The organism is Mycobacterium sp. E740, assembly GCF_001672895.1.
Lineage (GTDB): Bacteria > Actinomycetota > Actinomycetes > Mycobacteriales > Mycobacteriaceae > Mycobacterium.
Genome location: NZ_LZKP01000127.1, coordinates 1 through 47296 on the forward strand (window position 1 = coordinate 1; position 47296 = coordinate 47296).

Consider the following 47296-nt stretch of genomic DNA (forward strand, 5'->3'; position numbering starts at 1 on the left):
TGCGCACCTACGGTATGCGGATGCTGCGGCAGCCCTCGGCATCATGGCCGGATGCGCTGCTGATGATGGGCGACCAGGTCCCTGATCGTGTCGTTGACCTGGTCGCCGAGCGCGAGGTGCACGCCAACGGACCGGTCGAGGTGCTCGAGGATTTCGAGGAGTACTGCATCGGCTACTGGGATGCCTGGAGTGATCCGGTGGTGCGATGGATGCTGTCCACTTTGCCGACGTCGATGATGTTCGACGACCACGAGATCAACGACAAGTGGAACACGTCGCAGGCATGGCTGGACGAGAAGCGCAGCACCGACTGGTACCAGACCAGGATCATGGGCGGGCTGATGGCCTACTGGATCTATCAGCATCTGGGCAACATGTCGCCGAAGGAACTCGCCGACGACGAGACGCTGCAGCAGGTGCTCGCCAGCCGGGACGGCGCCGAACCGATCCGGATGCTCGCCAAACAGGCCGAAAGCGACGACGGCGCTTCACGATTCAGCATGTGCCGCGACCTGGGCTCGGTCCGGCTCATCGTGGCCGACTCGCGCACCGGAAGACAACTGCGGCCCGGGGACCGGCGGATCATGAGCGACGAGGAGTGGGACTGGATCAGGGCCAAGATCGACGGCCGCTACGACCACCTGCTGTTCGCAAGCTCGCTGCCGATCCTGTTGCCCTACGGCATGCACCACATCGAGGGCTGGTCGGAGGCCGTCACCGACGGCGCGTGGGGCCGGCGGCTGACCGGGCTCGGGGAGATGGTGCGCATGACGGCCAACCTCGACCACTGGGCGTGTTTTCAGCACAGCTTCCGGCGGTTCGAGGATCTGGTTGTCGACGTCGCGACCGGCGAGTGCGGTGAAGCCCCCGAGTCGATGATCATGTTCGGCGGGGACGTCCACCACTGCTGGGTTTCGGAGGTCGAGCTACCCGAGAACACGCCGAGCACGCAGACCAAGATTTGGCAGGTGGTGTGCTCGGGACTGCGCAAGGAGCCGTCGGCCGTGGAACGAATCGTGTTGCGACTTGGACACACCCGAGCTGCGGAGGTCGTCGGCAAGTTGTTGGTGAGGACCGCCGGAGTGGGTGAGCCGCGCCTGCGCTGGCGACCCGTCACGATGCCGCACTTCCGCAATCAGATCGGCACGCTGGAGATCGCCGGCGGCGAGATCGGTGTGCGGATCGAGAAAGTCAGCGGCGGTTGGCGCAAGCCGCATCTGGACACCGTGATTGAGCACAAGCTGCTGTAGGTCAGCCGGCGCCTTTGCCGTTGTCCACGCGGTACACCGCGCCGTGGATGGCGGCGGCGTCGTCACTGGCCAGAAACGCGATCGCCTTGGCGACGTCGACGGTGTCCATGAATCCGCGCGGCGAGGCGATGCGCATGATGAGGTCCCAGTCGGCGCCTCCGGGCGCGGTGAACTCGGTGGTCTGCGCCGTCGGCATACCGCCCGGGCACACGGCGTTGACCCGCACCTTCTCCTTGGTGTACTCGACGGCGAGTGCGCGCGTCAGGCCGACGAGACCATGTTTGGCCGCGCAGTACCCCGCCGAGTACACCTCGCCTTCGACGCCAGCGATCGACGTGACGTTGACGATGTTGCCTGCTGACTCGAGCAGGTGCGGCAGCGCGGCGCGGCACAGATAGAACGGGCCGTTGAGATTGACCGCGAGGTCGCGGTCCCAGTCGTCGTCGGTCATCGTCGTGGTGTGTCGCATCTGGTGAAAGCCCGCCACGTTGACCAACACGTCGAGTCGGCCGAACTCGTCGACGCACTGTGCGACGGCGTCCCGGCACGCCGCCGACGAGGTGACGTCCACCGACGCGTACCGCCCACCGGGCACCGTCTCGAACACCGACGCCATCTTCTCCGCGTCGCGAGCGATGCCGAACACAATCGCGCCGCGCTGCGCGAAAAGTTGTGCCACCGCGGCGCCCAGCCCTGCCGACGCACCCGTCACCAACGCGACCTTGCCGTCCAGTTGAGTCATGGCAAGAACCTTCTCACGGTGCCGAAACCCGAGGGCGCTCAGGAGGTACGGCGGCCAGCAGCGCGCGGGTGTAGTCATCCCGCGGTGACGCGAACAGGTCGGACGCGGGCCGGTACTCCACCGCTGCGCCGTCGCGCATCACCAGCACGTCGTGGCTGACCTGTTGCACGATCGCGAGGTCGTGCGCGATGAACAAATAGGTCAAACCCAGCTCGCGCTGCAGGCCGGCCAGCAGGTCCAGCACCCGCGCCTGCACCGAGACGTCCAGTGCGGCAGTGGCTTCGTCGAGGATGAGCAGGTCGGGCTCGCCGGCCAGCGCCCGGGCGATATTCACCCGCTGGCGTTCGCCGCCGGACAGCTCGTGCGGGTAACGCGAGGCGAATGACGTTGGCAGTCCGACTAATTCGAGCAGTTCGGCCACTCTGGCCGCCCGCGCAGGCCGGCCGCCCCCGAGCCGGTGCACGTACAGCGGTTCGCCGATCGACGCGCCGACGCGGGAGCGCGGGTTCAGCGACGCGAACGGGTCTTGGAACACCAGGCCGATCCGCCGGCGCAACGCCTTCTCCGCTGATCCGCGGACGCCGAACACATCCGACCCGTCGAGCGTCGCGGTGCCGGCATCAGGTCGCAACAATCCGGTGAGCGCGGCCGCCACGGTCGACTTCCCCGAGCCGGACTCGCCGACGAGACCCAACGTGGTGCCGCGCCGGACGTGAAACGACAACGCCTTGACGGCGTGGACGGTCGACCGGCCGGCCGGCGTGTCGACCGTGAAGCGCACATCGAGTCCGTCGACGTCGAGCAGCACCGGAGCATCGGACGCGGCGAGCGGCCCGGATCCGCCGATCAGGGGGCGGGCGGCGAGCAGTTCGCGCGTGTAGGAGTGCTGGGGGTGCTCGAAGACGTCGGTGATCGACGCCTGCTCGACGGATTCGCCGCCGCGCAACACCGTCACTTCGTCGGCGACCTGGCCGATGACGGCGAGATCGTGGCTGATCCACACGACAGCGGTGCCGAAGTCGCGTTGCAGGCCGGCCACGAGGTCGACGATCTGGGCCTGAGTAGTGACATCGAGTGCGGTCGTCGGTTCGTCGGCGATCAGCAGCGCCGGGTCGCACGCCATCGCGATCGCGATCATCACCCGCTGCTTCTGCCCGCCCGACAGCTGGTGTGGATAGGCGCGCAGTCGCGCTTCGGGATCCGGCAGTCCGACCGCGGTCAATAACTCGAGCGCACGTGTGCGTGCCTTGCGGCGAGTCATCCTGCGGTGCGTCTCGAGGGATTCGGTGATCTGGCGTTCGAGGGTGAGCAGCGGGTTCAGCGACGTGCCCGGGTCCTGGAACACGAAGCCGATCCGGCCGCCGTGCACGCTGCGCAGCACCCGGCTCGGTGCGCCGACGAGCTGAGTATGACCGGAATCGGTTGTCAGAGTAGATGTTCCGCAGACCGAAGCGCCCGGTGCGTCGAGCAGTCCCGTCGCGGCGAGCACGGTCATCGACTTGCCCGAACCCGACTCACCGACGATGCCCAGCGTTTTGCCCCGCTCCACGTCGAACGAGACTCCGTGTACGATCTCGCGCCTACCGATCGCCACCTGTAGCTCGCGCACGCTCAACACCGGCTCGGTCATCGTCTCCGGGCCTCGATCATCGTGCGCTGCTTCGGGTCGAGCACATCGCGCAGGCCGTCGCCCAGCAGGTTGAATGCCAGCACGGCGACGAAGATCGCGGCACCGGGAAAAACCGCCATCCACCATGCCATCGTCACGAAACCCTGCGAGTCGAAGATCATCCGGCCCAAGGACGGCTGCGGGGGCTGGATGCCCAACCCGAGGAACGACAGTGCCGCCTCCGACAGGATCGCGAACGCCAGTGACAGCGACGTCTGCACCACCAACGGTCCCGCGATGTTCGGCAGGATGTGCCGGCGCAGGATGTAGAGGTGTCCGGTGCCCATGCTGCGCGACACCGAGACGTATGGTTCGACGCGCACACTGAGCGTGCTGGCCCGCGCGACGCGCGCGAAGATCGGCGTGTAGACGATGCCGATCGCCAGAATCGTCGTCGTCACACCGGGTCCCAGGATCGCCACCACCGCCAGAGCCAGCAGCAGCACCGGGAACGCGAACATCACGTCGACCACGCGCATGAACACAGTGTCGAGCCAGCCACCTCGGTAGCCCGCCAGGACCCCGACCGTCGCGCCGACCACGACCGCGAATGCCACGCTGATCACCGCCACGCGCATCGACGCCTGCGTCGCCACCAGCACCCGGGAGAAGACATCGCGGCCCAGCTCGTCGGTGCCGAACCAGTGGGCGCCACCGGGCGGCCGCAGCGCGCTGGGCACATCGACGTCGTTGATCTCGTACGGCGCAATCCAATTCGCGGTGACGGCTACGAAAGCGATCGCGACGAGCAGCGCCGCGCTCACCACCGTGACCGGGTTGGCCAGCAGCAGCCGCAGTGAGGAAACGCGGGTCTCCGGTGTGCTCATGACAGGCGGATCCTCGGGTCGACGACGGCGTACAGCGCGTCGACGATCAGGTTGATCAGCAGGAACAGCGCCGCGATGAGCAGCACTGTGCCCTGGATGACCGGATAGTCGCGCGCCGCGACCGCGTTGTAGACCAGACGGCCCAACCCGGGCCAGGCGAACACCACCTCGACGACGATCACCCCCGACAGGATCGTCGCGAGTTGGATGCCGGTGATCGTCAACACCGGGATCAGCGCGTTGCGCACGGTGTGGCGCAGCGTGACGACTCGCGGCGCAAGCCCTTTCGACCGCGCGGTACGCACGTAGCCCATCGTGGCGACTTCGAGAACCGCCGAGCGCACGTACCGCGTCATGATTGCCCCGGCGACCAGGCCGATGGTCACGGCGGGCAGCACCAGGTGGCGCAACCACCCCGCGGGGTCCTCCAGCAGCGGCCGGTAGCCCGACGTGGGCAGCCAGTGCAGCGTCGAGGCGAACAGCGCGATCAGCAGGATGCCCATCCAGAAGTCGGGGATCGAGACGCCGAACTGGCTGCCGATGCGCACGATCGCGTCGCTGAGCCTGCCTTCGTGGAGAGCCGACCAGATCCCCGCCGGGATCGCGATCAGCAGGGCGATGACGATTCCCGCCGCGGCCAGCGAGACCGTCGCCGGAAGGCGTTCGAGCAGGATCTGCGTCACCGGATCGCCGTTGCGGAAACTCACTCCCAGATCGCCGGTCAGCGCCGAGCCGACATAACCGAAGAACTGCCCGACGATCGGTCGGTCGAGGCCGCTGGCCGACCGCAGCGCCTCATAGGCCTGCGGCGTGTAACGCGTGCCGAGCGCGATGCGCACCGGGTCGCCCGGCACGAGGTGCATCAGCGCGAAGCTGACGACTGCCACCCCGAGCAACACCACCGCCGAGTAGGCCAACCGGCGCGCGAGAAAACGCGCAATCGGATGAGTGACCAAGCGTGTCATGATGATTCGTCCTCGGTGAGGCTCGCGGTGCGGAACCGCACCGCGCCGTCGCGGCGGGCCTCGTAGCCCGACAGGTTGGTCACCCACGCCTGGATCACCGACGGGTTGTACAGGAAGATGTAGCTCACCTCGTCGGCGATGATCGTCGCCGCCCGCCGGTAGATGTCCTCGCGCGCTTGATGATCGGTCTGCACCCGGCCTGCGTCGAGCAGGCGGTCGACGTCGGGGTCGGAGAACTTCTGCGCGTTGCTGGTGCCGTCCGTGTGGTGCTGAGCGTAGTAGAAGTCGTCCGGGTCGATGTTTCCGAGCCAGCCCATCATCAGCATGTCGAAGTGCCCGGAGTTCTGCTCGTCGAGCCATGTCGCGAAGTCGACGGTACGGATGTGGACCGTGATACCAAGCGGCGCAAGGTTGTCGGCGATGACCTGGGCCGCGGTGACGGTCTCCGGGTATTCACCGGTGACCAGCATGTCGAGGTCGAGGTTGCCGACCCCCGCCTCGTCGAGCAGCCGCTTGGCGGTGTCCGGGTCGTAGCGGTAACGCCGGTACTCGGTGTACCAGGGGTTGCCTTCGGGAATCGCGAGCTGGTTCTCTGCCGCGGTCCCGTAACTGGTGGCCTGGACGATCGCGTCGCGGTCGATGCCGAAGGCAACGGCCCGGCGGACCCGCACGTCGTCCCACGGTTTGTGGGCCTCGTTCAGCGCGAGATACCAGTAGTCGTTGCTCGGCGTCACCGCCAGATGCAGTGAGTCGTCGTCGCGCAGCTGGGCCACCCGCTGCGTCGGAACGGCGTCGGTCCAGTCGATCTCACCGGCCTGCAGCGCCGACAGCGCGGTGGACGGTTCGGAGATGAAGCGAAACGTCACGCCCGGCACTTTCGGTGGGGGTCCCCAGTACGACGGGTTGGCCTTGAGCGTGATCGAGTCACCGCTCTTGTGGGAGGCGAACGCGAACGGCCCGGTGCCGATCGGGTGGGTGGCGATCTGACCGCTCTCGACGTTGCGGCGCTGCACGATCGCCATGCCCTTGAAGCCGCCGATGTTGGTCAACAGGTTCGGCGTCGGCTGCTTGACCGCGATCACGACGGTCAACGGATCGACGGCCCGCACGTCGGTGACGGCGCTGAACTTGTCGACGTTCGCCAGCTTTTCGTCGATGATCCGGCGGTAGGAGAACTCGACGTCGTCGGAGCTCAGCGCGCTGCCGTCGTGAAACGTCACTCCCGGTCGAAGGTGAAACGTCCACGAGAGTTGGTCTGGGCTGACCTCCCACGACTGTGCGAGGGCGGGCCGCATCACGAGGTCGGCGTCGGGTTCGACGAGCGTGTCGAAGACGTTCTCGAGCACCTCGAACGAGAAGTACGCGCTGGTCTTGTGGGGGTCCAGTTGGTCGGGTTCGCCGGCGATGGCGGCGATGAGGTAATCCGACGAGTCGCCCAGGTCGACGCGCTGGCCGGTGGAGCAGGCGGCGACCGCGGTGAGCAGGGCGATGGCGAACCACGCCACCAGTCGTCTCATCGCCACCACCCTGAGTTTCGTGCAATCTTTACCCGTCGGCGCTGGTCGGCGAAACCCGGTCCTCGGCAAAGCGGTGACGCGGTGATGTGCACACTGGGATACTCAGTTCACCGCCGACGCCGGAAAGGGATGACGTTGAGGAACACGGTCACACGAACGCTGGGCGTTGCCGCGCTCATTCTCGGCGTGGTGTTCGGCGCCGCCGGTATCGCGCGAGGCCAGGGGGACGTCAAGTCGCCGGACACCCCCGAGGGTGTCTACACCGTCCGGATCGCCGGGCAGGCCGAAACCACCTGGGAGATCTATCCGATCTGCGTCCCGACCGTCGGCGACCTGCGCGATCCGCTGATCCTCGCCGTCGGCTGCCGGTTGAAGGTCACCCCCGCAGGGCGCGGTGGCTCCGAAGCCAACCTGGTCGGCGGCGAGTGGACCTTCCAGTCCAACACGTTCGACTCGATCCGCCACTGCCCCGACGGCAGCACCGCTCTCCAGAAGGAGATCTACTCGTTCGACGGCGCCACGCTCGCCGGCAACGCCAAGATCCTCCACGGTGAGGTCTGCGGCGAGCAGCCCGGCATGGCCGTGCTCCCGTTGACGCTGTCGTTCAAGGAACCGCTGGCGATTCCCGTCACGCCGTACCCGCTGATCTGCGAGCCCGGCGGACTGCGCCGCTGCGCCTAGGTGCCCAACGGCAAAGCCGTCGATGTGACCGGTCCGGGCCGCACCGACCGATGGGGCGTCACATGCACCGATCTCGGCGCTTCGGTGATCGCGCCGAACGGGAAGCTGGTGTCGGTGTTCGGCGACACGTTCTCGGGTCGCAAGGTGGGGCAGGGCGACTGGCGCTCGCCGGTCGTGCTGATCGGCACCGGCGACGCCGATCACGAAATCGTCTACGAACGCGCAGGCGGCAGCGACCCCGATTACGCGCGGCAACTGTGGGACTACGCGCACGACGACGGCTTCCGCGGATGGCGCCGCGGCGGCATCAGCACCGTGATCCCGTCGGACCTGCTGACCGTCGGCGATTCGATGTACTTGCACGCCATCGTCAACCGCGGGTTCGGCACCGTCGCGTGGACCGAGATCTGGTGCTCGCGCGACAACGGTGTCACCTGGACGCACCTGGGGGAGAAGGCCAGGTTCCCCGCGGACCTGCACGACGGTCACGCGCAGTGCTGGGCGTGGGACCACGATCCGGACGACAACTGGATCTACGTGGCGGCCACCGGTTTTCAGCGCGACAAGGGCATCGTGTTGATGCGCGTGCGCCCTGAGCACATCGGGGACCGGAGCCGCTACCTCGGCTGGGGTTTCAAGGGTGGCCGGTGGAAGTGGGGCGCCCGCGCGACGCCCATCACGCCCGCCGGGGAGAGGTGGGGCGAGCTCGCTTTGCGCCGCATCGGCTCGGGCAAGTGGGTGCTCGGCGGATTTCTCGCGTCGCGGTACGCGCTCGGCTACCGGGTGGTGGCGTCGCCGGTGGCGAACATGCACACCACGCCGATCCAAACGCCGGTGCTGGGATCGGCCTGGGACGCCGAGGACCATGCCGGTAGCCGTGTCGCTCAGCTGTACGGCGGCTACCTGCTGCCGGGGTCCCGCTTCGACGTCGAGGGCGGTTTCGGATTGATGGTGTCGCAATGGAACACTGCGAGCGGCTGGCCCTACCGCGTGATGCAGTTCAAGGCAACGCTTCAGGACAGCACCAAAACGGCTGCCCCGGCAGATCCGATCAACCTGTAACTTCGAGCTGTGGCTACGAATTCTGGGGGCGCCAAACGCGTAGTGGTCTGGGGCACCGGTTTCGTCGGCAAGATGGTGATCCCGGAGATCGTGAAGCACCCGCTGTTCGAGCTGGTAGGTGTCGGGGTGAGCAATCCGGACAAGGTGGGGCGCGACGTCGCAGAGATCTGCGGACTGGATGAGCCCTTGGGGCTGGCTGCCACCGACGACGTCGACGCGTTGATCGCGCTGAAACCCGACGCGCTGGTGCACTACGGCCCCACGGCCGCCCGCGCCGACGACAACATCGCGTTGATCACCCGATTCCTGCGCGCCGGAATCGACGTCTGCTCCACCGCGATGACGCCGTGGATCTGGCCGACGATGCACCTCAACCCACCAACTGGATCGAGCCGATCACCGTCGCGTGCGAACTGGGCGAGTCGTCGTGTTTCACCACGGGCATCGATCCGGGCTTCGCCAACGACCTGTTCCCGATGACCCTGATGGGGCTGTGTTCGGAGGTGCGAACGGTCCGCGCCTCCGAACTGCTCGACTACACCAACTACGAGGGCGACTACGACCGGGAGATGGGCATCGGCAAGCCGCCGGAGTACCGGCCCCTGCTGGAGAACCCCGACATCTTGGTGTTCGCCTGGGGCGCAACGGTTCCCATGATCGCCCACGCCGCGGGGATCATGCTCGACGAGATCACCACCACCTGGGACAAGTGGGTGACGCCGACCGAACGCAAGACCGCAAAGGGAGTCATCGCGCCCGGCCACGTCGCCGCTGTGCGGTTCACCGTCAACGGCGTCTACCAGGGCCAGACCCGGATTCAACTCGAGCATGTGAACCGGATCGGCAACGACGCCGCGCCGGACTGGCCGTCGGGAAACCAGAACGACGTCTACCGCGTCGACATCGAGGGCACGCCCAGCATCTTCCAGGAGACCGCGTTCCGGTTCACCGACGGCTCGGGTCGTGACGCGGCTGCGGCCGGTTGCCTGGCCACTGGTCTGCGTGCGCTCAACGCGGTGCCCGCCGTCAACGACCTATCGCCGGGCTGGGTGACCGCGCTCGATCTGCCGCTGATCCCGGGCGCGGGCACCATCCGCTGATGGCGCAGGGAGCTGGGCTGTCGGTTGGCGCCACCAACCTCTCGGCCGTCGTCGTGGGTCGGTCCGCGGTGCGGCGGTCGCCGGTGTTGACGCGGTTCGCGCACCGGCCGCCGGAGGTCGGCCTACCCAACGAGAACCGCAACCTCAACGAGCGCGGCCTGATCCTCACCGACTTCGTGGACCGCGTGGGCGATCCGGTCGGCATCGTCGCCGCCGACGGCTCCACTCATCGCGCCGAGGCCGTGCTCGCCGACGCGCTGCGGGCGATGCTCTACGCCGTGGGTGGCGGTCGCCGACCCGCCGGCCCGGTCGCGGTGACGCACCCGGCGCACTGGCGACCGGCGTCCGTCGACGCCCTGCGCAGTGCGTTGGCCGGGGTTCCGGAATTCCGGCATCCCGACAAGGCGCCCGTCGTCTCCGACGGGGTCGCCGCGCTGACCGCATTGCACGACGAGCCGGGCCTGCCCACGCGCGGCGTCATCGCGCTCTGTGACTTCGGCGGCAGCGGCACGACCATCAGCCTGGTCGACGCGGGCAGCGGTTACGGCCCGGTCGGCGAGCCGGTGCGGCACACCGATCTCTCGGGTGACCTGATCGACCAGGGCCTGCTGACCCATGTTCTGAACGACCTGTCCGCAGCCGGTGCCATCGACCTGTCCGGCACGTCGGCGATAGGCTCGCTGTCGCGGTTGCGCGCGCAGTGCCGGGCCGCCAAGGAACGGTTGTCGACGGCAGCGTTCACCTCGCTGGTGGCCGAGCTGCCCGGGCGGCGAAGCGACGTGCGCCTGACCCGCACCGAACTCGACCAGCTGCTGCGCGCCCCGGTCACCGGCTTCGCCGATGCGCTTCAGGAAACATTGAAGCGCAACGGGATTCGAGAACTGTCGGCCGTCGCCACGGTGGGCGGCGGCGCGCGCATCCCGCTGGTCACCACGACGTTGTCGGAGCGGTTGCGGGTGCCGGTCATCACGACGGCCCACCCCGAGTTGGCCGCGGCGGTGGGCGCTGGGCTCTCAGCCGTCCGCGGCACGGTCGAAGAGGGGATGACGGCGATGTCCGCGGCTCCCGGGGCCGCTGCTGCCGCTGCCGCGGCGACTGCCATGGCGCCCGAAGTCGCCTCGCAGGCCGACGATATGTCGCCGCAGTCGAGCAGCTTCGGCGCCCTGGCCTGGTCGGATGCTGAGGAACCCCCCGAGGTGGCGCCGACGGACCAGTACGACGATTACACGGCGGGGGCCGCCGGCGTGCGCCCGCAGATGCAGTTCGCCGACGAGTCCTGGGACGACCTGCCGCCCCGACCGGCGCCGTGGTACCGCAACCCGGCGGTGCCGATCGCGCTCGGTGCCGTCGTGGTGCTTGCTGCGCTCGTGGGCGCGGTGCTGTGGGTGACGACGAGCGGACAGGACGCGCAGTCGCCCGCCTCGACCACCGCGCCGCCGATGACGGCGACTCCGCGGCCCACATCGTCGCCGGCACCGCCGCCAGAAACTGAGGCCCCGCCGCCGCAGACCGTCTACCAACCGCCCCCGGTGACGCAGACGGTCACCGAGGCGCCGCCGTCGCCCTCACCGCCGCCGCCGCCGACGTCCGAGCCGCCACCGACGACTCAGCCCCCGACGACGACGCAGCCGCCGACGACCACGCAGCCCCCGACAACGACGCAGCCGCCGGCAACGACGCAGCCGCCCGCCTGGACCCCGACCGCGCCGTACCCGACCATCCCTGGACTGCCGTGGGTGCCGGCCCCGCAACTGCCCGGCCAACCCGCTCCGTAGCGCCGATCTGCGCCCTACGCTTGCGCAATGACGCAGACGGACGGCTTGCTGTTCAACCCGAACACCTACGATCCGCAGCAGTTCGACCCCGAGACGCGCAGGCTCTTGCGCGCGACGGTCGACTGGTTCGAAAGCCAAGGCAAGAAACGCATTCTCGACGACGACCTGGCCGCGCAGTGGCCCGCCGATTTCGTCGACTTCGTCAAGCGGGAGAAGCTGTTCGCCACCTTCCTGACGCCGTCGGAGTTCGCCGGCGACAACCCGGACAAGCGCTGGGATGCGGCCCGCAACGCCGCGCTGTCGGAGATTCTCGGCTTCTACGGGTTGACCTACTGGTACACCGAGCAGGTCACGATCCTGGGTCTCGGACCGATCTGGCAGAGCGAGAACAAGGACGCCAAGCTGCGGGCCGCCGACGACCTCGAGGCCGGCGAGGTGATGGCGTTCGGATTGTCCGAACGCGCGCACGGCGCCGACGTCTACAACACCGACATGGTCCTCACCCCCGCCGGTGAAGAGGACCGCGCCAACGGCATCGTGTACCGGGCGACGGGAGAGAAGTACTACATCGGCAACGGGAACGTCGCCAGCATGGTGTCGGTGTTCGGCCGCCGGGGCGACACCGAGGGCCAGGACGGGTACGTCTTCTTCGTCGCCGACAGCCGGCACGAGGACTATCACCTGATCGACAACGTCGTGCACATGCAGATCTACGTCAGCACGTTCCGGCTGCAGAACTATCCGGTGCGCGAACAGGACATCCTGCACACCGGCGTGGAAGCTTTTGCCGCAGCGCTCAATACGGTCAACGTCGGCAAGTTCAACCTCTGCACGTGTTCGATCGGGATGGCCGAGCACGCGTTCTACGAGGCGATCACCCACGCCCACAACCGCATCCTGTACGGCAACCGGGTCACCGACTTCTCGCACGTCCGGGTCAACTTCGTCGACGCCTACTCGCGACTGGTCGCGATGAAGCTGTTCAGCGGGCGCGCCGTCGACTACTTTCGCGCGGCCAGCCTCGATGACCGGCGATACCTGCTGTTCAACCCGCTGACCAAGGCGAAGGTGACGATGGAGGGCGAGACCGTGCTGAGGGCGCTGCACGATGTCATCGCGGCCAAGGGATACGAGAAGAACACGATGTTCCGCGAGATCGCTGCGCTCATCGGGACACTGCCGCGCCTCGAAGGCACCGTGCACGTCAACGTCGGCCTGGTGCTGAAGTTCATGCCGAACTACATGCTCAACCCGGCGAAGTATCCCGAGATACCGACGCGTGACGACGCCGCCGATGACACGTTCTTCTGGAACCAGGGCCCGACCCGCGGGGCCGCCAAAGTGCAGTTCGCCGACTGGACGCCGGTGTACGAGCAACACCTGGACATCCCGAACGTCGGGGTCTTCTACGGCCAGGCCACGGCGTTCCGCGACCTGCTGCTGACCGCGGCGCCCGACGCCGAACAGCAGAAGGACCTCGACTTCCTGCTCAACGTCGGTCACCTGTTCTCGCTGATCGTCTACGGTCAGCTGATTCTCGAGCAGGCGGGGTTGACCGCGTTGGATCGAGATCTGGTCGACCAGATCTTCGACTTTCAGATCCGCGACTTCAACGCGTATGCCGTTGCGCTGCACGGTAAGCCGACGGCCACCACCGCTCAGCGGTCCTGGGCGCTCGACGCCGTCCGCACACCCGATCACGACGCCGGGCGTTTCGGCCGGGTGTGGGAACGCGTGCAGGCCTACGACGGCGCCTACGAGATGGCGCCCTGAGTCGGGCCGTCAGTGGCTCCGCTCCCGTTTGGCCAACACGAGGTGCGCCATCGGGATCTGCGTCCTCTCCGGCGCCGCGGCGAGTCGGGCCGCGAGTCCCGCCTCCAGCCGGTCGACCAGCTCCGCTGACCGCGGGTCCGCAGCGCCGCCCGCGAGGCCGCCCACCAGTGTCGGGAACACCGCGGCCCGGCAGAACGCCGCCCACTGGGCGCCGAAAGCCGCTGCGTTGCCGTCGACTTGGTATTGCTGGAAGAAGCGGTCTCCGGCGTCGAACACCTCGAGGTGTTCGATCTCCAATTGCTCGAAGCGGCCTTTCGGGGCGAACGGCGCCAAGAAGTCCGACTTGCTGCGGCCGATGATCGGGATGCCCATCGCGAGGACCTCATCGGTGGTCAGCAGCCGTGCGGCAGTCAACTCCTCGAGCGCGTCCACCAGCGCACTGAACAGCGGGCGGTAGCCGATCTCGCCGTCGTCGTCGACCGCGGTCGTCATCACCACCAAACGACCGCCGCGACGCAGTTCGCGACCGCGAAACGCGACGAACTCCTGCCAGTCCTGGGCGGCCTGCCGCGCGTAAGCGGCGCGCAGCTTCTCGTCGCGGCTGTAGGCGATGTGCACGTGGTCGGGAATCGGCGCGGGAACCCGGCTGAGCCAGTGGACCGCCCACGAACTCCAGCCCAGGTGCACGCTGCTCGACGGCATGATCTGCGAGTAGAACGACCGGCCGATCGCCGAGGCGAAGGTCGCGGCGTCTTTGCTCAGATACGTGTCCGGGTCTTCGGCAAGGGTCCGGAACAATGCGGTGAAGTCGTTTTCCGGCACGTCGGTGTGCACGACCAAGGTGGAGTGGTCGGTTCGGGTCCGATTGCGCAGCACCGCAATTGCCGCGCAGATCGGCAGCAGGGAATTGTGGCCTGTCGAAGCCCCGTAGTCGGCGATGACGAACGGCTGCGGGAGCCGGGGGACGGGCACGGCGGCGGCCGCCTCCTCGAACAGCTTGATCGCCTCCTGCAGTCCTGCGGCCTGCAGCCGTGAGCTCGCGGTGTACGACCCGCTTTCCATCGGCTCGGGCCGCACGACGATGCTGGATTCGGGCATCGCGACCTCCGGTGATGTGCGGGCAACAGATCCGGTCACTTTCCGACGGTAGTCCCCGCCGCATACGGCGCGCGGTCGGCCATGACAAACTCAGCCCATGAGCGCAAGGGTCACCCCGCGCGGTGCCGTCGTCGTCTCCGTGCTGACCCTGGTGGTCGCCGTCGTCGGCTTCTTCGTCACGCTGGCGCTGACCGTTTTCGTGTTCGACGAGTTCGACGCGTACGGAGAGGTGCCGATCCCGGGCAGCGGCAGCGTCCAGTTGCCGGCCGGCGACGTGACCGTCAGCTTCCACACCATGACGGCCGGTCAGCCGAGGAGCGGCTTCGCCATCCCCCAGATCAGGTTCAACATCGAGGCGCCCGACGGTGCCCCGGACCCGGTGACAACCCAGAGCATCGGCGAGACAACGACATTCGACAGCGACACACATGTGCCGGTTTGGGTGGTGCAGGCACCCGAGGCCAACACCTACCGCGTCTCGACAGACGGCGATGTCAGCGGATACATCGACCCGCGGCTCGCCTTCGGCCACAACAGTTCCCACGGCCGGCTGCTGTGGCTGTGGGGCGGGCTCGCCGCGCTCGGGGCCGTCGGGCTCATCGCCGCGTTGATCTGGTCGGCGCGCACGCGGAAAGCGGCCCGACCGCTCGACGACTAGTGGCTCCAGCTCAGCTGCCGCGTGCCACCCAGTCGTCGTAGTTGACGATCTCGTCACCGATGGTCGTCGAGTCGCCGTGGCCGGTGTAGACGACGGTGTCGCCGGGCAGCTTGCCCAGCCGACCCGAAATCGACTCGAGGATGGTGGGGAAGTCGGAGAACGACCGCCCCGTCGCACCCGGTCCGCCCTGAAAGAGCGTGTCTCCGGAGAACACCGCGGTCAGCTCGGGCGCATGCCAGCACACCGAGCCCGGCGAGTGGCCGGGGGTGTGCAGGGCGCGAAGCTCGGTGCCGGCCACCCGCAGGGTGTCGCCGTCGGCCACCGCGCGAAAGTCGCTGTCCGGGTGCGTCATCCGCCACAGCACGTCGTCAGCGGGATGCAACAGCACCGGGGCGTCGAGCGCCAGACCGAGTTCTGGTGCGACCGTCACGTGGTCGTTGTGGCCGTGCGTGCACACGACCGCGACGACGTGCCTGCCGCCGACGGCGTTGACGATCGGACCCGCGTCGTGCGCCGCGTCGAACACCACCACCTCGGAGTCGTCACCAACGACCCAGATGTTGTTGTCGACTTCCCAGCTGCCGCCGTCGAGTTCGAACGTGCCGTGCGTGACCACCCGGCCGATCGGCCCGGCGTTCACAGGATCACCACCGAGCGCAGTACCTGTCCGCCGTGCATCTTGTGGAAGGCCTCTTCCACATCGTCGATGCCGATGCGTTCGCTGACGAACTTGTCCAGCGGCAGCCGGCCCTGCAGGTAGAGGCTGACCAACGTGGGGAAGTCGCGTTCCGGCAGGCAGTCGCCGTACCACGAGGACTTCAGGGAGCCGCCACGGGAGAAGAAGTCGATCAGCGGCATCTCCAGCGTCATGTCCGGGGTCGGAACACCGACCAGCACAACGGTTCCCGCGAGATCGCGAGCATAGAAGGCCTGCTTCCAGGTCTCCGGCCGGCCGACGGCGTCGATCACCACGTCGGCGCCGAACCCGTCGGTGAGATCCTGGATCGCCTCCACCGGATCCGACTCGCGCGCGTTGACGGTGTCGGTGGCGCCGAAGTCGCGCGCCCAGTCGAGCTTCTTGGCGTCGGTGTCGACGGCGATGATCCGCTTGGCGCCGACCAGGCGCGCACCCGCGATCGCCGCATCGCCCACTCCGCCACAGCCGATGACCGCGACCGTGTCGTCACGGTTCACCGCGCCGGTGTTGACCGCCGCTCCGAGACCGGCCATCACGCCGCAGCCCAGCAGCCCGGCCGCCGCCGGGTCCGCCGCCGGATCGACCTTCGTGCACTGGCCCTCGTGCACCAGCGTCTTGTCGGCGAATGCGCCGATACCCAGGGCGGGCGTCAACTCGGTGCCGTCGGACAGTGTCATCTTCTGCGCGGCGTTGTGGGTGTCGAAGCACAGGTGCGGGCGACCGCGCTTGCAGGCCCGGCACTGCCCGCACACCGCACGCCAGTTCAGCACGACGAAGTCACCCGGTTCGACGTTGGTGACCCCCTCGCCCACCGATTCGACCGTGCCCGAGGCCTCGTGGCCGAGCAGGAACGGATACTCGTTGTTGATGCCGCCCTCGCGGTAGGTGAGGTCGGTGTGGCACACCCCGCATGCCGTGATGTCGACGACCACCTCGCCCGGACCGGGGTCGGGGATCACGATGTCCACGACCTCGACTGGCTCGCCCTTCTTCCGGGAGATCACTCCGCGCACCGTTTGACTCATGCGTACAACCTAATGGCTGCGATTCACCGGGCTGATTTCGCGGTTGAACCACCCGGCGCGGTCACCCGTTGTGCAATTGACGGTATTGCACCCCGAGTGGAGGACCAGCCATGACCGACATCGACCAACGGCCGGCCGACGACACCACCGAGCAGTTCGCCGAGCGGATCGTCGCGGCGATCGACGGCGCGAGCCTGGCCCTGCTCCTGTCGATCGGCCACCAGACCTCGCTGTGGGACACCATGGCCGAACTGCCGCCGTCGACCAGCGCCCAGATCGCCGAGGCCGCGGGCCTCGACGAACGATATGTGCGGGAGTGGCTCGGCGGCGTGGTCACCGCTCGGGTGGTCGACTTCGACCCGGCGACCGACACCTACGTGCTGCCCCGTGACCGCGCCGCGGTGCTCACCCGCGCCGCGGGACCGGACAACCTCGCCCGGGTGGCGCAGTTCATCCCGCTGATGGCCGAGGTCGAGCAGAAGATCATCGGCTGCTTCCGTGCCGGCGGCGGCCTGTCCTACCGCGAATATCCGCGCTTCCACACCCTGATGGCCGAACAGAGCGGGGAGGTGTTCGACGCTGCGCTCGTCGACGTCATCCTGCCATTGGCGGACGGGCTGCCGCAGCTGCTGCGCGACGGCGCTGACGTCGCCGACATCGGTTGCGGCAGTGGACATGCCATCAACGTGATGGCCCAGGCGTTCCCGGCCAGCCGGTTCACCGGAATCGACTTCTCCGACGAGGGGCTCGGCGTGGGTCGCGCGGAGGCGGCTCGGCTCGGCCTGTCGAATGTCACATTCGTCGCCGCCGACGTGGCTGGCCTCGACATGCCCGAAAACTACGACGTGATAACGGTTTTCGACGCCATCCACGACCAGGCCGCACCCGCCGCGGTTTTGGCGAACATCCAGCGCGCGCTGCGACCGGGTGGCTACTTCCTGATGGTCGACATCAAGGCCTCGAGTCGGCTGGAGGACAACGTCGGTGTGCCGCTGTCCACGTACCTCTACACGGTCTCGACGATGCACTGCATGACCGTGTCGCTGGCTCTCGAAGGCGCCGGCCTCGGCACCTGCTGGGGTCATCAACTCGCCACGTCGATGCTCGCCGACGCCGGCTTCGTCGAGGTCGAGTTATGCGAGATCGAGTCGGATCCGATCAACAACTACTACATCGCGCGGAAATAGGAGCGTCATGGAAACCGTGACAGCAGCAGCCCGCCGGGAACGCCTGCCGCAGCTTGGCGGCCATGGCCTGTTCGTCACCGACGGGGGTCTGGAGACCGAGCTGGTGTTCCACGACGGGCTCGACCTGCCTGCCTTCGCGGCGTTCCCGCTCGTCGAGCAGCCGGACACCCGCGCGCGGTTGCGTCGCTACTACGACGGTTATCTCGCGATCGCACGCGCGCACCGCGCCGGCTTCGTGGTGGAAACACCGACGTGGCGCGCCAACCCCGACTGGGCAGCACAACTCGGCTATTCGGCGGAACGTCTCGACACGGTCAACCGTGCCGCGGTCGCACTTGCGGAGGACGTCCGCGCATCGGCGGCGGCCGACGGGATCACCACCGTGGTGAGCGGATGCGTCGGCCCGCGCGGCGACGGCTACGACCCCGGCGAGGCGATGAGCGCCGACGACGCCGAGCGGTACCACGCCGTTCAAATCGGAACCTTTGCGCATACCTCGGCCGACCAGGTCACCGCGATCACGATGACGAATGCGGAAGAGGCGATCGGCATTGTGCGGGCAGCGACGGCGGTCGGCATTCCCGCGGCGGTGTCGTTCACCGTCGAAACCGACGGAAGGCTGCCGACCGGGGAACCGCTGCACGAGGCGATCGAGCGGGTGGACACCGAAACCGACGGCGCGGCAGCCTACTTCATGGTGAACTGCGCGCACCCTACTCACTTCTCCGATGCACTCGACCACGAGGGTGCCTGGCGTGACCGCATCGTGGGCCTCCGCGCGAACGCGTCGGCCAAGAGCCACGCCGAGCTCGACGAGGCCACCGAACTCGACGAGGGCGATCCGGAAGATCTCGCGGCCCGCCACGCCGGGCTACGTGACCGGCTACCGGCTGTCAGCGTGCTCGGCGGGTGCTGCGGCACGGATGCGCGACACGTGGCCGCGATCGTCGCGGCTTGGACGGCCGGACCCGGCGGTTAAGCTCGGCGCGATGAGCGCGCTGGATGCGATAGCCGACTGGCCCGTCGACAATGCCGCCGCCGCCGTGGTCGGGCCGTCCGGCGTCTTGGCCGAGCGCGGCGAGATGCGGCATCGGTTCCCGTTGGCGTCGGTGACCAAGCCGCTCGCCGCCCGAGCGGTACAGGTCGGTGTCGAGGAGGGCGCCGTCGAACTCGACACCGAAGCCGGGCCGCCGGGGGCGACCGTGCGTCATCTGCTCGCCCACACCTCCGGTTACTCGATGAACTCGGCGGAGACGATGGCCGAGCCCGGGACGCGCCGCGTGTACTCGAACTACGGGTTCGGGGTGCTCGCTGAGACGCTCGAGAACGCCACGGGCATCGAGTTCGGGCGGTATCTGACCGAAGCGGTGTTCGAACCGTTGGGCATGAACGACTCGGAGCTGGACGGCGGCGCGGCGGCCGCGGGTTACGGTGCGACGTCGGTGGTGGCCGATCTCGCGGCGTTCGCCGGCGATCTGCTCCGGCCGGTCACGGTGTCGGAGCAGCTCCACGGCGAGGCCACCTCGGTGCAGTTTCCCGGTCTGGACGGCGTGCTGCCGGGATTCGGCGTCCAGCGGCCCAACGACTGGGGGCTGGGCTTCGAGATCCGCGGCGACAAGTCGCCGCACTGGACGGGGGCGAAGAACTCCGGCCGGACGTTCGGCCATTTCGGCCAGTCAGGGACGTTTTTGTGGGTTGACCCGCAGGCCGATTTGGCGCTTGTGGTGCTCACCGACCGGGAATTCGGCGAGTGGGCGTACCAGCCGTGGCGGCAACTCTCTGACGAAGTACTGAGAGAATTCGGCGCAGACTAGCGCAACAGGCGTCTCACAGGGCACAATAGACACGCACGACACAGCTGTAATTCGGTTTCGAGAGGCCGCTTGGGGAAGACGTCCCTCGTGGAGCCGAAGGAGCAGCTATGCGTGCGTCGAACCAGTTCGCCGACGCGACGACAGGCGTGGTGTATGTGCACGCCTCACCCGCGGCGGTGTGCCCGCATGTCGAGTGGGCGTTGTCGTCGACCCTGCAAGCAAGGGCGAATCTGAAGTGGACCCCGCAGCCGGCCATGCCGGGACAGCTGCGCGCCGTCACCAACTGGGTAGGTCCGGTGGGCACGGGCGCAGCGTTGGCCAGCGCGCTGCGGTCGTGGTCGGTGCTGCGGTTCGAGGTGACCGAGGACCCGAGCCCCGGCGTCGACGGCCATCGGTGGTGCCACACTCCGCAGCTCGGGTTGTGGAGCGGGTTGATGAGCGCCAACGGTGACGTGATGGTCGGCGAGATGCGGCTGCGCGCGCTGATGGCCTCCGGCGCTGACATGCTCGCCGCTGAGCTGGACTCGGTGCTGGGCACCGCTTGGGACGAGGCCCTCGAGCCGTATCGCGACGGCGGTGCGGGCGCGGAGGTGAGCTGGCTCAGCCGCGGAGTCGGTTAGCCGACGACATCAGCCGCGGCGTCGGTTAGTTCCCCGCTCGAATGTGAATCCCGCGACGCTTTTCGCCGGTTTTCGTCGTACGTTTCACAAACGGCGCGGCGTCAAGATCTTCAAGGCGCCCGGCACCGCGGACACCTCCACCGGGAGCGGGCACATGTATTCGCCGTCGGCGTAGGCGTTGATCCCGGGGGAGTCGACGGTGATGGTCTTCGCCCGGGCGGTGCGCACCTCGTCGAGGTGGACGTGCGTGCCCTTGAACACGGTGGGGAACAGCCGGATCAATTTGGTCCGCGACGCCGACGCCACCATCGTCACGTCGAGCAGGCCGTCGGTGGGGTCGGCGTTCGGGCATATCCGCATCCCTCCGCCGTAGCTACGGGTGTTGCCGAACGCGGCCAGCGTCAACTCCGTTGTCATCTCCTGCCCGTCGAACGACAGCCGAAAGGGCAACAGCCGCAGCTTCGACATCTCGGCCACCATCGCGAGGTTGTACCGCATGCGGCCGTGCGGCCAGCGCATCCGGTTGGTCCGGTCGGTGACCAGCGAGTCGAATCCGGCGGCCATCACCGTGCCGAACCACTTCTGGGTGCCGTCCGAGCACCGGATACGCCCGAGGTCGATGGTCCCGGCGGCACCGTCGACCACCACGTCGGCCGCGGCCTCGGGATCGCGGGTCGGGATGTCGAACTCGCGCGCGTGGTCGTTGCCGGTGCCGGCGGGAATGATGCCGAGCGGAATGTCGGTCTGCGCAAGTACTTGCAGCGCAAGGGAAATAATGCCGTCGCCGCCGGCCACGACGAGCGCATCCATCCCACGCTCGAGCGCGCCCTCGACGAGCTTTCGCGCATGCTCGGCGTCGGTCCCCGCGATCGCGACGACGTCCACTCCGCGCCGATGGAACTGGGCGACGGCGCGTTCTGCCGCGTGCGGTGCGCTGCCGTGCCCCGACGCGGGGTTGGTCAGCATCGTGACGCGGCCCTGAAGCGTCATGGAATCAGCTTGCCCGGGTTGAGGATTCCCGCCGGGTCGAGCGTGTCCTTGACGGCGCGCAGGATCGCGACGCCCAGGTCGCCGATCTCGTCGCGCATCCACGGCCGGTGGTCGGCGCCGACGGCGTGGTGATGGGTGATGGTGGCACCCGTGCGCATCATCGCTTCGGATGCGGCGGCCTTGGCCTTGCGCCACTGTTCGATCGGATTGCCCCGTTGGCCGGCGACGACGGTGAAATACAGCGACGCCCCGGTGGGATACACATGCGAAATGTGGCACAACACCAGTGCGGGTGTGCCCGACTCGGCCAGCGAGTTCGTCAGCGCCTCGGTGACCGCAACCTTCAGCGCCGGCACGTTGGACCAGTTCGTCGCTGTCTCGAGCGTTTCGCACAACGCGCCCGCCGACAACAGCGAATCGCGAAGGTACGGTGCGCCGAACCGGCCGTGCTCCCAGGCTCTCGCGGGCTCCTCGCCGAGCGACGTGCCGCCGGCGGCTTCGAGCACCGCACGGGTTTCCGAATGCCTGCTGGCGACGTGCGCCTCGCTGCCCTCGAAGAGCGTGATGGCCAAACACCCTCCGGTGATCTGCTTTTCGCCGATGCTGTCGGTGGTCGCGAGGTTCACACCGGTCTCGGCCTCATCGGACAGCCGGATCACCGTCGGACCGGTCCCGGTCTGCACGACGGCGCGCAGCGCGTCGGCGCCGGTGGCGAAATCGGGAAACGACCACGCCTCGTAGCGGGTCGCGGTCGGCACCGGGTGAACCCGAAGCCGCACGCGGGTGATCACGCCGAGCACGCCTTCCGAACCGATCAGCAGTTGACGCAGATCCGGTCCGGCCGCCGAGGCCGGTGCGCGGCCGAGATCGATCACGCCGACCGGCGTCACCGCACGCAGACCGCGCACCATGTCGTCGAAGCGGCCGTAGCCGGCGGAGTCCTGGCCGGAAGACCGGGTCGCGGCGAAGCCGCCGATGGTGGCGAACTCGAAACTCTGCGGAAAGTGCCCGAGCGAGAAACCGCGTTCACCCAGCAGCCGTTCGGCATCCGGGCCGGTCACTCCCGCTCCCAGTTCGGCCTCACCGGACACCTCGTCGAGGGCGTGGACCTCGTTCAAGCGGCGCAGATCCAACGAGACCACCGCGTCGAACTCGCCGCGGATGGGGTCCAGGCCGCCGACCACGCTGGTTCCGCCGCCGAACGGGACGACCGCGATGCGCTGCTCGCTGCAGAACCGGAGGATGTCCGCGATCTCGTCCTCAGTACCCGGCAGCAGTACCGCGTCGGGCGCGTCCTGCTGACCGGAATCCTTGCGGCGCAACAGGTCTGGCGTCGATTTCCCTCCCGCGCGCAGCAGTCGGTCCTGATCGCCGGTGCGGCAGTAGTCCGGCCCGACGATGCCTGTCAACGCGTCGCGGTCAGCGTCGGACAGTGCCGACGGTCGCAATCGGACCTCGTCGGCCTGCAGTTCGGGGGCGTCGGAATCCTGCACACCGAGGGCTTGCTCGAGCAGTCCCCGGATCCCGTCGGACAGTGGCTTCGCCTCGGCGGGATCGCCCCACGCGTTCCACTTCATCGGCGGTTGGAGTGTGCTCTGACGGGCATCAGGACGTGGCATGAGTTACAGTATTACACGTGTCGTCAATCCGTAACTCCGGAATGAGCGTCGAGAAGCGAATCCTCGATGCCGCGGCGGAGTGCATCCTCACGTACGGCGTCGAGCGGACGACGATGACGGAAGTCGCGCGGCGTGCGCGCGTCAGCCGGCCGACCGTGTACCGACGCTGGTCCGACATCCGCTGGGTGATCGCCGAATTGCTCACCGCGCGCATCGCCGGCGTGCTCGAGACCATCCCGGATCGCGGCGTCGGCCGCGAGGCGATGGTTGACCGTGTCGTGCTCGTCGCGGAGCACCTGCAGAACGACGAGATCGTCCAGTCGGTCCTGCGCAACGCGCCGAGCCTGGCGATGGTGTACATCGCCGAACGCCTCGGCACCAGCCAGCAGATCCTCATCGACGCGCTCGCCGAGGCCATCGCGGCCGGTCAGGCGGAGGGCAGCGTGCGGGCCGGCGACCCCCACCAGCTGGGCGCCATGTGCCTGCTCATCACGCAGTCCAGCATCCAGTCGGTGCAGATGGTGGAGAAGCTGTTGGACCGAAACGCGCTCAACGTCGAGTTGGCTCGCGCGCTGAACGGATACCTCGCGCCGTGAACGGCGCGACGGCGCTGAATGCAGCTCGCCGCGTCACTGAACTCGCGGCGCTGGCCGACGGCGAGCAGCTCGATATCCTGGTGATCGGCGGCGGCATCACCGGTGCCGGCATCGCGTTGGACGCGGCTACCCGCGGGCTGAGTGTCGCGTTGGTCGAGAAACACGACCTCGCATTCGGAACCAGCCGATGGAGTTCGAAACTGGTTCACGGCGGGCTGCGTTACCTGGCCACCGGGAACGTCGGAATCGCCCGGCGCAGCGCGGTCGAACGGGGAATCCTGATGACCCGCAACGCTCCTCACCTGGTCAAGGCCATGCCGCAGTTGGTTCCGTTGCTCGCGTCGATGAGCCCGGCGTCGCGCGCGCTGGTGCGCGTAGGGTTCGCCGCCGGCGACGGCCTGCGCAAGCTGGCGGGCACGCCGGCCTCCGTGTTGCCGCGATCGCGGCGAATCGACGCCCGCCGTGCCGTCGAGCTCGCGCCGACCGTGCGCCGTGATGGCCTGGACGGCGCGTTCCTCGCCTACGACGGCCAGTTGATCGACGACGCGCGTCTGGTCACCGCTGTCGCCAGGACGGCGGCCCAACACGGCGCGCGCATCCTCACCAGGGTGGCGGCCACGACGGCCACCGGCACATCGGCACGGTTGACCGACCAGTTGACCGGTGAGTCCTTCGACGTCACGGCGCGCGCGGTGATCAACGCCTCCGGGGTGTGGGCCGGGGAGGTGGACCCGTTGCTCAAGCTGCGGCCCAGCCGTGGGACGCATCTGGTATTCGACGCCGCCGCCTTCGGCAATCCGGTTGCGGCGCTGACGATTCCAATTCCGGGGGAGACCAACCGCTTCGTGTTCGCAATGCCAGAGCAGTTGGGCCGGGTCTATCTCGGGTTGACCGACGAGGACGCTCCGGGGCCGATTCCCGATGTGCCGCAACCCGCGCCGGACGAAGTCGCGTTCCTGCTCGACACCGTGAACACGGCACTCGATGTCGCGCTGACCCAGTCGGATGTGATCGGCGCCTACGCCGGTCTGCGGCCGCTCATCGACACCGGCGCCGGTCGGACCGCCGACGTGTCGCGCGACCATGCGGTGGTCGAAGGGCCGTCGGGCGTCATCAGCGTGATCGGCGGCAAGCTGACCGAGTACCGGTTCATGGCCGAGGATGTACTCGACCGGGCCGTCGAGTTGCGCGGCCTGACCGCCGGCGAGTGCCGGACCCGGAACTTGCCGCTGGTGGGCGCGCCGTCCAATCCGGTTGCCACACTTCGCCATCCGACGGAGATGCCGAGCTCACTGGTGGACCGGTTCGGCGCCGAGGCGCCCAATGTCATCGCCGCGGCGAGTTGCGACCGGCCGACCGACAACGTGGCCGACGGGATCGACGTCATCCGTGCGGAGTTCGAGTACGCGGTGACGCACGAAGGCGCGCTCACCGTCGACGACATCGTCGACCGTCGCACCCGTATCGGTCTGGTCGAGGCCGACCGCGACCGCGTCTTGAGCGCCGCGCAGGAAGCGCTCTTATAGCGGGATGTTCTTGTGGCGACCGCGACGGGCCGGCGCTTCGGCCAGCGCCTGGGACAGCTTGCTGCGGGTGTGCGACGGGTCGATCTTCTCGTCGACCACGCCGATCTCGATCGCCGAATCCACTCCGCCGGCGATCTTCTCGTGCTCGGCGGCCAACTCCTCGTGCAACGCCTCACGCTCGTGATCCGGCGCGGCGGCCAGCTTCTTCTTGTGCAGGATTCCGACTGCGGCCTTGGCGCCCATCACGGCGACCTCGGCGTCGGGCCACGCGTAGACCTTCGTCGCACCCAGCGAGCGTGAGTTCATCGCGATGTAGGCGCCGCCGTAGATCTTTCGCGTCACCAAGGTGACCCGTGGGACCGAGCATTCGCCGAACGCGTGCAGCAGCTTGGCGCCGCGCCGCACCACGCCACCCCACTCCTGATCCACGCCGGGCAGGTATCCGGGAACGTCGACGACGTTGACGATCGGAATGCCGAACGCGTCGCACAGGCGCACGAATCGTGCTGCCTTCTCGGCACTCTCGGAGTTCAGGCAGCCGCCGAGGCGCAGCGGGTTGTTGGCGATGACACCAACGGTGCGGCCGGACAACCGGCCGAGACCGATCACGATCGACGGCGCCCACTTGCCCTGGAACTCCTCGAACGCGGGCTCGCCGTTCTCGCCCGAGTCGAGCAGCGCCTCGACCAGCGGGTGCACGTCGTATGCGCGCCGCGCCGACTCCGGCAGCAGCGCATGCAGGTCGGTGTCGCCGGCCTCGGCCTTGGCCCGGTCGAAATGTCCCTGCTGGCAGAACAATCCGACGAGCCGGCGGCCGCGCTCGTAAGCGTCGAGTTCGTCGGTGGCGACGATGTGGCACACGCCGGACTTCTTGTGGTGGGTGTCCGGGCCGCCCAGCGACGCCATGTCGACGTCCTCACCGGTCACGCTGCGCACCACGTCGGGACCGGTGACGAAGACCCGGCTCTCCGGCGCCATCACGATCACGTCGGTCAATGCGGGCCCGTAGGCCGCGCCGCCCGCCGCGAAACCGACGACGACCGAGATCTGCGGGATGTAGCCGGACGCCCGGATCATCGCCTCGAACACCAGGCCGACCGCGTGCAGCGCCTTGACGCCCTCGGCGAGCCGGGCGCCACCCGAGTGCCAGATGCCCACGATCGGGCTCTGCTCCTCGATGGCCTGGTCGTAGGCGTTGACGATGTGCGCGCAGCCCTCGACGCCCATGGCCCCACCCATAACGGTGCCGTCCGTGCAGAACGCGATGGTGCGCACACCGTTGACGGTCCCCGCCGCCGCGAGCACGCCCGAGCGGTCACGCTCGTGCAGCAGCTCGACGGTGTCGTCGTCGAAGAAGGTGCTCAGACGAAGCAGCGGATCGCGAGGGTCCAGCGATTCGCCGACTGTCTCGGGGACCATGGTCGTCATCTGCAAACCTTCCTGTAGGCCGGAAACGTCAGTACTTGCCGAAGGCGAGCGCGACGTTGTGCCCACCGAATCCGAACGAGTTGTTGATCGCGTATTGGTAATTGCCGGACCGCGGCTCCCCGGCGACCACGTCCAGATCGATCTCCGGATCGAGGTTGCGCAGGTTCAGCGTCGGCGGAATGATCCCGTCGCGCAACGCCATCACGGTCAGGATGGATTCCACCGCGCCGACCGCCCCGACCGAGTGGCCGAGCGCCGCCTTGGGTGCGTAGACCGCCGGATAGTGACCGCCCATCGCGTTGTTGATCGCCTTGCCCTCGGCCACGTCGCCGACGCTGGTGCCGGTGGCATGCGCGTTGACGTGGTCGATGTCGGTGGGCTGCAGCCCGGCGAGCTGAATGGCCCGTGTCATCGCGTGACCGGCCTGCTCGCCGTTCGGATCGGGCGCCACGATGTGGTAGCCGTCCGAGGTGATGCTGGCGCCCATGATCCGGGCGAGGATGTTCGCGCCACGGGCTTTGGCGTGTTCTTCGGTCTCGATGACCATCAGCGCGCCCGCCTCGCCGAACACGAACCCGTTGCGGTCCTTGTCGAATGGGCGGCACGCACCGGCGGGATCATCGTTGGTGGTGGACAATACGATTCGCATCTGGGCGAACGCCGCGATAGGAACCGCCTCGATCTTCTGCTCGACACCACCGCAGATCGCGACGTCGGCCTCGCCGAGGACGATGTTGCGCCACGCGTGGGCGATGCCCTCGGAACCCGAAGCACAGGCCGAGACCGGGGTGATGACACCGGCGCGGGCCTTGCGCTCCAGGCCCACGGCTGCCGCCGCACCGTTGGGCATGTACTTCTGCACGGAGAGCGGCGAGACCGCCTTCATGCCGCGGGAGCGCATGTCGTCGTACCCGAAGACCAGTTCCTCCGTGGAACCGAGTCCCGTGCCGATCGACACCATCATCCGCTTGGGATCGACCTGGGGCGACCCGGCGCTCTCCCACACCCGCCGGCCCAACACCGTTGACATCTGCTGCAGATACGACAGCCGACGCAACTCCACTCGATTCAGCTGACTCTCGAATTCCTCGAGGAGATGCCCGCCGATGCGAACCGGCAGGTCATACTCCTCGACGAACGGATCATCGAGCCTACGGATGCCGCTCTGGCCGTCCAGCAGCTTCTTGAAGGTTTCATCCGCGCTGGTTGCCAGGGCGGTCGTCATGGCAACACCCGTGACGACGACGTCGGGGAAACCGTTCCCCGTGGAAAGTGGGGTCAACCCTGCAGCCCTCCCATACTGCCCGAAAGTTCCTTTCGCTCAGTAGCGCCCAAAGGTCAGGGCGACATTGTGTCCACCGAAACCGAACGAGTTGTTGATGGCGTACTGGAAATCGCCGTAACGAGGCTCGCCCGCAACCACATCGAGATCGATCTCAGGATCGGGAGTCTCGTAGTTCAACGTCGGCGGGATCACGCCGTCACGCAGCGCGAGCACCGTCAACGCCGACTCCAGCGCGCCGACCGCTCCGATGGAGTGGCCGAGTGCCGACTTCGGCGCGTACACCGCAGCGTGCTCGACCCCGGCCGAGCGGATCGCATTGGCCTCGGCGACATCGCCGATCGAGGTGGCGGTGGCGTGGGCGTTGACGTGCTGGATGTCCTTGGGCTCCAAGCCCGCGGTCTCCATCGCACGCTTCATCGCCTGGCCCGCGCGCAGGCCGTCGGACGCAGGCGCCACCATGTGGAAGGCATCGGAGGTGATGCCCGCTCCCATGAGGCGAGCCAGCGGCTTGGCGCCGCGGGCCTTGGCGTGCTCCTCGGTCTCGATGACCATGAGCGCGCCGGCCTCGCCGAAGACGAACCCGTCGCGGTTCTTGTCGAACGGCCGTGACGCGCCCGCGGGATCCTCGTTGTTGGTCGACATCGCGCGCATCATCGAGAACGCCGCGATCGGCAGCGCCTCGATTCCGCCCTCGACACCGCCGACGACGGCGATGTCCGCGTCGCCCATCACGATCTGGCGCCAGCCGTGGGCGATGGCCTCCGAACCCGATGAGCACGCCGAGACCGGAGTGATGACTCCGGCCCTGGCGCCCAACTGCAGACCGATCACCGCGGCCGCACCGTTCGGCATGATCATCTGCACGGCGAGTGGCGACACCTTGCGGGGGCCGCCCTCGTTCATCGCGTCGTAGGTCTCGACGATCTTCTCGCCGCCACCCAGACCGGTGCCGACGACCACGGCGAAGCGATCCGGATCGACCTCGGGGGTGCCCGCGGTCTCCCAGAGCTGGCCACTGAGGTACTTGGCCATGCGCTGGACATACGACATCCGTCGCATGTCCAGTCGCGTCATGTGGTCGTCGATCCCGTCGACGAGGTGCCCACCGATGCGGACCGGAAGGTCCCACTTGGTGACGAACTCGTCCTCGAGGACGCGGATGCCGCTCTCGCCGGCCAGCAGCCCCTTCCACGTGCTCTCGATGTCCGCCGCGATCGACGTGGTCGCCGTGACGGCGGTCACGACGACGTTCGGGAAACCGCCGTTAGCAGTGGAAGGTCTGCTCATGCCCGATCGGCTTCGATCTGCGCGCGGATGGCCGCGGCCGCTTCGGGGTTCTCTTCCTCGAGCTTCTGGATGTAGGCGACGACGTCACCGACGGTGCGCAGACCGGCGAGGTCCTCGTCGGGGATCTTCACGCCGTACTTGTCCTCGGTCTGCACGGCGATCTCGACCATCGACAGCGAGTCGATGTCCAGGTCGTCGACGAACGACTTCTCCGGGGTCACCTCGGAAGGCTCGATACCGGTGACCTCTTCGATGATCTCGGCGAGACCGGCGATGATTTCATCCTGACTGGCGGCCACAGTGGCTCCTTCTAATTGGGTTGTTACTTGATGGGAATGACGATCGATATGCGGTTGTGGTCTGGTTGGGCGCGCGGCTAGAGCTCAGCCAGCCCGTCCAGGTCAGCGGGGGACTTGACGGCGTGCGTCGGCACCCCCCGAAGTTCTCTTTTCGCGATGCCCGCGAGCGTTCCGGCCGGCGGGAACTCGACGATCGCGCTCACGTCGAGCTCGCGCATCGTGGCGGTGCACAGATCCCAGCGCACCGGCCGGGTCATCTGTGCGACCAGCTTGGCCATGGCATCGGCGGCCGAAGTCACCGGCCGGCCGTCGGCGTTCGACAGTAGCGTCGTGTTGGGCTCGTGCGCCGTTACACCTTGGGCCGCGGCGGCGTATCCGTCGGTGGCCGAAGACATGTAGTGGGTGTGGAACGCGCCGGCGGTGGCCAGCTTGCGCACCCTCGCCTTCTCCGGCGGGTCCTCGACCAGCTTGTCCAGCGCGGCGACGGCGCCGGCGGCGACGATCTGTCCGGCAGCGTTGCGGTTGGCGGGCACCAGGTCGAGCGCCTCGAGGCGGGCGAGCACATCGGCTTCCTCACCGCCCAGCACCGCGGCCATGCCCGTGGGCTCGACCGCGCACGCCTTGGCCATCTCCGCTCCGCGGGTGGCGGCCAGCTTGACCGCGTCGTCTGGGGAGATCACGCCGGCGATCGCGTAGGCGGCGATCTCGCCGACGGAGTGACCCGCCACCACGGACGGCTTGTCGGCGATCAGCCCGCGCCGCGTCAGCTCCTCGTGAGCCAGCAGGGTCGCGGCCACGACCAGCGGCTGAGTGACCGCGGTGTCGGTGATCTCTTCAGCGGTCGCGGTGGTGCCCAGCGCAGCGAGGTCCAGCCCACTGATCTCGGACCAGCCCGCCAGCCGCTCGGCGGCGCCGGGCAGCTCCAGCCATGCGGCAAGCATGCCGGGGGTCTGGGAGCCCTGTCCGGGCGCGAGGAGAGCAAGCGTGGCGGTAGGCACGAATTAAGAAAACACTGTGAAGACGGATTTGCGTGGTGTAAGAGATTATGAACCTCGTCTTATGTTTTTGTAGAGACCCCACAAAACCGCCTGTGATGCGACTCTACCGATATCCAGCCGCGATCTAGTCCCAGCTCGTGCTATGGAGCGGACGTTCCCGGCCGGCCCGCCGCGAGCCCCGAAGTGATCATGTTTGCTGTACTGGGCGGCTGCTGCTGACGGCTGAGCCGACCGACGGTGGTGGCCACCCGCAACACATACCCGTCGCGCGGAACCGTGGGATCGCGGCCGGTGAAGTCGGCGATCCGCCGCAGCCGATAACGGACGGTATTTGGATGAACGAACAATGTGCGTGCGCAGGCCTCGATCGCGCCGCCGGAGTCCAGATAGGCGTCGAGCGTCTCGGTGAGCGCCGGTCCGGCGTCGGCCAGGGGGCGCATCACCTCGGTTTCCAATGCGGCGATCGCGGTCGCGTCGCCCAGCAGCGCGCGTTCGGGCAGCAGTTCGCGGGCGGCCACCGGCCGCGGCGCCCCGGTCCATCCGGCGACGGCATTCATGCCCGCGATGGCTTCGCTCGCGCTGCGATAGGCGCTCGCCAGCGTCGTCGCGGTGGGTCCGATCACCACCGGCCCGTCGGCGAAGACCGTCAGTATCTCGGACAGGAACTTGTCGGTCGGGGAGAGCGCCCCCGAGACGATCGCGACCAGCCACGTGCCGTGCACGTCCGACAGCGCCGCGCGCCCGTTGCGCTTGACGACGTCGTGGACGTCCTCGCTGGCCAGGTCGACCCGCTCGGGCTGCGGCAGTCCGACGATCACGGTGGCAGGCGCGGTGGCATCCCAGTTCAGCGCGGCGGCCTGGGACTGCAACTCCGGACCGGTGTCGCCGCGCACCACGGCGTCGACGACGTTTGCTTCCATCCGGGTATCCCATGCGCCGCGTGCCTCGGCCTGGTCGGCGTAGGCGCTGGCCGCGGCGAACGCGAGGTCGCGGCTGTATCGCAGGATGCCTGCGGTCAGCGCGGTCAGCTGTTCCTCGTTGCGGGCCAGCAGCGGCACGACCTCTTCGAAGAACTCCATGGTGACGCGCACCATCTCCACCGACTGGCGCAGTGCGATGCGCCGCCGCAGATCCTGTGGCACGACTTCGAAGGCCTGTGCGGTGTAGCTGACGTTGCTCTGCGGGTCCCGCATCCACTCGACGAAGTTGACCACGGCCGTCTGCACCACCAATTGCACGCTGGAGCGTTGCGACGCCTCGAGCTCGCCGAAGAACGGCAGCCGCTCCTCCATCGCCCGCACCGCTTCGGTGGCCAGGCGGCCCGAGTACTGCTGCAGACGACGCAGTACCGAGTCGGGCACGGTTTCGAGCACCTCGACCGTCGACCTCGGCGGCACAAACCGGTTGTCAGGCACCTATAAAGGCTACGCCAACACTATGGCGGAAACCTCCAATGAGGCGCGGCCTAAGTGTTCTGACCTGAGAGGTTAGGTACTCGGCTGGCCGGTGGTTGACCTTTGAGTGCCGTGTGGCCGCGGTGGTAATTGTAGGTGTGCAGCCATTGCGGGAATTCGTCGCAGCGTTCGGCGTCGCTGCAGTAGAGCCGGGCGTAAGCCCACTCCTCGGTGAGGGTGCGGTGGAATCTTTCTACCTTGCCGTTGGTCTGCGGTCGATAGGGCCGCGTGCGGCGGTGCTTGATGTCACCCAGGGCGTCGCGAAACTTGTGTGAGCGATAGCAGGAACCGTTGTCGGTCAACACAGTTCGTACCTTGATGCCGGATTCCTGGAACCAGCTGTTTGCCCGCTTCCAGAAATCGGAGGCGGTTTCTTTGCATTCGTCAGCCAGGATTTCGGAGTACACCAGCCGGGAATGAGCATCAACGGCTGAGTGCAGGAAGTGGTAACCCCGACCGGCCGCGCCGTCCTTCTGAGTGACGCCGCTGCTTCGGTCCGCTCGAGCATTCTTGCGGCCTGCAGTCTTGCCTCGCTTGCGCCAACCACCGCCGGCGGGGATCTTGCCGAGTTTCTTGACATCGACGTGCACGAGATCTCCAGGTGCGTCGGACTCCATGCGGCGGATGACCCGCCCCGTCGGGCGGTCCAACCACCGCAGTCTGGCCAGCCTGTACCGGGTCAAGACTCGGTGCACCGTGGACACATTCAGACCCAGCAGATAAGCAATGCGGGCCGGTCCCCAGCGGCGTACGACGCGGACCTTGATGATTCGGCGTTCGGTGCGCGACGGGGTCTGATTGGGGCTGCGATGGGGCCGTGAACTGCGATCGGCCATACCGGCCGGCCCTTCCTCGCGGTAACGCCGGGCCCAGCGCTGGGCGGTGGTGACAGCGACCTGAAACCGTTCGGCGGCTCGGCGCAGCGACCACCCATCCTCCACGATGCAACGGGCCAGACGCAGACGACCAGTTTCGGACAACGGCGCATTACGGTGGGACATCAAGACCTCCGAGATCGGTGAGCGTTCCTAGACAGCTCGCACTCCACTCGGAGGTCTTCTTTTTGTCACCTCACCACGCCGTCACCAACGTCCGTGGTCAGTACACCTAAGCCACTCCGGGATCGCTCGTCTGCTCGGGCGCGGCCAACACGTCGTCGATCTCGTACTTCTTGGCCGCCTCGACGGCGACCGACTGATCGATGTTGCCGTCGCGGGCCAGTCCTTCCAGCACCGCCACCGCGATCGACTCGCCGTCGGTGTTGTAGTAGCGCCGCGCGGCGGGCCGGGTGTCGGAGAAGCCGAAGCCGTCGGTGCCCAGGGTGATGTAGGTGCCCGGCACCCATGCCCGGATCTGCTCGGGCACGGCGCGCATCCAGTCCGACACCGCGATCACCGGGCCGGCGGCGTCGGCGAGCGCCTTCGTTATGTAAGGCGTGCCCGCAGGGCGGTCCGGGTGGCGCAACCGCTGCTTCTCGATCTCCACACCGTCGCGGTTGAGTTCGCCCCAACTGGTCACCGACCACACGTCGGCGGCGACATCCCAGTCCTCGGCCAGCAGTTCGGCCGCTTTCAGCGCCGAGGGCATCGCCACCCCCGAGACCAGGATCTGCGCCGGGTTCGAGCGCTTCTCCGGTGCTGGGCGGTAGCGGTAGATGCCGCGCAGCAGGCCCTCGACGTCGAGGTCCTCGGGTTCGGGGGGCTGCACGTACGGCTCGTTGTAGATCGTCATGTAGAAGTAGACGTTCTCCGGGTTCTCGCCGTACATGCGGTGCAGGCCGCTTTCGATGATGTGGGCGATCTCGTAGGCGAAGGCCGGATCGTAGGCGACGACGGCGGGGTTGCTCGCGGCCAGCAGCAGCGAATGCCCGTCGGCGTGCTGTAGGCCTTCGCCGACCAGGGTGGTGCGGCCGGCGGTGGCACCGAGGAGGAATCCACGCGTCATCTGGTCGGCGGCCGCCCAGAGGTTGTCGCCGGTGCGCTGGAACCCGAACATCGAATAGAAGATGTAGATCGGGATCATCGGTTCGTTGTGCGTGGCGTATGCGGTGCCCGCGGCGATGAAGCTGGCTGACGACCCCGCCTCGTTGATGCCCTCGTGCAGGATCTGGCCGACTTCACTTTCCTTGTACGCCAGCATCAGCTCGGCGTCGACCGACGTGTAGAGCTGACCGTTGCGGTTGTAGATCTTGAGGTTCGGGAACCACGAGTCCATGCCGAACGTGCGGGCCTCGTCAGGGATGATCGGCACGATTCGCCAACCGATCTCCTTGTCGCGCAACAGTTCCTTGAATGTGCGGACCGTGGCCATGGTGGTGGCCACCTCCTGCTTGCCCGACCCTTTCTTCAGCGCCTTGTAGGTGTCGCGGCCGGGCAGCGTGAGCGCCTTGGACTTGGTGCGCCGTTCGGGCAGGAACCCGCCGAGCGCGCGCCTGCGGTCGAGCATGTAGCGGATCTCGGCCGACTCCGGACCGGGGTGGTAGTAGGGCGGCAGGTACGGGTTCTCTTCGAGCTGCGCATCGCTGATCGGGATGCGCTGCGCGTCGCGGAAGTACTTGAGGTCTTCCAGCGCAAGCTTTTTCATCTGGTGGGTCGCGTTGCGGCCCTGGAAGTGCGCGCCCAGCGAATAACCCTTGATGGTCTTGGCCAGTATCACCGTCGGCTGACCCTTGTGCTCGACGGCCGCGCGGTAGGCGGCGTAGACCTTGCGGTAGTCGTGTCCGCCGCGTTTCAGACTCCAGATCTCGGTGTCGGACATCTTGTCGACGAGCGCCTTGGTGCGCGGATCGCGGCCGAAGAAGTGATCCCGCACGTAGGCGCCGTCGTTGGCCTTGTACGTCTGGTAGTCGCCGTCGGGCGTCGTGTTCATCAGGTTGACCAGCGCCCCGTCGCGGTCAGCGTGCAGCAGCGCGTCCCATTCGCGGCCCCACACCACCTTGATGACGTTCCAGCCCGCGCCGCGGAAGAACGACTCGAGTTCCTGGATGATCTTGCCGTTGCCGCGCACCGGGCCGTCGAGACGCTGCAGGTTGCAGTTGACCACGAACGTCAGGTTGTCGAGGCCCTCCAGCGCTGCCACGTGGGCCAGGCCGCGACTCTCGGGCTCGTCCATCTCGCCGTCGCCCAGGAATGCCCACACGTGCTGGTCGGAGGTGTCCTTGATGTCGCGGTCGTGCAGATAGTGGTTGAAGCGGGCCTGGTAGATGGCGTTCATCGGGCCGAGCCCCATCGAGACGGTGGGGAACTCCCAGAAGTCGGGCATCAACCGCGGGTGCGGGTACGACGGCAGTCCGCCGCCGGGATGGCTGTGTTCCTGCCGGAACCCGTCGAGTTGATCGGCGGTGAGCCGTCCCTCCAGGTACGCGCGGGCGTAGATGCCCGGCGACGCGTGGCCCTGAATGAAGACCTGGTCACCGCCGCCGGGGTGCGACTTGCCGCGGAAGAAGTGGTTGAAGCCGACCTCGTACAGCGCCGCCGACGACGCATAGGTCGAAATATGGCCGCCCACACCGACTCCCGGCCGCTGGGAGCGGTGCACCATGATCGCCGCGTTCCACCGGATCCAGGTGCGGTAGCGACGCTCGACGTCCTCGTCGCCGGGGAACCACGGTTCCAGCTCGGTCGGAATCGTGTTCACATAGTCGGTGGACGTCAGCGCAGGGATGGCCACCCGCTTCTCCCGTGACCGCTCCAGCAGCCGCAGCATCAGATACCGTGCGCGCGCCGAGCCGGACCGTTCGAGCATCGCGTCGAACGATTCCAGCCATTCGCCGGTCTCGTCGGGGTCGATGTCGGGCAGATACGAGGCGACGCCTTCCCGGATCACCCGTACCCGGTCGTGTTCGGCTGCGGTGGTGGAGTTTTGGGCCAGATCCTGGCGCACGAACTCGGTGGTCAACTTCCGCTCCTCGGTAGGCCGTTCAGGTGCTCGCGTGGGCGACGGATCTCATCCTTCTCCCATCCTGCCCGACATGCACCGGTGGGGTTGGTGACTGGAATGAACCGGCGGCCGCGGGAGCCAAGCGGTAACGTCTGCTGCCGTGGTGATGGGTGCGCTGGTGACAAAACCGCTGCGGATCGGGGCACTGCTCGCCGGCATCTCGGCCACCGCCGCCATGGTCGCCGTCGGCTGCAGCAGCGTCACCGAGGGCACCGCGCATGTCGACAAGGCCGAGGCGCCGGTGTATCGGGCGTCGGTGTCGGCCTCGCTGGAGGAGTCGGCCGCCAGTTCCAGTGCCAGGGAGTCCGAACGTCAGTCGTCGGTCAGGAAAGAGGCGATTCATACGTCGTGCGAGACGCTGAGTTCGAGCAGCGTAGAGGCGATCACGGCGGTCAACGACTATGTCGACGCCGTCAACAAGAACGCCGCCGATGCGCCTGGCAAATCGGGCCCGGCGGTCGACGGTCTGAACCACAGCGCCGACATGGTCGCGCGCAGCATCTCCGATCAGCTGGCTCCCGAGCTCAAAGATGCGCTCAACGGGTGGGTCGACGCGGCCAGGGGCGTGGCGAACGCGATCGCAGGTCGCTACGGGCCCGACGAGTTCAACGCGGCGATCACCCGGCTGAACGACACCAAGACGACCGCGCTCAACCTCTGCGACGCCTCATATTGAGCGATATCGGCCAACCTTGCCGCCAGTCCACGTGCGGCGCACCCCGGCGTGCGACGATAGGGCCCGAGCGCAACTGCGCCTGAGCCGGCTGAAGGAGGACCGACGGTGGTCGCGGCGGACGACGCCCCGAACTACGCCCGCAGACTGGGCATCCAAAAAGATCAGGTTGTACAGGAACTGGGCTGGGACGACGACGTCGACGACGACATCCGAGCCGATGTCGAGGAGGCGTGCGGGGGCGAGCTGCTCGACGAGGATGCCGACGAGGTCATCGACGTGGTGCTGCTGTGGTGGCGCGACGACGACGGTGACCTGGTCGATGCGCTGATGGACGCCATCACGCCGCTGGCCGACGACGGGGTGATCTGGGTGGTGACGCCGAAGACGGGCCAGCCCGGCCACGTCCAACCGGCCGAGATCGCCGAGTCGGCACCCACGGCGGGGCTGATGCAGACCTCCTCGGCCAACCTCGGCGACTGGATCGCCAGCCGGCTGGTGCAGCCGAAGTCGAAAGCGGCCGGAGGTCGGCGATGATCGAGGTCGGCACCGAGGCGCCCGACTTCACGCTCAAGGACCAGAACGGCCAGCCCGTCACGCTGAGCGACTACCGGGATGCGAAGAACGTCGTCCTGGTGTTCTTCCCGCTGGCCTTCACCGGCATCTGCCAGGGCGAGCTCGATGAGATCCGCGACCGGTTGCCGGAGTACGAGAACGACGACACCGTCACGCTCGCGATCTCGGTGGGGCCGCCGCCCACTCACAAGGTGTGGGCCACCCAGAGCGGCTTCACGTTCCCCGTGCTGTCCGATTTCTGGCCGCACGGCGCGGTCGCGCAGGCCTACGGAGTGTTCAACGAGGACGCCGGCATCGCCAACCGCGGCACCTTCGTCGTCGACCGCGCGGGCATCGTCCGCTTCGCCGAGATGAAGCAGCCCGGCGAGGCGCGCGATCAGGCGCTGTGGACCGACGCGCTGGCGGCCCTGAAGTCCGGTTGACGGATTTCCGGTCGCAGGTCATGGCCGTGTAGCTTGCCCTGCAAGGGCGCGTAGCTCAGTGGTAGAGCTCTGGTTTTACACACCAGCGGTCGGCGGTTCGATACCGTCCGCGCCCACTATCCCGGCGGTGCGAAGAACTCCAGTGCGATCCCGTCCGGGTCGCGGAAGCTGAGCCCCGAGCCATACGGCGCATCCACGATGCCTCCGTGCTCGATTCCCAGGCTGTCGAGGCGGTCGCGCCAACTCTCGAGGTCCGCGCGGCTCGGGCACCCGAAGCCGACGTGGTCGAGCCCGCAGCGAAATTCGGTGAACTGGTCCTCGGGCACCGGCCGGTCGTGTTCGTGGATGCCGAACAGGGTGCCGTTGTCGAACTGCCAGACGACGTGCCGGAACCCCGTTTCGGTGTGTTCGTCGAGGACCGGCTCGGCCCCGATCAACTGCTGGTACCACGGCGCGCTGACCTCCAGATCGCGGACGGTCAGCGCGACGTGGTTGAGGGCGGGAAATGGCATCGTGGCTCTCCTCTGATCGGCGGCGCGGCGTGCGAGCCTCCCGCATGCGAGTAGACCACGTTGTGAGACGCTCGCGGGATGTTTGCGCCGACCTCCCGTTCACGCGTGGTGGGGATCGCGGTCGGCTGCATTGCGGATGCGCTGTTCGGTGACCCGCGACGCGGCCATCCGGTGGCCGTCTTCGGCAGCGCCGCAGCGGCTTTGGAGCGGCGCAGCTACGCGGACACCCGCTCGGCCGGTGTCCTGCACACCGCAGCGCTGCTCGGCGCGCTCGCGGTGCTCGGCCTCGCAGCGGACCGGGCCGCCCAGCGCCGTGGCGCCGTCGCGGCTACGGCCACCGTGGCGGCGACGGTTTTCGTCGCGCTGGGCGGGACGTCGCTGGCGCGCACCGGAAATCAGATGGCCGGGCATCTCGACCGCGGCGACGTCGAGGCGGCGCGGCGACTGCTGCCCGCCCTGTGTGGCCGCGACCCCGCTGTGCTGGACGAGGCCGGACTCACGCGGGCGGCACTGGAATCCGTGGCCGAGAACACCTCCGACGCGCAGGTGGCCCCGCTGCTCTGGGCGGCCGTCGGCGGCGTTCCCGCGGTGCTGGTCTATCGCGGTGCGAACACGCTCGACGCGATGATCGGTCACCGGTCCGCCCGCTATCTTCGATTCGGTTGGGCTGCAGCGCGTTTCGACGACATTGCGAACTACCTGGCCGCACGCGTGACCGCGGCCCTGGTGGCCTTGTGCGCGCCCGTGGTCGACGGCGCGCCGGTGCCAGCATTGCGCGCATGGCGGCGCGACGCGGGACGCCATCCCAGCCCGAACGCCGGCGTGGTGGAGGCTGCCTTCGCGGGCGCGCTGGGCGTGCGACTCGGCGGCCCGACGCGGTACTCCCATCGCCTGGAAATCCGGCCCGCACTGGGCGACGGTCCAGCGCCCGGGGTGACCGATCTGCGCCGCGCCGTGCGGTTGTCGCGGACCGTCCAGGTGGCCGCCGCCGCTGTGGCGCTGGCGCTCAGCGCCGTCGGCCGTAGCGGTCGGCGAGCTTGTCTTCCGTCGTGACCGGAGCGTCGGGTTGAGCCTGCTCCTGCGCGGCCTTCTCGCGCCTGCGCTGGCGTAGTTCCGCATAGGCGAAGTACCCCAACCCGATCGGCGCGATGATGCCGAATGCGATCCACTGGATCCCGTAAGACAGGAACGGCCCGGCGTCGAGATGCGGCAGCGGAATCGCGCTGAGTACGCCCGGCTGGTCGGGCTCCAACTGCAGAAAAGAACCGGCCAGCGGCACGCCGGTGATCGCCGAGATCTGTTCGGTGTTGATCGAGTACACCTGCTGGAAGCCGTCCTGGCGGAACGGCTTCTTGTCTTGGGCGAGCAGTTCGGAGTCGCGCAGGCGCGCGGCGATCGTCACTGTCCCGTCCGGCGCCGGCGCGATCGCCGGGACCCCCGAAGCCTGCACCGGCCGGACGTACCCGCGGTCGACCAGCACGGTCGGCCCGCCGTCCACAGCGAACGGCACCAGCACCTGGAACGCCGGTTCGCCCTCGACCATTCGCAGCCGCGCCAGCACCTGACCTTGCGGCAGGTAGCGCCCGGTCGCGGTGACGCGTCGCCACTGGGCGTCGGGTGCCGCCGAATCCTGGTGCGGCAGAAGTGTCGTCACCGGCACCGGCTCGGCCGTCAGCGAGTGTGAGATCTGCGCGTTCTCGCGGGAGGTCTTGGTGTTCTTGCCCAGCTGCCACGGCGCCAGCACGGTGAAGCACAGGTAGGCGAACGCGGCGACGACGACGAACAGCGCCAGCCACGACGGTCGCAGCAGGAACGTCCACCGGCGCATCAGCTTGCGATTCCCCGGCTGCTGAGCTGCTCGTCGACCCAGTCGTGCAGGCCCGGCAAGGACGCTTCGATGACGGTGTAGACGTCCTCGAAGTCGGCGTGGTCGCCGTAGTAGGGATCGTCGACGTCCAACGGGTGGGCGCCGGAGCGCGGGTCGAACGACCGCAGCATCCGGATCCGCTCGGCAGGCACCCCGAGGTCCTGCAACATCCGAACATGGTTGCGGCCCAATGCGATCACCAGGTCGGCGGACATGTGGTCGTCGTCGACCTGGGCAGCGCGGTGCGCGGTCGGATACCCGTGCTCGTGCAGCACGTGGCTGGCGCGGCGGTCGGCGGGTTCACCGGCGTGCCAGCCGCCGGTGCCCGCGCTGCTCACCCGGACGGCATGACCGAGGCCGCGTTCGCGGATCTGATGGGCGAACATCTTCTCGGCCATCGGTGACCGGCAGATGTTGCCCGAACAGATGAACGTCACGTGCAGCGGATCAGACACCCAACACCTCGCGCAGGCCGGCGACCGTGGAGACATGCGCCAGCGTGGGGGTGGCGTCCGGCTCGTCGAAATCGCCTTTTCCGTAACCCCATCCGACTACCACCGTGTCGATGCCGTGCGCGGCCGCACCTTCGACGTCGTGGCAGCGGTCGCCGACCATCAGCACCCGCTCGGGCAGGTCGCCGAGTTGTGCCAGCGCGTGTGCGACCACGTCGACCTTGCTCGCGCGCGAGCCGTCGACACTGGCGCCCGCGATGACCTCGAAGCAGTCGGCGAGGCCGAAGTGGGCGAGGATCTGCTGTGCGGTCGGCTCGGCCTTCGAGGTGGCGACGGCCAGCCGAACGCCTGCCGCGCGCAGGTCGGCCAGCAACTCCGGGATACCGTCGAACACGCGGTTCATCGCCCAGCCACGGGTGCGGTAGTCGGCGCGGTATGCCGCGATGGCCGCGTCGGTCTGGTCGCCGAGCCCGAGGCGCCGCAGCGTGTGATGCATCGGCGGGCCGACGATCATGCCGGCCAGGTCTCCGTCGGGTACCGCGGCGCCGACCGACGCGAGCGCATGCCGGAAACTCGAGACGATGCCCTGCGCGGAATCGGTCAGGGTGCCGTCGAGGTCGAAGATCACCAGTTGGGGGCGGGTCGCCGTAGCGGGGGAGGCCAGTCCGGAGAACAGCGTGTCGGTCACGTGTTCATTCTCCCCGATCGCAGAACCTCGGCGGTCGTCGCACTAGTGTCGTGATGTGTCGAGTCCTTTGCGTGCGGCCGCGCGCTACCACGGCGACCAGGCCGTGACTCCCGGGATGCTCGACTTCGCGGTCAACGTCCGCCCCGACGCGCCGCCGTCCTGGCTGTTAGAGCGTCTCGCCGACCGGTTGACCGACCTCGGCCGGTACCCGAGCGCCGTTGATGTGGACCGTGCCCTCGCCACCGTTGCTCGCCGACACGGGCGCGGGGTGGACGAGGTCGCGCTGCTGGCCGGGGCCGCCGAAGGGTTCGCGCTGCTGGCCGAATTGCGACCGCGACGGGCCGCGCTGATCGCGCCGTCGTTCACCGAGCCAGAGGCCGCGCTCGCGGCGGCGCGGGTCCCGTTCGAGCATGTGGTGCTGGAACCGCCGTACACCTTGCCCCCGGATGCGGTGCCCGAGGACGCGGACCTCGTCGTGCTCGGCAACCCCACCAATCCCACCGGGGTCCTGCACAGCCGCGCCGACGTACTGGCGCTGCGTCGGCCCGGTCGCCTCGTGGTGGTCGACGAGGCGTTCGCCGACGCGGTGCCGGGCGAGCCCGAGTCGCTGGCCGCCGAGGCGCTGCCGGACGTGGTGGTGCTGCGCAGTCTGACCAAGACGTGGGGGTTGGCGGGGCTGCGAGTCGGTTATGCGCTGGGGCCGGCGGACGTGCTGGAGCGGTTGACCGCGCGACGCGCGCACTGGCCGCTCGGCACGCTTCAACTCGAAGCCATCGCCGCGTGCAGCGAGCCCGACGCCGTGGGGCAGGCCGACCGCGCCGCCCGTCGCCTGGTCGAGGTGCGCGCCGAGATGGTGACCGGGTTGACTAGCATCGGCGTGCATGTCGTCGACGGTTCGGCCCCCTTCGTCCTGTTCCGCGTGCCGGATGCCGTGCTGATGCGAAAACATCTGGACGCCAACGGCATTGCGGTGCGACGCTGTGACACGTTCGTCGGGCTCGACGATCGGCACCTGCGTGCTGCGGTGCGCCCGGAGTGGCCCGTGCTCGTCGACGCGTTGGCCGAGGTGCTGCGGTGAGCGCGCGGCTGGCCGACATCATCGACGTGCTCGACGCCGCCTATCCGCCTCAGCTCGCGCAGGACTGGGATTCGGTCGGCCTGGTCTGCGGCGACCCGGCGGAGACGGTCGAGACGGTCACGGTCGCGGTCGACGCCACCGCCGCCGTCGTGGCAGCGGTGCCTGACCGCGGCCTGTTGTTGGCGCATCATCCGCTACTGCTGCGGGGGGTCGACACGGTCGCTGCCAGCACCGCCAAGGGCGCACTGATCCATCGGTTGATCCGGACGGGCAGGTCGCTGTTCACCGCCCATACGAACGCGGACTCGGCGTGCCCCGGCGTCTCCGACGCGCTGGCCGAAACGCTCGGCTTGACCGTCGAGGAGGTGCTCGCGCCCGTGAGCGCGAACTCCGATCTGGACAAGTGGGTCGTCTTCGTGCCCGGGGAGAACTCCGAGTCGCTGCGCGAAGCGATGTTCACAGCGGGTGCGGGACGCATCGGCGACTACTCGCACTGCTGCTGGACCACCGCGGGCACCGGACAGTTCCTTCCGCACGAGGGCGCTTCGCCTGCGATCGGCAGCGTCGGGGCGGTCGAACGGGTACCGGAGGACCGCGTCGAGGTCATCGCGCCTAAGCGGTTGCGTGGGCGTGTACTGGCCGCGATGCGAGACGCCCATCCGTACGAGGAGCCCGCATTCGACATCTTCGCGTTGGCGCCGATTCCCGAGAATGTCGGGTTGGGACGGATTGGCGTGCTGGAACGCCCGGAGTCCTTGTCGGCGTTCGTATCTCGGGTTCGCGAGGCGTTGCCGGCCACGACCTGGGGCGTGCGTGCGTCGGGTGAGCCTGAAGCCACGGTGTCGCGGGTCGCGGTATGCGGCGGGGCGGGCGATTCATTCCTCGAGCTGGTCGCCGACCGCGGCGTGGACGCGTACGTGACGTCGGACCTTCGCCACCATCCCGCCGACGAACACCGACGCGCCTCCGATGTCGCACTGGTGGACGTCGCCCATTGGGCCAGCGAGTATCCGTGGTGTCTGCAAGCCGCGGGCATCTTGCGTGAACACTTCCGAGACGCGCTGGCCGTAGAGGTTTCAGACGCGCGGACCGACCCATGGAATGTCGAGAGTTGAGGCATGAAAGCTGAAGTAGCTCAACAACAGTCGTTACTCGAATTGGCGACGATCGACGCGCAGTTGAGTCGTCTGGAGCACCGGGCCAAGAATCTGGCCGAACAGCTTCGGCTCCAAGATGTGCAGTCCGCGCACCGCGATGCGAACGATCGGTTGGCTGCGTTGCAGATCGCCATCGAGGATCTGGATGCGCAGGTCGCGAAGTTCGAATCCGAGATAGACGCGGTGCGCCAGCGCGAGGAGCGAGATCGCGCGCTGCTGGCCGGTGGCACCGTCGATGCCAAGCAGCTCACCGAGCTGCAACACGAACTCGACACACTCGAGCGCAGGCAGGCGGCGTTGGAGGACTCGCAGCTGGAGGTGATGGAGCGACGCGAGGAGTTGGAGCGCGACCAACAGAGCGAGCTCGCCAAGATCGACGAGTTGCAGACGGACCTGGGTACCGCGCAGACGGCTTGTGACGACGCGCGCACCGAGATCGACCAACAGCGCCACCAGGGCCTCTCGCGCCGCGACGAGCTCGTCGCCGGGCTCGACCCCGAACTGGTTGCGCTCTACGAGCGGCAGCGGGTCCGCGGCGGCGCAGGCGCGGGACAGCTGCAGGGCCGCCGGTGCGGGGCCTGCCGGCTCGAGATCGACAAGGGGGAGCTGGCGCGGATCTCGGCAGCGGCCGATGACGAAGTGCTGCGTTGTCCGGAGTGCGGGGCGATCTTGTTGCGGGTCAAGGGCATAGGCGCGTGAAGGTCGTCGTCGAAGCGGACGGCGGCTCGCGCGGCAACCCCGGACCGGCGGGCTACGGATCGGTGGTCTGGGCGGCGGACCGCAGCGTCGTACTCGCCGAAAGCAAGGAAGCGATCGGCCGGGCCACCAACAACGTCGCCGAGTATCGCGGGCTGATCGCAGGGCTCGGCGAGGCGGCCAGTCTGGGCGCGACCGAGGTCGACGTGTTCATGGACTCGAAGCTCGTCGTGGAGCAGATGTCGGGGCGCTGGAAGGTCAAGCATCCAGACATCAGTCCCCTGTATCAGCAGGCGGGAGAACTGGCGAGGCGCTTCGACCGGGTGACATACACCTGGATTCCTCGCGAAAAGAACAGCCATGCTGACCGGCTGGCGAACGAGGCGATGGACGCAGCGGCCGAATTGTCGACTGGTACTGAGGAAAACGCCGGCAAGCAGGCGCCGAACCCGGTGGCGTGGAGCGGCGCACGAGGAGCGCCGACCCGGTTTCTGCTGCTGCGCCATGGGCAGACCGAATTGTCCGTGCACCGGCGGTATTCGGGCCGCGGCAACCCGCCGCTGACCGACCTCGGCCGGCGGCAGGCCGAGGCGGCCGCGCGCTATCTGGGCCAGCAGGGCGGTGTCGCTGCGGTCATCACCTCGCCGCTGCAGCGGGCGTACGACACCGCGGCGGCGGCGGCCAAGGCCCTCGGCCTGGACGTCTCCGTCGACGACGATCTGATCGAGACCGACTTCGGGGCGTGGGAGGGGCTGACGTTCGTCGAAGCCGCCGAGCGCGATCCTGACCTGCACCGTCGCTGGTTGCGCGACACGTCTCTGGCACCGCCGCAGGGCGAGAGTTTCGACGCGGCCGCCGAACGGGTCGGCAGGGCACGGGCACGAATCGTCGCCGAGCACGCGGGGGAGACGGTGGTGGTGGTCTCGCACGTCACGCCGATCAAGACGCTGTTGCGCATGGCGCTCGACGGCGGGCCGAGCATCCTCTACCGGTTGCACCTAGATTTGGCATCGCTGTCCATCGCCGAGTTCTATCCCGACGGCGCCGCGTCGGTGCGGCTGGTCAACCAGACGGCCTACCTGGATTAGTCGTGTAAGTGGAGCCGTTCACCGTGCGGCCCGAATATCGTGATCGCTTCGACCGGTCCGTCGGCCGCGCCGAACCAGTGCGGGGTCCAAGTCGAGAATTCCACTGCCTCACCGGGTTTGACGGTGAAGTCACGCTCGCCCAGGATCAACCGGAGCTGACCGGACAGCACGTACATCCAGTCCTGGCCCTCGTGCACCGGCAGTTCGGCCGGCGGAGTCCGGCGCCGGGCGCTGATCCTGATTTTGAAGGCATGCAGACCGTTGGCCGCCTGGCGGGTCAGCGGCCAGTACGTGATCCCGCGTGCGGTGTGTGATCCGCTGCGCACCCGCGGATCCTCGGCCTCCGGCGTGCGCAGTAGTTCGTCGGTGCTCACCGACAGAGCGGCAGCCAACCGCGGCAGATGGTCGAGAGCCAGTCGACGCTTGCCGGATTCGAGGCGGCTCAGAGTCGACACGTCGATGTTCGACCGGCCCGCGACCTCTTCCAGGGTGAGTCCCCGTTGCATGCGGAGCTCACGCAGCCTGCGTCGCACCCGGACGTCGACACTGTCGTCGGTTCTTGCCTCCATGGCAACAAAGCTTGGCACTTCTTGCGCGGAGGCTGCAAGGTGGTCACATGAGCGCCAAACAACACTGGGAAGAGCGGTACAACGAAAAAGAGCGGATCTGGAGCGGGCGGGCGAACATTCGGCTCGTTGAGGTGGCATCAGACCTCGACCCCGGCACTGCACTGGACCTGGGCAGCGGCGAGGGCGGCGACGCCATGTGGCTCGCGGAGCGAGGATGGCAGGTGCTCGCCGTCGACATCTCCGAGACCGCCCTGCGCCGCGCTGCAGAAGATGCCGCCGCGCGTGGAGTCGACGATCGCATCGAGTTCCGGCAGCACGATCTGTCGGAGGGCATTCCCGCGGGTGAGTTCGATTTGGTGAACGCTCAGTTTCTGCACTCGACTTTGCCGCTGGATCGGCCAGCGATCCTTCGGGCGGCTGCGCGTGCCGTCCGCCCGGGCGGGCTTCTGCTGATCGTGGATCACAGCGGCCCGCCGCCATGGGTGTCGAAGCTCGACGGGCACGACCACACCTTCGCCCCGCCCGAGGAAGTTGTCGCGGGGCTGGATCTGGTTGAGACCGAATGGGAGCCGGCTCGAATCCAAACGCCGACGCGCGAGCTGACGACGCCGGACGGGGAGCCGACGACGTGGGTTGACAACGTGATCATCCTGCGAAGGCGCTAGCCCTAGACGACGTCTGTGGATAGCGGACCCTGACAGAAAGCTCGAATCGGTGGATCGGTGTAGCATCGAACATGTGTTCGAAGCCGTGGGTGATGCCGATCTGCTTGAGGTGATGGGTGAGGCTCAGCGCGCCGAGCGGGTTGCAGTGGCGCGCAAGGTGATCGCTGCAGGCCGGTTCGGGTTGCGTCGGTTCGCGGCGATGGGCAACACCCATGCGAGTTGGTGTATTGACGATTGGGACGTGATCGCGTCCGAGGTCGCCGCGGAGTTGGGGGTCAGCCGTGGGCGCGCCTCGGCGATGATCTCCTATGGCTGCACGCTGATCGAGCAGTTACCGCGCCTGGCTGAGGTCTTTGGCGGCGGGCGCGTCGATTTGCGGGTGATCCGCATCATCGACTACCGAACCGCGCTGGTGGTCGATGAGCAGGCGATGGCGGTGATCGATGAACGCCTGGCGCGGGCGGCGCCGGGGTGGAACAAGCTCTCTGATGCCCGGATCGCGCAGTTGGTCGACTGGATGGTGCTCGATGTCGACCCGCAGGCGCTGCGGGTGGCCCACAAACGCGACGAGGACCGCCATCTCGAGATCAGCACCGAGGGATACGGGACCGCCGAGGTGTGGGGCCGGTTACACGCGACCGTCGGCGCGGCCCTGGATGAGAAATTGGCCCAGTTGGCGGGCACGGTGTGCGGTGATGATCCGCGTACCGTGCGCCAGCGCCGCGCCGATGCGGTGGAGGCGTTGCTGGCCGGCGCATCGAAGATGGCCTGCCGGTGCGACACCGAGCGCTGCGCGGCGGGGGATCGGCCCGCCGCGACCGCTGTGGTGATCCATGTGATCGCCCAGGACGCGACCCTGGCCGGAAAGACGAACACGCCGGGGTATGCGCCCGGCATCGGGGTGCTGCCCGCGGCGCTGGTGCGCGAGATGGCCGCCACCGCCACCCTCAAACCGCTGCACATCCCCACCGA

The 47296-nt window shown here is 68.0% G+C and carries 45 protein-coding genes, 1 tRNA gene and 1 pseudogene; 24 read left to right on the forward strand and 23 right to left on the reverse strand.

Features of this window, described 5'->3' with window-relative positions; genetic code table 11:
- A partial coding sequence (locus tag A5663_RS12100; protein ID WP_068148735.1) for an alkaline phosphatase D family protein occupies positions 1 to 1250 on the forward strand: 1250 nt, incomplete at its 5' end.
- 1 nt (position 1251) lies between these two features.
- On the opposite strand, the gene A5663_RS12105 is transcribed toward A5663_RS12100, so the two are convergent.
- The 5 genes from A5663_RS12105 to A5663_RS12125 are packed head-to-tail and all read right to left on the reverse strand — an operon-like array spanning position 1252 to position 6970.
- Positions 1252 to 1992 (reverse strand): SDR family NAD(P)-dependent oxidoreductase, encoded by a 741-nt coding sequence (locus tag A5663_RS12105; RefSeq protein WP_068148737.1) that lies wholly within the window; start codon positions 1990 to 1992, stop codon positions 1252 to 1254.
- Positions 1993 to 2005: 13 nt separating this feature from the next.
- A complete protein-coding gene (locus A5663_RS12110) occupies positions 2006 to 3622 on the reverse strand; it encodes an ABC transporter ATP-binding protein (RefSeq protein WP_068148740.1) in 1617 nt (538 codons plus the stop codon).
- Positions 3619 to 4488: an ABC transporter permease gene (locus tag A5663_RS12115; RefSeq protein ID WP_068148743.1), complete on the reverse strand. Its 870-nt coding sequence runs from the start codon at positions 4486 to 4488 to the stop codon at positions 3619 to 3621. Before A5663_RS12115 ends, A5663_RS12110 begins: the two co-directional genes overlap by 4 nt.
- Complete coding sequence (locus A5663_RS12120; protein WP_068148746.1) at positions 4485 to 5453, reverse strand: ABC transporter permease; 969 nt, start codon at positions 5451 to 5453, stop codon at positions 4485 to 4487. The genes A5663_RS12115 and A5663_RS12120 overlap by 4 nt, the downstream gene beginning before the upstream one ends.
- Positions 5450 to 6970: an ABC transporter substrate-binding protein gene (locus A5663_RS12125; protein ID WP_068148853.1), complete on the reverse strand. Its 1521-nt coding sequence runs from the start codon at positions 6968 to 6970 to the stop codon at positions 5450 to 5452. The genes A5663_RS12120 and A5663_RS12125 overlap by 4 nt, the downstream gene beginning before the upstream one ends.
- Before the next feature lie 135 nt (positions 6971 to 7105).
- Between A5663_RS12125 and A5663_RS12130 the strand changes: the two genes are divergently transcribed.
- From A5663_RS12130 to A5663_RS12150, 5 genes and pseudogenes are all read left to right on the forward strand, one after another.
- The gene (locus A5663_RS12130; RefSeq protein ID WP_231976764.1) at positions 7106 to 7651 is read left to right on the forward strand and encodes a hypothetical protein; all 546 of its coding nucleotides are present in this window, start codon (positions 7106 to 7108) and stop codon (positions 7649 to 7651) included.
- Positions 7652 to 8713 carry a DUF4185 domain-containing protein gene (locus A5663_RS12135; protein WP_068148752.1) on the forward strand — a complete coding sequence of 354 codons (1062 nt, stop codon included), beginning with the start codon at positions 7652 to 7654 and terminating at the stop codon, positions 8711 to 8713.
- Between the two features lie 72 nt (positions 8714 to 8785).
- A pseudogene (locus A5663_RS12140) lies at positions 8786 to 9813 on the forward strand (dihydrodipicolinate reductase).
- Entirely contained in the window at positions 9813 to 11588 is a 1776-nt protein-coding gene (locus A5663_RS12145; RefSeq protein WP_068148755.1) for an Hsp70 family protein, read from the forward strand. Before A5663_RS12140 ends, A5663_RS12145 begins: the two are co-directional and overlap by 1 nt.
- 27 nt (positions 11589 to 11615) lie before the next feature.
- A complete protein-coding gene (locus A5663_RS12150; RefSeq protein ID WP_068148758.1) occupies positions 11616 to 13361 on the forward strand; it encodes an acyl-CoA dehydrogenase family protein in 1746 nt (581 codons plus the stop codon).
- A gap of 9 nt (positions 13362 to 13370) precedes the next feature.
- On the opposite strand, the gene A5663_RS12155 is transcribed toward A5663_RS12150, so the two are convergent.
- Entirely contained in the window at positions 13371 to 14459 is a 1089-nt protein-coding gene (locus tag A5663_RS12155; RefSeq protein ID WP_068148762.1) for an SAM-dependent methyltransferase, read from the reverse strand.
- Between the two features lie 97 nt (positions 14460 to 14556).
- On the opposite strand from A5663_RS12155, the gene A5663_RS12160 reads away from it, so the two are divergent.
- Positions 14557 to 15117, forward strand: coding sequence for a hypothetical protein (locus A5663_RS12160; RefSeq protein ID WP_068148765.1), 561 nt, complete (start codon positions 14557 to 14559; stop codon positions 15115 to 15117).
- Positions 15118 to 15127: 10 nt separating this feature from the next.
- Here the strand turns inward: A5663_RS12160 and A5663_RS12165 are convergent, their stop codons facing one another.
- Positions 15128 to 15757, reverse strand: coding sequence for an MBL fold metallo-hydrolase (locus A5663_RS12165; protein WP_068148767.1), 630 nt, complete (start codon positions 15755 to 15757; stop codon positions 15128 to 15130).
- A complete protein-coding gene (locus A5663_RS12170) occupies positions 15754 to 16839 on the reverse strand; it encodes an S-(hydroxymethyl)mycothiol dehydrogenase (protein ID WP_068148771.1) in 1086 nt (361 codons plus the stop codon). The genes A5663_RS12165 and A5663_RS12170 overlap by 4 nt, the downstream gene beginning before the upstream one ends.
- 110 nt (positions 16840 to 16949) lie before the next feature.
- On the opposite strand from A5663_RS12170, the gene A5663_RS12175 reads away from it, so the two are divergent.
- The 4 genes from A5663_RS12175 to A5663_RS12190 all read left to right on the forward strand — a co-directional run bounded on the left by A5663_RS12175 (position 16950) and on the right by A5663_RS12190 (position 20460).
- On the forward strand, positions 16950 to 18026 hold the full coding sequence (locus A5663_RS12175; RefSeq protein WP_068148773.1) for a class I SAM-dependent methyltransferase: 1077 nt from the start codon (positions 16950 to 16952) through the stop codon (positions 18024 to 18026).
- Positions 18027 to 18042: 16 nt separating this feature from the next.
- Entirely contained in the window at positions 18043 to 19005 is a 963-nt protein-coding gene (locus A5663_RS12180) for a homocysteine S-methyltransferase family protein (protein WP_231976765.1), read from the forward strand.
- 10 nt (positions 19006 to 19015) lie between these two features.
- Complete coding sequence (locus A5663_RS12185) at positions 19016 to 19840, forward strand: serine hydrolase (protein WP_068148777.1); 825 nt, start codon at positions 19016 to 19018, stop codon at positions 19838 to 19840.
- Positions 19841 to 19947: 107 nt separating this feature from the next.
- Positions 19948 to 20460, forward strand: a complete 513-nt coding sequence (locus tag A5663_RS12190) for a DUF3145 domain-containing protein (protein ID WP_068148780.1) — start codon at positions 19948 to 19950, stop codon at positions 20458 to 20460.
- Between the two features lie 84 nt (positions 20461 to 20544).
- Here the strand turns inward: A5663_RS12190 and A5663_RS12195 are convergent, their stop codons facing one another.
- Together A5663_RS12195 and A5663_RS12200 are read right to left on the reverse strand one after the other, a co-directional pair.
- On the reverse strand, positions 20545 to 21450 hold the full coding sequence (locus tag A5663_RS12195) for a diacylglycerol kinase (protein ID WP_068148783.1): 906 nt from the start codon (positions 21448 to 21450) through the stop codon (positions 20545 to 20547).
- Positions 21447 to 23027: an FAD-binding oxidoreductase gene (locus A5663_RS12200; protein ID WP_068148785.1), complete on the reverse strand. Its 1581-nt coding sequence runs from the start codon at positions 23025 to 23027 to the stop codon at positions 21447 to 21449. The genes A5663_RS12195 and A5663_RS12200 overlap by 4 nt, the downstream gene beginning before the upstream one ends.
- Before the next feature lie 59 nt (positions 23028 to 23086).
- Between A5663_RS12200 and A5663_RS12205 the strand changes: the two genes are divergently transcribed.
- Together A5663_RS12205 and A5663_RS12210 are read left to right on the forward strand one after the other, a co-directional pair.
- Complete coding sequence (locus A5663_RS12205) at positions 23087 to 23665, forward strand: TetR/AcrR family transcriptional regulator (protein WP_082974089.1); 579 nt, start codon at positions 23087 to 23089, stop codon at positions 23663 to 23665.
- On the forward strand, positions 23662 to 25191 hold the full coding sequence (locus A5663_RS12210) for a glycerol-3-phosphate dehydrogenase/oxidase (RefSeq protein WP_068148790.1): 1530 nt from the start codon (positions 23662 to 23664) through the stop codon (positions 25189 to 25191). The genes A5663_RS12205 and A5663_RS12210 overlap by 4 nt, the downstream gene beginning before the upstream one ends.
- Here A5663_RS12210 and A5663_RS12215 read toward each other — a convergent pair.
- From A5663_RS12215 to aceE, 8 genes are all read right to left on the reverse strand, one after another.
- Complete coding sequence (locus tag A5663_RS12215; protein ID WP_068148794.1) at positions 25186 to 26619, reverse strand: acyl-CoA carboxylase subunit beta; 1434 nt, start codon at positions 26617 to 26619, stop codon at positions 25186 to 25188. The two genes, A5663_RS12210 and A5663_RS12215, sit on opposite strands and share 6 nt — an antisense overlap.
- 28 nt (positions 26620 to 26647) lie before the next feature.
- Positions 26648 to 27901, reverse strand: coding sequence for a 3-oxoacyl-ACP synthase KasB (gene kasB / locus A5663_RS12220; protein WP_068148798.1), 1254 nt, complete (start codon positions 27899 to 27901; stop codon positions 26648 to 26650).
- Between the two features lie 39 nt (positions 27902 to 27940).
- Complete coding sequence (gene kasA / locus A5663_RS12225) at positions 27941 to 29191, reverse strand: 3-oxoacyl-ACP synthase KasA (RefSeq protein WP_068148801.1); 1251 nt, start codon at positions 29189 to 29191, stop codon at positions 27941 to 27943.
- Entirely contained in the window at positions 29188 to 29490 is a 303-nt protein-coding gene (gene acpM / locus A5663_RS12230) for a meromycolate extension acyl carrier protein AcpM (RefSeq protein WP_068148804.1), read from the reverse strand. Before acpM ends, kasA begins: the two co-directional genes overlap by 4 nt.
- A gap of 77 nt (positions 29491 to 29567) precedes the next feature.
- Positions 29568 to 30488, reverse strand: a complete 921-nt coding sequence (locus tag A5663_RS12235; RefSeq protein WP_082974090.1) for an ACP S-malonyltransferase — start codon at positions 30486 to 30488, stop codon at positions 29568 to 29570.
- A gap of 140 nt (positions 30489 to 30628) precedes the next feature.
- Positions 30629 to 31903, reverse strand: coding sequence for a CdaR family transcriptional regulator (locus tag A5663_RS12240; RefSeq protein ID WP_068148810.1), 1275 nt, complete (start codon positions 31901 to 31903; stop codon positions 30629 to 30631).
- A 50-nt stretch (positions 31904 to 31953) separates the two neighbouring features.
- The gene (locus A5663_RS12245) at positions 31954 to 32943 is read right to left on the reverse strand and encodes an IS481 family transposase (protein WP_068148813.1); all 990 of its coding nucleotides are present in this window, start codon (positions 32941 to 32943) and stop codon (positions 31954 to 31956) included.
- A 106-nt stretch (positions 32944 to 33049) separates the two neighbouring features.
- Positions 33050 to 35839, reverse strand: a complete 2790-nt coding sequence (gene aceE / locus A5663_RS12250; protein WP_068148816.1) for a pyruvate dehydrogenase (acetyl-transferring), homodimeric type — start codon at positions 35837 to 35839, stop codon at positions 33050 to 33052.
- A gap of 148 nt (positions 35840 to 35987) precedes the next feature.
- On the opposite strand from aceE, the gene A5663_RS12255 reads away from it, so the two are divergent.
- The 4 genes from A5663_RS12255 (at position 35988) to A5663_RS12270 (ending at position 37668) form a co-directional block, all read left to right on the forward strand.
- On the forward strand, positions 35988 to 36557 hold the full coding sequence (locus A5663_RS12255; protein WP_197503377.1) for a hypothetical protein: 570 nt from the start codon (positions 35988 to 35990) through the stop codon (positions 36555 to 36557).
- A gap of 105 nt (positions 36558 to 36662) precedes the next feature.
- On the forward strand, positions 36663 to 37091 hold the full coding sequence (locus A5663_RS12260) for a DUF3052 domain-containing protein (RefSeq protein WP_068148819.1): 429 nt from the start codon (positions 36663 to 36665) through the stop codon (positions 37089 to 37091).
- Positions 37088 to 37552 (forward strand): peroxiredoxin, encoded by a 465-nt coding sequence (locus A5663_RS12265; RefSeq protein ID WP_068148822.1) that lies wholly within the window; start codon positions 37088 to 37090, stop codon positions 37550 to 37552. Before A5663_RS12260 ends, A5663_RS12265 begins: the two co-directional genes overlap by 4 nt.
- A gap of 44 nt (positions 37553 to 37596) precedes the next feature.
- A tRNA-Val gene (locus tag A5663_RS12270) sits at positions 37597 to 37668 on the forward strand.
- Here the strand turns inward: A5663_RS12270 and A5663_RS12275 are convergent.
- Positions 37669 to 38064, reverse strand: a complete 396-nt coding sequence (locus A5663_RS12275; RefSeq protein ID WP_068148825.1) for a VOC family protein — start codon at positions 38062 to 38064, stop codon at positions 37669 to 37671.
- A 78-nt stretch (positions 38065 to 38142) separates the two neighbouring features.
- On the opposite strand from A5663_RS12275, the gene A5663_RS12280 reads away from it, so the two are divergent.
- Positions 38143 to 39117, forward strand: a complete 975-nt coding sequence (locus tag A5663_RS12280; RefSeq protein WP_068148829.1) for a cobalamin biosynthesis protein — start codon at positions 38143 to 38145, stop codon at positions 39115 to 39117.
- Here the strand turns inward: A5663_RS12280 and A5663_RS12285 are convergent.
- From A5663_RS12285 to A5663_RS12295, 3 genes are read right to left on the reverse strand one after another with little or no spacing between them, the layout of a single operon-like run.
- Positions 39071 to 39892: an SURF1 family protein gene (locus A5663_RS12285; RefSeq protein ID WP_068148831.1), complete on the reverse strand. Its 822-nt coding sequence runs from the start codon at positions 39890 to 39892 to the stop codon at positions 39071 to 39073. The two genes, A5663_RS12280 and A5663_RS12285, sit on opposite strands and share 47 nt — an antisense overlap.
- Positions 39892 to 40386 carry a low molecular weight protein-tyrosine-phosphatase gene (locus A5663_RS12290; protein WP_068148832.1) on the reverse strand — a complete coding sequence of 165 codons (495 nt, stop codon included), beginning with the start codon at positions 40384 to 40386 and terminating at the stop codon, positions 39892 to 39894. Before A5663_RS12290 ends, A5663_RS12285 begins: the two co-directional genes overlap by 1 nt.
- On the reverse strand, positions 40379 to 41071 hold the full coding sequence (locus A5663_RS12295) for an HAD-IA family hydrolase (RefSeq protein ID WP_068148835.1): 693 nt from the start codon (positions 41069 to 41071) through the stop codon (positions 40379 to 40381). Before A5663_RS12295 ends, A5663_RS12290 begins: the two co-directional genes overlap by 8 nt.
- A gap of 55 nt (positions 41072 to 41126) precedes the next feature.
- On the opposite strand from A5663_RS12295, the gene cobC reads away from it, so the two are divergent.
- From cobC to A5663_RS12315, 4 genes are read left to right on the forward strand one after another with little or no spacing between them, the layout of a single operon-like run.
- Positions 41127 to 42149, forward strand: a complete 1023-nt coding sequence (cobC, locus tag A5663_RS12300; RefSeq protein ID WP_068148837.1) for an Rv2231c family pyridoxal phosphate-dependent protein CobC — start codon at positions 41127 to 41129, stop codon at positions 42147 to 42149.
- Positions 42146 to 43264, forward strand: coding sequence for a Nif3-like dinuclear metal center hexameric protein (locus A5663_RS12305; RefSeq protein ID WP_068148840.1), 1119 nt, complete (start codon positions 42146 to 42148; stop codon positions 43262 to 43264). The genes cobC and A5663_RS12305 overlap by 4 nt, the downstream gene beginning before the upstream one ends.
- A gap of 3 nt (positions 43265 to 43267) precedes the next feature.
- Complete coding sequence (locus A5663_RS12310; protein ID WP_068148842.1) at positions 43268 to 44005, forward strand: zinc ribbon domain-containing protein; 738 nt, start codon at positions 43268 to 43270, stop codon at positions 44003 to 44005.
- Positions 44002 to 45090, forward strand: a complete 1089-nt coding sequence (locus A5663_RS12315; protein WP_068148845.1) for a bifunctional RNase H/acid phosphatase — start codon at positions 44002 to 44004, stop codon at positions 45088 to 45090. Before A5663_RS12310 ends, A5663_RS12315 begins: the two co-directional genes overlap by 4 nt.
- Here the strand turns inward: A5663_RS12315 and A5663_RS12320 are convergent.
- Positions 45087 to 45659: a helix-turn-helix domain-containing protein gene (locus A5663_RS12320; protein WP_068148848.1), complete on the reverse strand. Its 573-nt coding sequence runs from the start codon at positions 45657 to 45659 to the stop codon at positions 45087 to 45089. The two genes, A5663_RS12315 and A5663_RS12320, sit on opposite strands and share 4 nt — an antisense overlap.
- Before the next feature lie 47 nt (positions 45660 to 45706).
- Here A5663_RS12320 and A5663_RS12325 point away from each other — a divergent pair, with 47 nt between their 5' ends.
- Together A5663_RS12325 and A5663_RS12330 are read left to right on the forward strand one after the other, a co-directional pair.
- Complete coding sequence (locus tag A5663_RS12325; RefSeq protein ID WP_068148850.1) at positions 45707 to 46324, forward strand: class I SAM-dependent methyltransferase; 618 nt, start codon at positions 45707 to 45709, stop codon at positions 46322 to 46324.
- Positions 46325 to 46397: 73 nt separating this feature from the next.
- Positions 46398 to 47296 (forward strand): DUF222 domain-containing protein (locus A5663_RS12330; RefSeq protein ID WP_156744455.1); only part of this gene is annotated, 899 nt, incomplete at its 3' end.

Coding starts and splice junctions, on each gene's coding strand:
- A5663_RS12105 (WP_068148737.1), bottom strand. CDS start 1,992: ATGACTCAACTGGACGGCAAGGTCGCGTTGGTGACGGGTGCGTCGGCA.
- A5663_RS12110 (WP_068148740.1), bottom strand. CDS start 3,622: ATGACCGAGCCGGTGTTGAGCGTGCGCGAGCTACAGGTGGCGATCGGT.
- A5663_RS12115 (WP_068148743.1), bottom strand. CDS start 4,488: ATGAGCACACCGGAGACCCGCGTTTCCTCACTGCGGCTGCTGCTGGCC.
- A5663_RS12120 (WP_068148746.1), bottom strand. CDS start 5,453: ATGACACGCTTGGTCACTCATCCGATTGCGCGTTTTCTCGCGCGCCGG.
- A5663_RS12125 (WP_068148853.1), bottom strand. CDS start 6,970: ATGAGACGACTGGTGGCGTGGTTCGCCATCGCCCTGCTCACCGCGGTC.
- A5663_RS12145 (WP_068148755.1), top strand. CDS start 9,813: ATGGCGCAGGGAGCTGGGCTGTCGGTTGGCGCCACCAACCTCTCGGCC.
- A5663_RS12150 (WP_068148758.1), top strand. CDS start 11,616: ATGACGCAGACGGACGGCTTGCTGTTCAACCCGAACACCTACGATCCG.
- A5663_RS12155 (WP_068148762.1), bottom strand. CDS start 14,459: ATGCCCGAATCCAGCATCGTCGTGCGGCCCGAGCCGATGGAAAGCGGG.
- A5663_RS12160 (WP_068148765.1), top strand. CDS start 14,557: ATGAGCGCAAGGGTCACCCCGCGCGGTGCCGTCGTCGTCTCCGTGCTG.
- A5663_RS12170 (WP_068148771.1), bottom strand. CDS start 16,839: ATGAGTCAAACGGTGCGCGGAGTGATCTCCCGGAAGAAGGGCGAGCCA.
- A5663_RS12175 (WP_068148773.1), top strand. CDS start 16,950: ATGACCGACATCGACCAACGGCCGGCCGACGACACCACCGAGCAGTTC.
- A5663_RS12185 (WP_068148777.1), top strand. CDS start 19,016: ATGAGCGCGCTGGATGCGATAGCCGACTGGCCCGTCGACAATGCCGCC.
- A5663_RS12190 (WP_068148780.1), top strand. CDS start 19,948: ATGCGTGCGTCGAACCAGTTCGCCGACGCGACGACAGGCGTGGTGTAT.
- A5663_RS12195 (WP_068148783.1), bottom strand. CDS start 21,450: ATGACGCTTCAGGGCCGCGTCACGATGCTGACCAACCCCGCGTCGGGG.
- A5663_RS12200 (WP_068148785.1), bottom strand. CDS start 23,027: ATGAAGTGGAACGCGTGGGGCGATCCCGCCGAGGCGAAGCCACTGTCC.
- A5663_RS12215 (WP_068148794.1), bottom strand. CDS start 26,619: ATGACGACCATGGTCCCCGAGACAGTCGGCGAATCGCTGGACCCTCGC.
- kasA (WP_068148801.1), bottom strand. CDS start 29,191: ATGAGCAGACCTTCCACTGCTAACGGCGGTTTCCCGAACGTCGTCGTG.
- A5663_RS12245 (WP_068148813.1), bottom strand. CDS start 32,943: ATGTCCCACCGTAATGCGCCGTTGTCCGAAACTGGTCGTCTGCGTCTG.
- A5663_RS12255 (WP_197503377.1), top strand. CDS start 35,988: ATGGGTGCGCTGGTGACAAAACCGCTGCGGATCGGGGCACTGCTCGCC.
- A5663_RS12265 (WP_068148822.1), top strand. CDS start 37,088: ATGATCGAGGTCGGCACCGAGGCGCCCGACTTCACGCTCAAGGACCAG.
- A5663_RS12275 (WP_068148825.1), bottom strand. CDS start 38,064: ATGCCATTTCCCGCCCTCAACCACGTCGCGCTGACCGTCCGCGATCTG.
- A5663_RS12280 (WP_068148829.1), top strand. CDS start 38,143: ATGTTTGCGCCGACCTCCCGTTCACGCGTGGTGGGGATCGCGGTCGGC.
- A5663_RS12285 (WP_068148831.1), bottom strand. CDS start 39,892: ATGCGCCGGTGGACGTTCCTGCTGCGACCGTCGTGGCTGGCGCTGTTC.
- A5663_RS12310 (WP_068148842.1), top strand. CDS start 43,268: ATGAAAGCTGAAGTAGCTCAACAACAGTCGTTACTCGAATTGGCGACG.
- A5663_RS12320 (WP_068148848.1), bottom strand. CDS start 45,659: ATGGAGGCAAGAACCGACGACAGTGTCGACGTCCGGGTGCGACGCAGG.
- A5663_RS12325 (WP_068148850.1), top strand. CDS start 45,707: ATGAGCGCCAAACAACACTGGGAAGAGCGGTACAACGAAAAAGAGCGG.